Source organism: Cuspidothrix issatschenkoi CHARLIE-1 (assembly GCF_002934005.1).
In the GTDB taxonomy this organism is placed as follows: domain Bacteria; phylum Cyanobacteriota; class Cyanobacteriia; order Cyanobacteriales; family Nostocaceae; genus Cuspidothrix; species Cuspidothrix issatschenkoi.
On sequence record NZ_PGEM01000028.1, the window covers coordinates 1 to 46,858 of the forward strand.

The following is a 46,858-nucleotide window of genomic DNA, read 5'->3' on the forward strand; positions in this document are numbered from 1 at the left end:
TGAAGTGCGGAATGTGGGTTTTAAATCACGGTATACCAATTAGCCTGTACTCCAAAGCCAAGAAATTTGATAAAAACAATAACGGTTATGCTTGTGAACCTGACGAGGCAACAGATATCTCTCAGCAGCAAAGAAATATAGAAACTTCAGCCAAAGTAAATATAAGTTGCGCGCCTAAGAGTAATCAATCTCGCATACTCTCTAGTCCCAACCCAAACGATATTCATCCTAATTGGAAAGGTGAAAGCTATATAGGAACTTCCTGGAGTTTAATAGCAAAACAAATTATTAAAAACGATATAGCTACTTATCTTAAAGGCGATTTATATTCCCCGCGTGGAGGACTCATAAATGAAAATATCTTCGTTCTAGAAAATGAGTGGGATTGTAATTCAAATTAAAACTATCACATATCTTAAATAATGATTTGGGAAATTAGATGATGATATCAGTCCCGATTACCTTAGAACTACTAATTACGGCTGTAGAACAGTTACAACCGGAAGAACGAGCAATAGTAGCTCAAGCATTGATAAAGTTTGATTTAGCTGCTGACTTAACAGCTTTAACTCAAAAATTATACTCCCAACCGCCAATTAATGATATTACCGATGATGATATTATGGCAGAAATCAAAGCTATGCGTCAGCAAAACCGCTAAACACGAAATTTCGACTAAAACAAGAACTTGGAAAAATCAACCAGATTTAACATCAATATTTGCTGAAATTGACTAACATTGATATCATTTCCCGGCATCAGATTACCTCCCTAATTTCTACTCTGGTACCACTAATCCCTGGAGTGGTTGTGATGCTTGTTCTTCAGTCAGTCCCCGGCTTTGAACTAAAACTCCAAAGTTGCCTAGTCCCCCTGGGTTAATGAGTTGGTGTAGTCCTTCCCGTCGTTGTAGCAACTGTGATATTGGTTGCTGTTGCCAGGAGATAGCAGCTAATCTTTCACCTATGCCCAAAGCCATTAAAAATAAACCTTGTTGCGTCCAACCAACCTTTTTTAATCCACAGCTTTCACCCCAAACAGATAAGGCTGTAAAATCAACATGGGCAGTGATATCTTGTCTGCCAATATTGATATAGGGATTATCATGATGACGATGTTGGTAGTAGCACTGGAGAGTTCCCTGCCGTCGCTGAGGATGATAATAACGATCAGCATGGTAGCCATAATCAATTGTTAACACATACCCCCGTTCCAAGCAGTCTGCCACTATACTCAACCAGTCCAAGGCGGCTAAATTAATTTCACTGCGATAGCCATTTTCATAAGTATTTTGGCTTAAATTAATTCCCACCAAATCAAAATATTCTGCTAGTTGCGGCGTTGATGGTTCTCCTATAACTTCAATAAAGATAGGTTGAGAATTATTTTCCGCAATGGTGACGTAAATTTCGCGCAATTCCCCAGCTTCTAAAGTGAATTGATGGACTGGAAAAGCATCCAACAATTCATTAGAAAAACAGCAACCCGTCAGAGATTTAGGTTCTATTTCCTCTAAATTACACCACTTTACAGAAAAATCTTGTAACAGTTTTTGTTGTTCTTGTTTTAAAGTTGATGATTTCTCGACAATGATGTATTTAACAGCCGCAAAAAAATTTGGGTATTCTTCCTTGATGTAGTTGAGAATATGGGATGCTAAGATACCTTGACCTGCTCCCATTTCTACCAAAGAAAAATAGATGGGTTGATCTAAAATCTCCCACATTTGGTAAAATTGCCTTGCTAGTAACTCCCCAAAGTCAGCCCCCAAACTGGCAGATGTGAAAAAATCACTCCCCTGAAATCCGATTTTGACATCGCTGGAATAATAACCATATTGTGGATGATATAACACCATATCCATATATTCTGCAAAGGTAATGCGTTTTTGGGGACTGGTGATAATGCGATGGGATATGGCTTGACACAATGCGGGATGGGAGTCCATAAAATTTAATTAAAATTTAATATATTCACAAAGTATGTAACCTATGTTGCATTTTGGCTTAGGTTCTATAAATAGTCCGCTAATTCTAAAAACTCTTGGGATATTTCAATTAGTATGCTACAAACATTATTTTATATTCTTATAGCATAATTTAATTGTTTTTCGGAGATGTCTAATGAAAAAAATATTTCTAAAATGGCAACGTCAAACTAGAAAACTGGGATTTTTAGCGGCTATGATAACCGTGAGTATGGTTGCTTTCTTCATGCTATCATTCCCCTTAAATGCTCAAATTTCTAAATCCACAGAATTACGGGGAGTATGGTTAACAAATATTGATAGTGATGTTTTATTTGAGAAAGAACGGTTAAAACAAAGTTTACAAACATTACACCAACTCAACTTTAACACCGTTTATCCCGCCGTCTGGAATTGGGGATATACCCTTTATCCTAGCAAAGTCATCGCCAAAGTCATTGGTAAATCAGTTGACCCTACCCCCGGACTCCAAAAGCGAGATATGCTCAAAGAAATAGTAAGGGATGGACATAAACAAGGTTTAACAGTAATTCCCTGGTTTGAATTTGGATTTATGGCACCTGCTGATTCACTTTTAGCTAAAAATCGTCCTTATTGGCTAACAAATCGTAGCGATGGCATAAAAATAGTCAAAGAAGGAACACATAACCGAGTTTGGTTAAATCCCTTTCGTCCTGACGTGCAACAATTTATTCAAGATTTGATAGTAGAAATAGTTAAAAACTATGACATTGATGGGATTCAATTTGATGACCATTTCGGCTTACCATCAGAACTGGGATATGATGCCTATACCACAGCATTATACAAGAAAGAACACAAAGGTAAACTTCCCCCCGCAGACTTTAAAAATCCAGAATGGGTAAGTTGGAGAGCGAATAAAATCACCGATTTTATGAAGCGAGTATTTGTAGCAATTAAAGCTAATAAAAAAGATTGTATCGTTTCCGTCGCTCCTAATCCCCAGCGTTTTTCTTATGAATACTTTCTTGCAGATTGGCAGAAATGGGAAAGAATGGGAATAGTTGAAGACTTAGTTTTACAAATTTATCGTAATGATTTAAATGTCTTTATCAGCGAATTAGAATATCCCGAAGTTAAACAAGCCCAAAATCATATTCCCGTCAGTATTGGGATTTTAACTGGTTTAAAAAATCGCACAGTTCCCATGGAACAAATCAAAACCCAAATAGGGAAAGTGCGAGAGAGAAAATTTGCCGGCGTTTCCTTCTTCTTCTACGAAACCCTCTGGAACATGAGCCAAGAAAAACCCCAGCAACGCCAACAAGCATGGCAAAAAATCTTCCCCACACCCGCAAATTACCCCAACCTATTAGCAAAGAGCCTTCTGTAATTCGTTCCCATACTGTGTATGGGAACGAGATAAATTACTAAAACTCAACCTTTACACTTTTAATACAGTTCTCTGTGTTCTTTGTGCCTCTGTGGTTGGTTAAAAAAATTGAATTTATACCCATGTATTTTCAATTAGCATTATTTCTAACTACCGATACCCAAACGCCCAGCTAAAGCAGGAGTTAAAGGTAAAAGAGTAGCAATCATCAAAAACAAAGCCAAAAGGCATAAAGCCGCCCTAGCATCATCTGGTTCAGAGATTTCATTTAAACTAGGGCGTTCTAAATCGCGTTGTAAAAACAGAATGACAATTGCCCAATACATCGCTAAAGGATTACCTAATGATACGATAGCCAGTAAAACTATCGTGGCAAAAGTGGTTCTTCCTGCGGTTTTGCGTCCATAAATCGCTTGCACAATTCGCCCCCCGTCTAGTTGGCCAGCCGGCATTAAATTCAACGCAGTGATGACTAATCCTAACCAACCAATAATCACTAAAGGATGAATATTCACCACTGGAGACTGTAAAGCCGAACCGAGGACAACTCGTGCCAAACTACCGACTAAAATCGAACCTTGGAAAAACTGATTGGGTAATTGGAATAAACTGCCAGGGTGAGAAAGTAGTAACCCTATCACCAGTAATAACAAAGAAGTAATCCCCCCAAAAGCCGGTCCTGCCAAAGCAATATCAAATAAGGCCTTGCGGCTAGGTACAAGGGATTCAAACCTAGTAATTGCCCCAAAAGAACCAATTTGTACTGCTGGTAAAAAGAACGGCCAACTTAACTTCACTTGGTGACGACGTGCTAACAACCAATGTCCAATTTCGTGAGATAACAAAATTGCAGATAAACCTAAACCAATAGGTAAAGCTTCTGCAAACCGTTCGGGGTTACTAAATAAATCGAAATTCTGTAATATACCGCCAACTTCTAAACTTGTAGCGATAGTTGCTATCAACAAAATTACGGCAAAAACTTTTTGTCCTACCTGTGCTGGACGGGGATCAGTACGGCTAGGTAAAACAATAACTACAGGTTTACCGTCAGTATTTTCTACTAAAAACAGCCGATATTTATCCTCTAACCGTGCTTGTAAACTTTGTGTCAGTCGGTTGTGAACTGTTTCTGGTTCACCCCGCAAGTTGCCTTTAAAAACTACTCCCTCTTGGTAGGGAATGGTTTCTGTGGCAAAAAATGTTTCAATGCCAAAAATGCCTTTAATGAGGTTTAAATCTGCTTCGGGTATGGGGGTTGGTTCTAATTTCAGTTCTGCGACGATGACTGGACTGGTTTTATCCCCTTGGCTTAAACCTTCAGCGGCCAGTCGTTCTGTTGCTCTTTGCTTGAGAATAGCATCTTGACCGGCAGCCCTTAACTTTCTGCCCAGGAAAATATACAAACCCGCAGAAGCTACCACTAAGAACAATATCCCGACGATATTGATATAAATGCCAGCAGCAAATAGTCCAAAGAATAACAGCCAGGGAGTCATTAAGACGACGGATTGTAACCAGGCTAAGATACCTAGTTTACCAAAAGGTCTGGCGCGATAAAACCCCCAGCCTAAAATGCCGGACGCTATCAGCACAATGGCTGCAATTATAGGAGTTTCTGATGAAGTAAACATTGCTAAACCTTTGCTGTTGAGACCGAAGCTAGTACCGCAGTGCGGAATTAAAAATTAAAAATTAAAAATTAAAAAAGCAGATTACACAAGCTTTTGTCAAATTTTTAATGGTTGATTGACCGGGAATTTTAGATTAAAAAAATTTGGTACAAGTCCCGTCCTCGAGGACGGAGAAATCGTCAAGCCCAAATCCATTTTTTTCAAGTTCTACACTTGAGGCTGGAGTCAATCCAAAATCCAAAATCCAAAATCGAGTGACTTACGCCGTTGTGTACTAGTACAAGTCTGTTTTTCTATACATTTTAACATTTTTGAGGATAAAATCAATAAATAAGTTGATTTTTTTCTGCTCAAATTGCGCTATGTTGTTGTGACACTACACGCAGTTATCAAGCTTTAAATAATATTTTTCTGTTAAAGAATTGACAAAGTGCAATTTTCATGAATTGAAAATTCGGCACAAAATCAAGGTCTTAAAGTTCTGATGCTGTCTGAGGAGCAATAATTTCTCCTGTTCCTAGTTTTAAGATCATATCCTGATCGGTAATTAATTGATTGAGTTCTTTAACTCGTAAATTCATTTTTTCGCAAGCTTGGCGTAATTCTTGAGCAAATGTATTAATATCATCACCATAACCACACTGATAAGCGGCGGTTTCTATTCCTTGATTTGCATTTGCTCTAGCACAATCTACTAATTCTGTATCATGTAATGGTTGTAGAGATGCCATAGGTTAATTTTTCAGTAAGTATTGATATTATGCCCTTGAGCAATACTATGATTTATTCAATGTTGATTCATCTCTCTTGAGGATTAAAAATAAATATTTTTGTATAAATGTAGATTAGGTTCATGTTAGGAAAACTAATACAAATTTTATGTGAGCCTGTATATATTTATTCCCTCCGGCTTTGCCCCTCTTACAAAGAGGGACTACAGAGAGTATTTTTTTGTGCATCTTCCTACAGAAGTTGTATAACCTATTTAATTTTTGTGTTGGGTTAGGTTGACGCTAAGAAAACCAACATAATTCAAATTACATCTATTAATAAATTGCAGCTAAATAATTATTTTTGATTTATGAAAAAAACATTAATAATTTATATTTGTACTCTTCCTTGGGATATATATTAGATAACACAATAGTTTAGGTAGGACATGGGGATGGGAATATGGATATTAATGATTGGCAACTTGATCAATTTCGGGGTTTACAATTAACTTTACGCGATCGCTGGAAAACAAGCGAGTTATTTGACAATAGCGAAGCGGACATTTTAATTATTCCCTCTTTGAGTATAGATCAGCGAGAACTTCTCAAAGTAGAAGGTTGTGAACATTATGAAGAAAGATTACTTTTTTCCTTAATTCGGTTACGAAATCCCCGAACTAGATTAATTTATGTCACATCAATGCCACTGCATCCCAGCATCATTGACTATTATTTGCAATTACTTCCTGGTATTCCCTTTTCTCATGCGCGTCATCGCTTGTTATTACTTTCTACCTATGATGCTTCTTTAAAACCCCTCAGCCAAAAAATATTAGAACGTCCTCGGTTATTAGAAAGAATTCATAAAGCTTTGCGGTTAGATAAAGCTTTTATGGTTTGCTATAATTCCACATTTTGGGAAGCAGAATTATCTTTAAAATTGGGTGTACCTTTATATGCTGCTGCGCCAGATTTGCAAATTTGGGGAACAAAAAGTGGAAGTAGACAAATTTTTAAAGAAAGTGGTATTCCCTTTCCCGATGGTAGCGAATTAGTCAAAAGTTCTGAAGATTTAGCTAATGTTGCGGCTGATTTATGGGAACATCAGCCAACATTACAAAGAATAGTAATTAAGTTAAATGAAGGTTTTTCAGGTGAAGGGAATGCACTATTAGATTTAAGAAAAATCATGGATTTTGCACCAGGAAAAACTGATCATATTCAAAGAGTAACAGCAATTAAGAATAGCTTCCCCAATTTACGTTTTCAATCTATACAAGAAACCTGGGAAAACTTTTCTAAACGCATTCCCGAATTAGGTGCAATTGCGGAAGCTTTTATAGAAGGAGAAATCAAATATTCTCCTAGTGTCCAAGGTAGAGTTACACCTAATGGGGAAGTAGAAATTCTTTCTACCCATGACCAAATTTTAGGCGGACCAGATGGACAAATTTATATAGGTTGTCGCTTTCCTGCGGATGAAAAGTATCGCTGTCAATTGCAGGATTTAGGTTTAAAAGTTGGGGAAAAATTAGCCGAAAAAGGTGCTTTAGAAAGATTTGCTCTTGATTTTGTGACTGTGGACGAAGGTAATGGTAAATGGAATATTGAAGGGATTGAAATTAACCTCCGTAAAGGAGGAACAACTCACCCATTTATGACGTTAAAATTATTAACTAATGGTCATTATAATTTTGAAGATGGCTTATTTTATAGTCAACAAGGTAGACCTAAATATTATATTGCCACTGACAATTTACAAAAAGATATTTATAAAGGATTATTACCGAATGATTTAATGGATATTATTGCCCACCATAGATTACATTTTGATAGTGGCACGGAAACAGGTACAGTATTTCATCTTATGGGTTGTCTGTCGCAGTTTGGTAAATTAGGATTAACCAGTATTGGTGATTCACCCCAAGAAGCAGAAGATATTTATAACAAAGTGATTGAGGTTCTTGATCTAGAAACTAGTGGTGATCATAATTATGCTATATCTGCTGATTATAATTTTCCTATGACTGGAGATGGATATAGTTGTTAATTGCAAGAATTCAGGAGTTCAGGATGAAGAATGATAAAAGATCAGAACTTACGGAAAATATCTCTCAAACCCTCATTTCTCTGTGAACTCTGTGCCTCTGTGGTTCGTTATTCCGTAATTCTTGCGTAAGTCCTAATATCTATAATAAATGATTCAAAGGTAATGAGAATTTTTTCCATAACCACTACAAAATTAAAGTTTTGTGCTTTATTTACAGGAATATCTACAACTCAGGTGAAATAGACGCTAAAATCGATCCAGCCTTTGTATTTTCGTGGTTTTGACCCAGATAACTCAGAGTGCGGTTAACTGCATAAATCCCCATTGTCAACGTCCCTATCCCCAACCCTGGGGAAACAAATTCTGTAACAGTTGTGGCGCACCGCTATACCTGTTAGACCGTTATTTCTCCCTAAAACGCCTTGGTGAAGGGGGATTTGCCCAAATTTACACGATTTGGGATGAAAAAACACAAACAGAAAAAGTGCTAAAGGTGCTGGTGGAGACTTCACCGAAAGCGCTGGAATTGTTCATGCAAGAAGCGGAAGTTTTAAGTAGTTTCCGTAGCTCCGGCGTGCCTAAAGTTGAGGCTGATGGTTATTTTCAAATTAATTTGGTTAATCCTAAACCCCATCAATTACCTTGTTTGGTGATGGAAAAAATCAATGGCTATACTTTAGAGGAAGTATTAAAAAATTCTCCTCAAGGTTGTGCTGAAGATTTGGTAATTGGTTGGTTTATTCAAGTTGTGAAGATTTTGGAGGAATTGCATAAACGCCAAATTATTCATCGAGATATCAAACCTTCTAATTTAATGTTGCGTACTTCCTCACCTGCAACCCCTGCCAAGGATGATCAATTAGTATTAATTGATTTTGGCGGTGCTAAACAGTTTAGTGGTTCAGTTTTGCAATCGCATTCCACCTCTACACGATTATACTCTTCCGGTTATAGCCCTCAAGAACAAGTTCGCGGTGGTAATGTTGGTCCAGCAGCAGATTTTTATGCGTTGGGTAGGACTATGATTCAATTACTTACAGGGAAATATCCCCCAGAATTGGAAGATAGTCTCACAGGCAAATTACAATGGCGTAATTACCGACACATTAACCCAGATTTAGCCGATTTGCTAGATGAAATGGTGGAAGATGATGTAAAATCGCGCCCAGCCCATGCCGCTATTATTCACAAGCGATTAATTAAAATTGCTTCTCCATCATCAGGTAAAAATTTATTTACACACACCAGTAAAACCGTTACTACATCCATTACAGATTTTACTCAAGCAGTCGGTAATACTACTTTATTTATTATTCAAGGCATATTCAAATCTTTATTAGCTTGTCTAATGACTGTTTGGGTAATGATGTTGACGAGTATTTGCGCGGTGCTAGGAACTATAATTGGTTTTGTATTGGCTTACCAAACCAGTTTAGGCGATCGCTGGCTAGCATTACTCGTCCATCAACTACCAAATTTAGTTGAAAATCAACCTTATATCGCCGCAGAGACCATAGTATATGCTTTTGCTGGTTTAGGCACAGGTTGGGGATTAACATTATCTAGTTGCTTTGACCAAAAGCGACGGTTTCTCATTACATCTTTTATGGGATTAATCGGTTATAGTTTAGGCTGGATAGCTTGCCAATTCATCACCACAGAAAATAATGCCGAAACATTGGTAGTATGGATGTTAATTTCACTTCCCCTGCTTACCTTGGGTTTAGGTCTTCGCAGCCATAAAATAGCCTATACTGTAATTGCTGGTTTAGGTAGCGCCAACTTCATCGCTATTTTGGTACGTTTAGGGTTAGGACTACATTTATTCCATTTTGCCAGAGAACCCCAAGGACTGGATATATTAGCACCCCTGGGCTTTTTTAGTTTTGTTAGTATCTTGCTTAGTTTGTGCTTAAGTATAAGTTATTACTTTATTGTTCCTTGCTTACGCTGGCTGGGTTGGCGGTAATGCTATTCCTGCCTGTTACTAAAAACACAGATACCCCCGGTTCTTTTAAACTATGAACCAGGGGTATCTCATATTTGGTAGACTATAAATCTTTCGGTATACAAAGTTGATACTACTATACACCCTTTATTCCCATTTGCATAGTTCTGTAATAACAATTTATATAACTTTTGTCAACTCTTTATCATGTCTTTATATTTAAGCCGCGCCAAAGTGGCAAAATTCCTTGTTAGTCTTGTTACAACAGTAGCATTTTCACTATAAACAGTTATTTATGATGAAAAACAGAGTTAGGGAATTAAATTTTTTTTCATGCTAAACCGAATTAAAGAATTAACAACAAGTATATCACCCCGTTTAGTCGAAATTCGCCGACATATTCATACACATCCAGAACTGAGCGGAGAAGAATATCAAACGGCTGCTTTTATTGCAGGTGTATTATCAGCCAATGGCTTGCACGTAGAAGAAGGTATAGGTAAAACAGGCGTAATTGGTGAATTAAAAGGGACTCAACCTAGTGATAAAATATTGGCAATTCGCACCGATATGGATGCCTTGCCCATTCAAGAACGCACAAATTTAGACTATGCTTCTCGCATTTCTGGAGTCATGCACGCTTGTGGCCATGATATTCATACTACCGTGGGTTTGGGAACAGCGATGGTACTTTCCCAAATTGCCCCAGACTTAGGGGGAAAAGTACGGTTTTTATTTCAACCAGCAGAGGAAATTGCCCAAGGTGCAACCTGGATGGTAAAAGATGGAGTAATGAATGATGTTGCAGCTATTTTGGGGTTACACGTTTTTCCTTCCATTCCTGCGGGTTCGGTGGGTATTCGCTACGGTGCGCTAACAGCAGCCGCAGACAGTTTGGAAATTACCATTATTGGTGAATCTGGACATGGTGCGCGTCCCCATGAAGCTATAGATGCAATTTGGATTGCAGCACAAGTAATTACATCATTACAACAAGCAATTAGTCGGACTCAAAACCCATTGCGTCCCGTAGTATTAAGTATTGGACAAATTAATGGGGGAAGAGCGCCAAATGTCATTGCTGATAAAGTACAGTTATTAGGGACAGTGCGATCGCTTCATCCAGAAACCCGCGATAAACTACCAGCATGGATTGAAAATATAGTTGCTAATGTTTGTAATTCCTATAATGCCAAATATCAAGTTAATTATCGTCAAGGTGTACCCAGTGTACAAAATGATAATGCCTTAACACAATTATTACAATCATCAGCAGAAGAAGCTTGGACTAATGATTGTGTGCAAATTTTACCAGAACCATCTTTAGGTGCAGAAGATTTTTCTGTTTATTTAGAACACGCTCCTGGTTCAATGTTTCGTTTAGGTGTAGGCTATGAAGATAGAATAATTAATCATCCCTTGCATCATCCACAATTTGAAGTTGATGAATCTGCTATTATTACGGGAGTAGTGACCTTGGCTTATGCAGCTTATAAATATTGGCTAAATTCAGAACTATGATTTGGGTGATTATTTTGATGAAGATGATTAATTATTTTCATGAATTGAACTAATCATCAACATCAGAAACATCATAAAAATCACAGCAATTATAGTCCTTGGTTACTGTTGAAATAAATTCAAAATATCAGACTGTCAATTATGCCACCTATCGAGCCTTTAGATTCTACCACATCAGAAACAAGTACTAATAATTGGTACTTAGTGAGTGTCCGTTCTAAAAAAAGAGAAGTATTTTTAAAATATCTCAAATTAGCAATTACTCAAAATCAACTACAGGATTTAATCATAGATATCAAAAGTCCCCAAGATTTAGTTTATGAAGATATTGTCTTATTAAAAATAAGTAATTTCAAAACTGCTTATATCCAACTCAAAAAAATCGAATGTTTCCAAAATATTGAACGTAAACCTTTAGCCCAAGCACAAGTAAATAGAATGCTAGGTATGGGATAAAATTTGTTATAGTAGGTAATGGGTAATAGAACACAGATTCATTAATGTTATATTCCCAACAAACAAAATTAATTATCATTTCTATACTCATCGTCACAGCGATGGGTTTTTTCTATTGCTTGGCAGGAGTTTACTTATTATATTTTAGGTTCTTTTATGGGTTAGTTGTGGTTAAAAAAACTCCAAGGAATAGATAATGCAAAAAAGAGTAAAAGTTAAACCAAATGCCAAACAGCAAAAGATTGAAGAATTAGCAGATGGGAGTTTAAATGTACATCTAAAATCACCACCCGTAGATGGTAAAGCCAATGAAGAGTTAATTAAACTATTAGCAAAAAATTTTGATGTTCCTAAATCATCAATCAGAATTAAATCTGGGGCAACCTCTCGACAAAAATTAATTGAAATTGATGATATTTAGAAACAGGTAAAAGGCAAGAGGCAATAATTTTTACCAATTACCAATTACCTATCTAAATACAGCAGTTTCGAGGTAAATGAGGTACAAACTGAAAACCCCAATATGGCTTACGCTGCGCTATCAAACAGCAACAGTATTTCACCTCCTGCCTCCTGCCTTCTGCCTCCTAGTGTATTAACCTACTTCTGATGGAGTGGGGATAACACCATCAATGTGAGATAGACTATTAATGGTATAACGCTGTTCAGGAACTGGATAACCAGCCTCTCCAAAGGTTTCACAAATAGCTTTATTAGTGTCGAAATAGACTTGCCAATAGTGAGCATTATTGCAATAAGGACGGACTGCTAGTACGGGACCAGCTAAGTTAAAGGTGAGAATTTCTACTTCTGGGGCGGGATCTTTTATAACATTAGGAATTTGGCTAATTTTAGCTTTCAAAAGAGCGATCGCCTGATTATGATCTACATCATGAGCTAATTGAGCCAACAAATCAACCCGCCGATAAGGATTAGTTGAGTAATTCTGAATATTATCAGAAAATATTTTGTTATTGGCCACAATTGTCATCACGTTATCAAGCGTATTGATCGAAGTTACAAACAGTCCAATTTCGGCAACTGTTCCTGTTACCTCTCCAGCAGTGATAAAATCACCAACTTTGAAAGGTTGAAAAACAACTAAAAATGCTCCCGCTGCAAAGTTTGCCAACAGTCCTCCCCATGCTGCACCAATAGCAATACCAGCAGCAGCCAGCAACGCAGCAAAGGAAGTTGTTTCCACACCAAAGAAGCCAAGAATTGCGACAACTAGAACAATTCTTAATGTCACGGAAATGATATTTAACAAATAGTGAACCAGTGTCGGTTCAATATGTTGGCTGATAAAACCACGTTTTAATAGCCTTATGCTAAATTCAATTAATTTCTGAGCAACTATCCAAAGAAGAATTGCACCAACAACTTTAAATCCAAAAGTAGTTAATAGCTCGATAACTACTTTACCAATCTGTTGAAAATCCATAAATTATGTTTGTTTTTGTATTTTTAACACAATCACAATACAACCTAATTTCAGTAAAAAGACGGATAAATAATTTTTTTTTAATTTTTAGTTACATCACATCTTAAATGGTGTTAATAACAGTCATATATGGGAAAAATATAGAAAAATTAAACATTCCATTTAGCACAATTCCTCGGTATGATGTTTTGTCTGCAAACATTTACCCAGCAAAACCTCACTATGCCTCAAAACTACCGCATTACCCTACTCCCCGGCGATGGCATTGGCACCGAAATTATGGCTGTAGCCGTGGACGTGCTAAAAGTCATTGGTAAACGCTTTGATATTAGCTTTGAATTTTCCACAGCTTTAATTGGTGGCGCTGCTATTGACGAAACCGGGGAACCACTACCTGCTGTGACATTGGAAGCTTGCCGTAATAGTGATTCTGTATTACTTGCAGCTATTGGTGGTTATAAATGGGATTCTCTGCCCTCTAATTTACGCCCAGAAGCGGGTTTATTAGGACTGCGGGCGGGTTTAGAACTATTTGCTAATTTACGTCCAGCGAAAATTCTCCCCCAGTTAATTGACGCCTCCACCTTGAAACGTGAAGTTGTGGAAGGTGTGGATATTATGGTCGTGCGCGAACTAACTGGGGGGATTTATTTTGGTAAACCCAAAGGTATTTTTGAAACAGAAACCGGAGAAAAACGCGGTGTAAATACTATGGTTTACAGTGAGTCAGAAATTGACCGTATTGGGCGCGTGGCTTTTGAAACGGCGCAAAAACGGGGAGGCAAACTTTGTTCTGTAGATAAAGCTAATGTATTAGAAGTATCTCAATTATGGCGCGATCGCATAACTCAACTATCCAGTCAATATCCCGATGTGGAATTATCTCATTTGTATGTAGATAACGCCGCCATGCAATTAGTTCGCGCTCCCAAACAATTTGATACAATTGTGACAGGAAACTTATTTGGCGATATTCTTTCCGATGCTGCCGCCATGCTCACAGGTAGTATAGGAATGTTGCCTTCTGCTAGTTTAGGTGCTGATGGGCCAGGTGTTTATGAACCAGTTCATGGTTCAGCCCCAGATATTGCTGGACAAGATAAAGCCAACCCCTTGGCGCAAGTTTTAAGTGCAGCAATGATGTTACGTTATGGTTTAGACCAACCAGCAGCAGCAGACTTAATTGAAAATAGTGTGTTACAAGTTTTACAACAAGGCTATCGCACAGGAGATATTATGTCCCCAGGAATGAAATTTGTCGGTTGTCGAGCTATGGGCGACGCACTGATAGAAATTCTGGAGTTAAAATAACATTACATCGCAAATCTGGGAATTTTAGCATTTCTTGTTAAAACTTTCAGATACACTAATAGCAAATCTATAAATAAAAAGCCAATTGTGTACGCTTTACAACAAGATCAGGCAAATTTTACCCCCCCAAAAAAGCCCCCGTCTTTAGTTGATCCGGCTGTAATTCGGGCTGCTAGTCAGATTTATTATACCTACTGTGGAGTACATCCCGAAATAGTAGGCAAAGCCACCGGAGTCGCAATTAGTCGGGTAACTCATCGAGGTAAAGTGATTTTTACCCAGTATCCAGTTCTATTACCACAGGAATGTTTTGTCGCCTTAAATCAAATTGAATCCTATATGTATTAGTCAATTAACCACTGACAAATAACAATATGGACATCTTGATCAACATTCCCGCCAGTATTATTGTCTTTGCTTTGGGTGCATCTCTCGGTAGTTTTATTAACGTTGTCGTTTATCGGCTACCGACTGGGCTATCAGTGCTGTGGCCACCTTCTCGCTGTCCCAAGTGTTTTAATAGGTTAAAAGCCTATGATAATGTCCCGGTTTTCGGTTGGTTGTGGTTAAAAGGGCGATGTCGTTATTGTCAAACTAAAATTTCCCGTCGTTATCCATTAGTAGAGACATTAACAGGCATAATATTTTTAATAGTATTTTGGGTTTTTCAATTTTCAATTTTCACCCTGGGTTATTGGGCTTTTTGTAGTTGGTTATTGGCTTTATCCCTCATAGATTTAGATACAATGACCTTACCTAACCCCCTGACTAAATCGGGATTAATGCTCGGAATAATCTTTCAGGTGGCTATTGGTTGGTTGTCGGAACCGACTCTAGGGGGATTGGCAAAACGCTTAATGACGGGAATAGCTGGTGCTGTAGTGGGTTTATGGCTGTTTGATGCGATCGCCTTTTTAGGTTCTCTAGCTTTTGGCAAAACAGTCATGGGTGCAGGTGATGCTAAATTAACCGCCATGATCGGAGCATGGTTAGGATGGCGTTGTTTATTACTAGCCGGCTTTATTTCCTGCCTTTTAGGAGTATTAGTAGGAGGAGGAGCAATTATCCTTTCACGTCACCAAATGGGTCAAAAAATGCCTTTTGGTCCATTCCTAGCATTAGGTGCGGTAATCACAGTTTTTAGCGGTGAAACTATTTTGTCCCACTATATGAGATTATTTTTGCCTGGATCTTAAAAATCACCTTTTTAATCTTTTTTTGCCTCATCCTGATGATTTTATCTGGCCAAACCTCTACTACCCCTGACTGTAGCTGGCATTACCTCATCAAGATTTTAGATTTTGGTAATATCCAAGTAGTCAGAACTATGACTTTCATGATTTTTATGATTTTTATGATTAACTAATCATCTAAATAACAACAATCACATAAATCAAACCATCATCCCAATCACACTAATCACATAAATCATAGTTCTGACATTTATCCCCATCAAAGCAATCACACAAATCATAAGATAAAAATGGCAAACAACGAAGAATCACGCGGTTTAAAGTCTCTATTTGATTGGTTCGCAAATCGGCGTAAATCAGGAAGTACCAATTTAGAACGCCAAGAAAGAGAAATTGCCGATGGTTTATGGCATAAATGCCCTAAGTGTGGTGTTTTAGCCTATACAAAAGATTTAAGAGCTAATCAAATGGTCTGTGGGGAATGTGGTCATCATAATCGCGTTGATAGTGATGAACGTATCCGCCAATTAATTGATGCCAATACCTGGAATCCATTGGATGAGCATTTACGCCCTACAGATCCCTTACAATTCCGCGATCGCAAACCCTACAGTGATCGCCTCCGAGAAACACAGGATAAACTCGGACTGATAGATGCTGTAAAAACCGGTTTAGGACAAATTAATAATTTACCTATTGCTTTAGGAGTGATGGACTTCCGGTTTATGGGCGGTAGTATGGGTTCTGTCGTCGGGGAAAAACTCACCCGCATGATTGAACAAGCTACCCAACGCCGTTATCCTGTCGTTATTATCTGCACATCTGGCGGTGCGAGAATGCAGGAAGGAATGCTGTCTTTAATGCAAATGGCGAAAATCTCCGCCGCCCTACAACGTCACCGGGATTCTCGACTATTATATATTCCCGTTTTAACCAATCCCACCACCGGGGGTGTAACCGCTAGTTTTGCCATGTTGGGTGATATCATCATCGCTGAACCCAAAGCCACAATTGGTTTTGCTGGTAGACGAGTAATTGAACAAACCCTCAGAGAAAAACTACCAGAAGATTTCCAAACGGCTGAGGACTTACTGAAACATGGTTTTGTGGATGATATAGTCCCCCGCACACAATTAAAAAATACTTTGGCACAACTAATTGCCCTCCATCAACCCGCACCCACAACTACATCCAACATGGTTTTGTGGGAAAGTATGAAATTAAGTCATACTGCTGTTGAGTAGGAAGGGAAGCAGGGGGGGAGAATTATATTTTTCTTCCTTCTGAACTCCTGACTCCTAACCAATTACTTCCCTGGTTCTTGGACAAAAATCAGGGGAATTAACCCTATTAATCGGCATAGGCTAGATAGGGCAAATAAGCCTAATAAACCGCCGAGTTGAGGGATTTGGGCTATAAAACCGCCAATTGTTGTACCTAGAGACCCACTTACTCCGGCTACAGCAGCAGCGATCGCAAAATAGATAGATTGATTTCTCACTGGGGCAAGTCCTAAATACATATTAGTTGTACACAGGTCGATTGCTGCCCAAGTTGTACCAGCAAGAATATGTAGAAGTGGCAACCATAACCACAAATCAAGTTGATGATTACCAATTCCTAACCACAACAATGGGGTAATTGCTACTAAAATACCAACGCCAATCAAAATCGGACGATTACCAATTTTATCTGCTAATTTACCCCAGATCATCAACATCAATAGATTTGCCCCCGTTTGAAAAGTGCTATAAATAGTTACTAAAGTTACATCTAAATCTAAAGTATCTAGTAAATAAAGATTAAAAAAAGGCGCGCTCAAATGCACAGCAAACATCCACAAACTAAAATAAATTAGAAAGATTAAAAAATTAGCATTTCCCCAAATATTATTAATTTCATCACCCGCTTTTGGGGAAATATCTTCAGTAAGATTTGTAGATAAATTTAGATCATGATGATTTTGTAATTGAGGATTGATATCTATTTTAAAAGACTGACAAATCAAACTGATAATTCCACAAATAATCCCGCAAGATAAAACCAAACCATAACCCTGAATAGTTCCACCATACCAATTGGATATCACTAATCCAGCTACAGGTATACATATTAAATTAGTCAAATTAGATGCCGTATTACGTATCCCAAAATATCTACCGCGTAGCTTCCGAGGGACAATAATTGCTAACCAGCTTAACCAAGATGCACTTCCTAGTCCTCCTAAAAGATGGCTACAAAGCACAACTGACAATGTTAGTATTAACAATTGTTGAGAATTAATAATACTGGCATGATTATTAGCAAAAATACCAATAACGAGAATTAACCATAATAACCGGGAAATTCCAAAGGTTACTAAAGAAAATTGAAATCTGCTAGTAGTTTGTTCGGAAATATAAGCACCTATAGGTTGGATGAGATTAACCACCATAGGAATTGACGACAACATCCCAAATATAACTGGACTAGCATCCAATTCCACTAAAAAATGACTCAATAAAATGCCACCGCTAGTTAGACTAAAAATAGATGCAAAAACAGCATCTACCGTAGAAGCTTGTAAAGTGGTGCGAATCGCATTTTTATTAAATCTCTGGGGAAATTGTTTAGTTATTGAAGATTCTTTTACAGTGGGAATTTCTATATTCAACGGTTCAACTTTGTCAACCTGAACAGAATTCATCTAAACCTCCAGGAGACTCCCACCAAAACTGTACTCAGTTTGGTGATGGGAGGAATGGAGGGTTAACTGCGAAACGTCCCTTGAGTAATTTTGTGCGCCAGCACAAACAACGAAAGGGACAGTTGAGGAATTAACAAATCTTTGATTTTGCATATTCGTAACCGTCCTTTTTGTGAATTGATTTACAGTATTTGTAAGAGATACCTTGAATCAGTCCAAATATTGTTGAGATATTGAAACTTTTTCAGTGTCTAAAACAAATACTTTGGACAGAATATTTTGCTCCGAAGAGCCTCCCATTTCTGGGGTAATGTTAGCTTTGACAATGTTAGAGGTCGGTAACTATCTTAAAAGCACTGGTTTAACCCTTAAGCCTGTTTAACTTTTAAGTTCTAGAGCAGGGAACTAGCTACGCATCCCCTGGTAGGTCTTTAACTCTTACCTCTAACGTAGTTCGGTTAAGAACTCAGTCCAACTAGGCTTTTACAAGCCCTCACTTACCCGAAGGGAAGTGATGGGTGGTTGACATATTATGATGACCACGCATGACTAATTTTAGGGTGTTGCTGATTTGAGGTATGAATGTAATTTTTGATGATGTGAACATCTTTGTAGAGACGTTTCGGCAAAACGTCTGTACGGTGGAATGTGTCTACAACGAAAAATAAAGCGCATCTTCATCTAGAAATGGTATTAACCAAACTATTCAATTAATTTGGTTCAGGTACTTATTTTCTGCTGGTATTTTTCAACAAAAAGCTGGATTTTGAAATATCAGTTTTCAGACTCACAGTTTATGAAACAGCAAAAAAAATGTCATCAGTATTTCATAATCATGAGATTAATCATCTTTTTCCCATTAATAATGAAGGAAAAAATCCAATTCTTCCCTATTTCTTGCTATGAAAATAATTGTTTATATTTATACTGATCCCCTACTAGATACAGCGCCTAATCCAGATGATTGGGGTTGGGAAGTAGATAAAATTTATGAAGATTTGGGCAAAAGAACCCAAATAGAACAATTATTAAAAGATTGTCAAACAGAACCAGTTAATTATTTATTGTTACGTCGCTTAGAAGAATTAGGTGATAACTTAGCACAAGTGAGCGATCGCTTGCATCAATTAGAAAGGATGGGAGTTATAGTCATTGCCACACAGCAGTCTTATACCTCTAAATCTACTCAAATTCGTGGAGAATTACTGACATTACTACAAGAAATTCAATATCAACAACGTAGTCGCCGCATCCGTCAAGGACACGCTCGCAATCGCCTAGAAGCTTCACCACCACCAGGAAAATCACCCTATGGTTATCGTCGAGGACAGGGTAAATATATTATTGATCGCACAACTTCACCGGTTGTTAAAGATTTTTTTGAACACTTTTTACTCTATGGTTCTATCCGTGCGGCAGTCCGTTATGTAGGCAAAAAATACGGGAAAAATATCTCTGTCACCACAGGTAAACGTTGGCTAATTAATCCCGTTTATCGCGGTGATACAGTTTATCAAAACAGTGAAATTATCTCTAATACCCATACAGCAATTATATCTAGAGAAGAAGCCGCACAAGTTGATAGACTATTACGACGCAATAGCAGAGTGCCATCTCGCACAGCTAGTGCGCCTCGTTCCTTAGCAGGTTTAGTTATCTGTCATCAATGCCAATCACAGATGATTGTTACTCGTGTTACTCAACGAAATCAAAATCAAGAGTATCTATATTTACGCGCCACCAACTGTCCTCAAAGTCCAAAATGTCGTGCTATTTCTTACCAAGTAGTTTTAGAAAAAACTATTGAAACTGTTTGCCGAGATTTACCTTTAGCTGTAGTCGGGATGAATTTTCCCCAATTAGATACTATTAAAAATAATTTAGGGGATGCTATATCTAAACAAGAACAAATTCTGGAACAATTGCCCAATTTAATAGAAACAGGAATTTTAGATCCAGAAACGGCAAAATTAAGAGCGTACAAACTTCGCGCAGAAATCTCCCAACTACAAGCCAAGTTAGCAATTCTTCCCCCCGTAAATTTGCGTTCGGTAGCTCAAGCTGTCTCTATCCCTCAGTTTTGGTTAGATTTATCAGAAGTAGAAAGACGATTTTACTTCCGGGAATTTATCCAAAAAATTGAAATTATTTGCCACAATACAGAATGGAACTTAAAAATAACGTTTATTTTTTAAATTCAATTCAGTCAGGGATTGAGATCCTCAACTTATTGATTTTGACTCCTGAATTCTTCTTCAATTATTCATCCTGATTTTTAGGGGCTTGTTTACCTTTTTTACCTGCATTCCGCACATTCATCACTTTACCCAATAAATCAAACCAAAAAGGCGCACCCATAGCAATAGCCATACCACTCAGTAACCAACCTACAATCATACTTAAAACACTGAAAATAGGCCAGCCATTAATTCTATATTTTGTTCTATTCATTTGCTGTTGTAAGTTACTATTGCTCCAACCAATGGGTAGCTCAACTTCCTTTAAAATCGCATTAGCATCTATTTTATTTATATCTGAAGGATTAGCGGGATCTGGTTCTATTTGAATAGCTTTATCAACAATCATTGCTCGTAAGGCAGAATCCTTAGATAAACGATTAATAATATGAAAAGTATCGGTATTAGTTGCAATTGCTAAAGTGATCCCAATTAAAATAGCAACTCCTTTAGCATTACGTTTGTAAACTCCGCCGGCTCTTTCCATAGAGCTATCAAAAGTATTTTCAATTTCTTTCCGCAACAGAATAATTCCTTCTTCTGTATTTTTAGCTTTGATTTGGGCGCGTTTGGCCATAGTTTCAATATTACTAACTATCGAATCTGGCAAAATATCAATTAACTCTTTAATTTTTTTGTAAGTTTCACTATCTTTGTTTTTAATAGCCGCTATGACTTCATTATGAATATCACTATTTTTTCTGATAGATTGGACAATTTCATTAATATTTGGCTTTAAACCTCCCAGGATAATTGCTTTTTCTACATCTTCAAAAATATCCTTTCTGAGAAAGCGTAATTCTCGCAAAGGTTTGTCTAAAATATCTTCGTAATCACCTATATTAGCCTGGAAACTATCTATATATTTATCTAAGCTATCTCTCATCCTGATAATACACATATTTGTATCATATTTTTCTTGATTAAATTCACTAACAATACGGTCATATTCCTGCTGTAATTTGACATAATCAAGTCCACTATTTCTATCAAATTCACTGGATAATTTATGATTTTGAATGTCCCCGTGTAACTGAGTTAAAATCAATCTAATGTTATTTAATCGTTCTTCCTTAAATTGTTCTAATCTGATTTCAGTTAATTTTTTAACAAGTCTTGGCAGTTCAAGTGTATCCATAAAAGTATTAGCAAAATTTTCACCGCCAATATAGGAAGGCGCACTCCGTTTTTGATCGCCGAAAACAGTCTCTTTTTTAAATCTAGAATTAGACCTCCTAAATAAACTCAAGAATGAACCTAATGCCCAGGTTATTTTCCGAGGTAAAGTTGCTAATAATCCTTTTGCTTCTTGATTAATGCTTTGAATTAAAGGATTACCATAGATTTTATTTACTACTTGAATTACTTCGGGATTTTCTGATTTTTTGGCATCACCAGCTAACAGAATTTCAATTGAGCTTCTCAAGTGTTCTGCTCGCCATTGTAGAACTGTAGTTAATAGTTCTTGAATTTCTGAAGCCAGTAAACTTAAAATTAAGTAAATAAAAATTAGACCTAGGGCTACATCTAAAATAAATGGTAAGCTCATTGACATTCTCCTTCAGGGTAATTGACCAAGTAGTAATGGTATTACTTATATCATTTAATCAGAAAATTGCTTGTAAACTTCCTTAAAAAATTAATAAGAAAATCTTCGCAAAAAAATTATCTCGATTCCTCAGAAACTGAGCTAATTTTGGATCTAGCCATTGTTTTTGAATATTAGGTTATTCCTAAGGAGTCAGGGAATAAAGAAGAGGGAAGATATAGCAGAAGACAAGAGACAAGAGGCAAGAGTAAAACCCTTGCTATGATTAGGTTTTAATGATCAAAAAGCTCCTAATCATCCTGGCTACAGCTATAAAAGAAAAATGTTCTTCGTTCTGATAGCGCGGCATGGCGTTAGCCATACTCCTGAACTCCTGAATTCTTACTGGATGGCTCAATTGGAGATTCGCTTTGATCTCTATGTAATCAAACTCAGTACTTAAGTGATTAGCATAGAATATGCAAGAAGGAAGTTTTATTTGGACGGATCTGGAAAAACAACACCGTGTGGTTACCAAAAAAATGGATTGGTTATGGCTACTGATATTGCTACTAGCCGCACTAATCTTGTTTTGTATCAACCTCGGTAGTTTACCACTGCAAGATGGTGATGAGGCGATTGTGGCCAGGGTAGCGCGGGAAATTTGGCAAGCTGAAACCAATTCCATCACTTGGTTGTATCCAACTGTGGAGGGTCAAGCATATCATCAAACACCGCCCTTGATGCACTGGTTAATTACTTGGGCTTATAGTGTTGGTGGTGTGAATGAATGGACAACTCGCCTCCCCGGGGCAATTTTGACAGCAACTTCTGTACCCTTGGTCTATTGCATTGGTAGAGAGATATTTTATCAACGAGAAGCAGCAATTTATAGTGCTTTGATTTATTTAACAATGCTGCCAGTGGTGCGTTATGGCAGGTTAGCAATATTAGATGGGGCGGTTGTCAGTTTCTCGGTCTTGATGATGTGGTTTGTTTTGCGATCGCGTCGAGATTTACGTTACTGCTTAGGAATAGGTATAATTTTTGGTTTAATTTGCCTAACTCAAGGCATAACTGCCATTTATTTAGGTGCAGTGGTTTTAGTATTTCTCTATTGGGATACTCCCAGATTGCTGACTTGTTATTATTTTTGGATGGGTATTTTCATCGGTTCTCTACCTGTATTATTTTGGTTAGGATTTCAAATATTCCACTATGGTTATTCTTTTGCCTTTGATATCAACCAATCCTCTAGCTATATCAACAATATTACTAATGGAACTGTACAAGCACCCTGGTATTATTTGCTAGAAATTTTTAAATGGACGTGGCCTTGGTTTATATTTTTACCACAAACTATCCGCGTGACTTGGGAAAATAATAATTTAAGTTGGGCAAAATTGCTAATTATTTGGTGTGGTGTTTATCTATTAATTATTTCTTTAGTTAGTCTTAAACTTCCCTGGTCTATACTCCCTATTTATCCTAGTTTGGCTTTGGCTTTTGGTTTCCAGTTAGCAGAAATCGAAAATGTACCCTTATTCTCAGGTTATCCCCGCGCTTGGGTGACAAGTTTAGCTATATTAGCAGTTGTGGCTTCTGCTAGTAGTATTTATTTTAGTTGGAGAACGATAGAGAAAGCCGAATTACAAATAATTTTTGCCGCTATGGCTTTAACTATGACTTTAGCCGCAATTTTAGTAGAAAAAGGAGATAAACAATTTCTGAAAGTTTTAATTTGGGGCAGTTATATTTCTCTATTTCTCTTAATGACTTCTAACTATTGGATTTGGGAATTGTATACAGCTTATCCAGTTAAACCACTAGCGGCTATGATTACTAAAATTAAGCAAGATGACACTAAAATCTATATATCTTTTCCCTATCATCGTTCTTCCTTAGATTTTTATAGCGATCGCAATATTATTCCTGTTTCTAACGGTGAATTACAACATTATTGGCAGTTTGAAAACAAAGCTTATTTTCTCGTCAACACATCTAGCTTAAAAAATTTACAGTTGACATCTATTCAAGTCATAGATCAAATAGACGACTGGCAACTAATTACTAAAGATAATTAGGTAATAAGTAAGAGGGAATAGGTAAAAGAATTTTCTCCCCTGCCCTCCTGCCAACCTATCCCCCTGGCTCAATTCTTTCCAGGGGGCGAATGTCTGGGCTATTATAACTCGTATTATCTTGAGTCATAATAAAAATACTCACAACAACTGTACTACCCACAATCAAAGACAATAAAGGACGCCTCAGGAAAATAAAATCTCTAATCATCCTGGCTAAAGGTCGGCTTTGACGACGCAGTGATGAAGAGATCATCATTTGTCGCCAGATAAAGGGATCACGTACATAGTGTCCACTTTGACAAACAACTAGCCTTTCTTGACAATAAGGACAGGTAAACAATCCAACATAGGATTTTATTGGCTTTGTGCGACTATTTCTTTGACAAATGGGGCACGTAACATAATGATTATCAAAAGTATCTGTACTCATCTACCTCGTCCGCTTGGTCTTTTGATGATCTATATAACAATAACCGGTATCTAATTTTACTTACAATTTAGGTTCTCTGTCATAGGTGCTAATATTTATGAGCAAAATATGAGAAATCCTAGTAGAGTTTGAGAGGGGAATGAAACCCAAGACATACTCCTTTTAATATTAACCCAAGTTGCAAGTACCACAGGTAGGAATTATTTTTTTCCTAGCTTTTGTAATTTTTGTTAATTAATTATTAAGCGGTCACTTGCTCCCATAATCAACCACAATAAAAAATAACAGATACAACTCCACTGATAAATGAGTCTCAAGCCTCGTACTTTAGAAAGGAAGGTCAAGGAATCCCAGATTTTTCCCACACCTTCTGTTTGGTTGACTGAGTTAATTAATCGTTTTCAGCCCTCGCCAGAAACAGTGGTGCTACTTTTAGCTGTGATTATTGGCGGTAGTACGGGTATGGGGGTTGTTACCTTTCACTATTTAATTGAGCTAATTAACAATTTAATGTTAGATAGTCTGATGGTACAGATTAGCATCTGGGGTGCTTGGACTCTAGCAACTGTGCCAATTTTAGGTGGAATTATCGTGGGTTTGATGCGTTGGCGAACTCAGGATTTTGGTCCAGGACTATCATCACTGATTGCTGTTGCTCAAGGTAAGGAAACCAAAAAACCCTTGCGACCCGTTACAAAAATGATTGCGGCAGCGGTTTCTTTAGGTACTGGTGCATCTTTGGGTCCAGAGGGGCCAAGTGTGGAAATTGGTACTTATTTTGGAGTTTTATTGTCTGATATATTACAAGTTTCCCAGGAACGTCAGCGTTTACTCTTAGGTGCTGGAGCAGCTGCTGGTTTAGCGGCTGGTTTTAATGCCCCTATTGCGGGAGTATTTTTTGCCTTAGAAGTCGTGATGGGAACTACATATTTTGCTAATTCGGCAGTGAGTGTAGTTTTGCTGGCGGCAGTGGTAGCAGCTTTAATTGCTCAAATTGGTTTGGGTTCACAGCCTGCTTTTGCTTTACCTGCTTATCAAGTGCGTAGTTATTTAGAATTACCTCTGTATTTGGGTTTAGGGGTGGGTGCAAGTTTAGTTTCTCTTACTTATACCGAATTAATTCGGTTAGCAAAGGCGAGTTTTGCCGGTCATCTCCCGGGTTTAAAACTATTAAATAAAATTCCTCAATCAATTCAGCCAATTCTGGGTGGTGTCATTCTCGGTATAGTTGGTTGGCAATACCCCCAAATTTGGGGTATTGGCTATGATACCGTACAAGCAATGCTCCAGGATGAGGATTTTTCTCTGGAACTTTTATTAATATTACTACTGTTAAAATTGCTGATGACCGCAGTGAGTGCAGGTAGTGGTTTTGTGGGTGGATTATTTGCACCCGCGATGTTTTTAGGTGCGTCCTTTGGCTCGGCCTATGCTAAATGCTTAACTGTAATAGTTCCAGGAATTGGGGAATATATGGCTGCTGCTCCCGCTTATGCAATGGTGGGTATGGCCGCGGTTTTAGCCGCTAGTGTGAGGGCGCCTTTGACAGCAATTTTAATGTTATTTGAATTAACTCGTGATTATCGGATTGTTTTACCTTTAATGGCTGCGGTGGGTTTAAGTGTTTGGTTAATAGAACGGATTAAACCAACGGTAGATACTAATGCTAATCTGCAACAGATTGGTTTACCAGAATTGAAGGATGAAAAGGTGGAACTGTGGCAACAAATGTTAGTAACAGATGCCATGCACATTTGTCCACAAAAATTACCAGCCAATTTGGGAGTTGTAGAGGCAGCAATGGCAATGATCCGCGATCGCACACGCAGTGCTTTAATTATTGATGATGCTGGTCAATTGCTAGGAATATTGTCCCTAGAAGATATTAAGCGAACTTTGGCTCTGTGGCAAAATCTCCCCGATTCATCTACTGAAGTCAACGGAATTTTATCTAGTCAAAAATTAATAGATATTTGTACAACGGATATTCTCTATGCTTGGGAAGATGAACCTTTAGCGGAAGCTTTAGACCGGATGGCATTACGTGGTTTACATCAATTACCAGTGGTGGCTAAAGATCATCCTGATTGTATTCTTGGTTTATTAGAAAGGGAACAAATTGAACTAGCTTGTAATTTAACAGCTATCACTAAAGTTCTAGATCAGTATTTTGATAATTCCCCAACCTAAAATTACCCAATCACCTATGCTCTATTATCTTTTATAGAGGAAATTGGTGATGGGTCAATAGTTAATATTCAGCCGTCAGGGGTAAAGCTAAACCACTGACAACTGATAACACACAAATGAATAATGACGGGTAATTTTAGATTTTAGATGAAAAAAATCCGGTACAGGTCTGGAGTCCTGAAGTCCTGAAAAATCGTTAACCCCAAATCCAAAATCTTTGAGCTTCTACACTTGAGGGTGGAGTCAATCCAAAATCGTCAATCCAAAATCGAGTGACTAATGACTATTTACTAAGCTGTAGCTTCTACTTCAGTCTCTTGTCCAGATTCCGAATCTACTTGGCGGAGTCGAATATGCTTTTTCCCTAAAGTAATGACGAACTCATCACCAGGTTGAAGATTCATCTGTTTAGTATAAGCTGCACCGATTAATAAGTTGCCGTTTGATTGCACACTAATTCTATAGCTGGCACTACGACCACCACGTCCATTGGCACTAGGTGAACTATCTAATTGAATACCTTCTGCATCAATTAGAGCGTTCAAGAACTTCATCATATTGACGCGCTCTATACCATTTTTGGTAACAGTATAGTAGCCACACTGTTTAGCTTTTTCGTCTTTGCTGAGGGATTCTAGCTCTTTGACTTTTGCGAGCAGTTCTTCACCAACTAGGGGTTCAATTTTTTTCTGTTTAGGCATCAACTTAGGTCGAAAATGAATGTTTGAAGTTGCTGATTGGATTTTATTTTAGCGGACATTGAACTAATAGGAACAAAATCCTTTAGTTTTTTGATCAGCCTAGCCAAGTATATTACACTAATGGCCAAAATTGTTGCCCCATGATCAACATTCTCAATAAATTATATGAACTATAATTACGATGATGGTAATAGCTACTATAGAGATACCTTTAGTAAATCAGATATGAATTTATTGGTGTAGGGTGACAAGAGGTAACGGCAACTGGTGAAAGACAAGAGGTATGAGGGAACAGGCAATCTTGCTAGAAGATAGAAGAATGTTAAGGTATAACTACCTCTTCAAAAATGAAATCGCACTCCTATATAGTATAGTTATTTGATTTGTAAAATTATGCAATATATGAGGGAAGAGGGATAAAGGACTGGGGAAAGAAAAATTTATAATCACTGGAATATGAAACTAACGACGAGGGGACACTACAGTGTGAAAGCATTGCTAGATTTGAGTTTACAGCCAAAATATGGGCCTGAATCTGTGCGGGCGATCGCTAAACGTCAAGATATTCCTGCCCCTTATTTAGAAAAACTGCTGATAGAAATGCGTCGGGCTGGATTAGTGATCTCAATTCGTGGTAGCGTTGGTGGATACAAATTAGCCAAAAAACCTGCACAAATCTCTATTGGACAAATTCTGGAGGCGGTGGGTGAGAATATTACTAACTTACCTCTGAATCATCCCACAGCAGATCAAACAGCAGATTGGGTAACATCCAGTCTTTGGCACAGACTTAATCAAAAGCTGAAAGAGGCTTTGTATAGTATTACTTTGGCAGACCTTTATTATGATGCTCGCAGTTGGCAAGCATCTCTAGGTGAAGAAGCGAATTTTGTCGTTTAATAGAACTCTACAAAAAAGATGATCTAATTTTGTGGGATGGGTATTCTACCCGTCCTTTGATTATTAGCAGGCTTTTCGTCCTGCACTACAAGAAATTTTGGGATATTTTTTATTTGGGGTGTTGCTGATTTGATGTTAGGACTTACGCACAAAGCAATCAAAAACCTGATTCTTTCGTAGGGGTAATTCATGAATTACCCCTACTTTCGTGGTGTTTTGCGTAAGTCCTGGATGTATGAAAATGATTTTTGATCATATCCAAACTCCTGTAAAGACTTTCCACCGGAACATCTCTACACCTAAATTCATACTTGGTTTCAGCAACACCGCAATTTCCTCCTCCCTTCTTTAAATGATCTCTCCCCTTGACTTTCTTCTCTCAGTTCCCTCTGTATCTTTGCGATTAGTTTCTAACCAATGATTGATATAATTTGGTAATTCTTGCTTAGTTCGACTAGCTACATCAATACAAACGTGCCTAGTAATCGCCTTAGCAACTATAACTTCACCTATGGTAATATCATAGGAAATTTCAAATTTATCTCCACCAATTTTATGTGGTGATAAACTAATCATTAAATTATCACCACAATAAACAGGACGCAAAAAATCTACATTCGCATGAACAATCGGAAAAGCTAGAGATGGATTAGTAAAAAATGATTTAATATTAATACCAGTAGCCACTAATGAAACTTCATAACCTTCATGGCATATTCTTAAAATATTAGTAAAATAAACTACTCCGGCAGCATCAGTATCTTGGAATCGGACAGTGTAGTAATATGTAAAAGCCATCTGACATTTCCTCAGCAGTTTTGAATGTTAAGAAAGAGACGATAAAAATAGCCCAAAATGTGTTTAATTTTGGGCAAATGATTAAAATACTTTTGATTAACTACAATTATAATCGCCACGCTACGCGAACGACAAGCTCAGTACAGTCTTGCCCGCTAGACTTATACAAAGTAAATCCACCACAGCTTAGAAAATCAACTCAAGGGTTGATAAATATCTTCAGAAGCGGGATTGAGATAAGGGTACTGCAAGTCAATCAAGTTTTGTGCAAAGTGTTGATAGATAATTTCTATTCTTTCCTCAAAAGCATTTTTCCGTCTTTCCCATGCTTCTAATAAGGCATTAGCAACAATTTGACAACGATTCATGCCAAAACTTTCTTGAGGGGCAAATTTTTGTTTTGGTTCTTCTGCTAATCCTAATCCGGGAGCGAGGTATTTAGTAAATAGGGGAATTTCTGGTTGAAAATAAGTTTGAGTTTCTTGATAAATAGTTTGGAGTATATTGCGAATTGCGGGGTAATTTTGGCTCTGAAAATCTAGAATACAGGCATCATAACGCTGATATGCGGCGGGATTATAAAGAACTTGAAATTTAAAGGCGATCGCCTCATTATTTAGTGCCTGTGTTAATCTACCCATCAGCACAATTGCGCCTGAAGATTGGACATTAAAGTAAATTCTTCCCCATCCTAAATCTGTATTTTCTGGATCTAGGTTTTCCACGCCTAAATTACTCACTGCCACATAACAGCCATTTTGCAAGCGATTTTTAGGCATCCATATTGATATTAATTCCCCCACTTTAGGTAAATTTGTCCGAGGTTGTAGATGGCATTCTGGCTCAATATATAATGTTAAATCATGCTTTTGCACAGCCATACTACCATCAGGTTCAATTCTCAAAATCTGCCAGTTTGGTTCATAATGTCCTGTACCATGATTGCTATGATGTAGCTGTTCATAGAAATCTTGATCTACGCCTAAACTATTATTTTCGATTAAATTCAGATGGGATGAACGATGATTATTTGCGGCTAAAACTGGTTGTAGTGAACCATTATAATAAATACCGTAGAGAAAATTTCTCAAAAGTATGCTCAAATATTTATGTTTTAAAGACGGTGGATTTTGTTGAAACCTATTTGCTATGTTAGCTGGTAAAGCAAAAGGTTGATAATGGGGATGGTAAATACAAAAATTTGGTTCTATTCGGATATTGTTGGCAATATCAAATAATGAATCTAGGATTTGATTGGTAGAATCATCAAACATGAACTTATTTTGCACCTCAAACTTTCGACAAATATATTTTTAAGCATTTAGAGTTATGCCAGAATTGAGCATCAATTTTTTAGATGAATATGACTCAATAGAGTTCAGGTAAGAATTTGTTCTTCTCTTTTCTTTGTATACTCTGCGCCTGGAGTGGTTTGTTAGAAAAACCGTATGGGAATATGGTTAACAACCACGTAGACGGGTTTTTTGGTAAAACAGAGGAACTAATTGTTGTTCTTTCTGGGGTTTGGGAATTGCTTGTAAGCTGGATACAGCTTGGAAAATTTCTGATTCCGAGATGCCAAAAATAGTTAATACTGATTTTTCCGGGATGGTTAACAAATTGTTGGCAACTTTAAACATACATAAACTACTGTTGTCAAAGTATTTTTGATATTCAATTTGATGTTGAATTTGTTGAATTAATGCCAAACCCGCAAATTTAACTACACGGATAATGAAATCTGGATGAGATTCTAAAATTCTGGGGAAAGCATCAAGATAAGCACGAATTAAGGCTAAGACTGAAGGCTGTAATACTTCTAGAGGAATCATCGCTAAATTTAAAGATTCTTCTAACTCTAAGGTTGGGTCTACTATTAAACTAGACAGCCAAATTTTTAAATAACTCGCTAATAGAGTTCCTAAATCAAAAGCTGGATCTCCCCAAGTGCAAGCTTCCCAATCAATTACTCTTATCAAGCAGTTATCTAGTTGTTTCCATCGAGAATGGACTAAAATATTGCTTAAATGCAAATCATTGTGAGTCAAACAAGATGGTTTCCAATCATAAGCTAAATCAGCAATGGCGAATTCTAAACTTTCGTAACGCTGATAGAGACGATAAAACTCTAATGCCTCCGTAGGAATTGTACTAAATGTTTCTGGATTGATAGATGCTAGACCTTGGGCAGGATTGTAAAAATTGTAGCGAATCTGTCCTACGGGTGCAGTAGACATAAAATCACGATATTCCAGTTTATTAAAGGTAGTACGATGTAATCCTGCTAACGTAGTACCAATAGCATTGGCAATTTCTGTAGGGAAAATACTCCGGTGTTGATAAAATTTTCCTAGTTCTGCATATTCGCTTAAATAACTCCGCACTAGGATAGAGTTTTCTTCATCAAATTGTAGTAATGATGATGCGATCGCGCCAATATTACCAAGTACTGGAAATTTTTGCAATAACTGGTGAAACAACCATTCATTAAACAATTCATGGGAATTTTGACTATGATTAATATTTCGCTCTTGTTTAATCAGCAGTTGGCGATGATCTGCCAATATTACCAGTAAATTACAATTTTTATTGCTATTCTCTGGCAATACAGATTTATAGGCAGTACCATCTTCTGAGCTACACAGCCCTGCTTTGTGCAGATACTGAATAACATTTAGAGAAGATAGAGTTAATAACATGAATTATTTCCTAGTTATTTGAATGGCTAAAGAATTACCGCAGTCAAAATTGAAGTGGCTGTAGCAGTTCTTAATTAATGGTAAAAAATTTACGAAACATTGCTATTGTCTACTAATAGCCGATTTGTGCCAGAAATGCGTGCCAAAATGGCAATATTAGCCATTTTTTTACTTTGTTTGTCTACGGAAGAAACTATAAAATCTTTACAATATCTCTAGTAGAGCTTTGCACCTTGAATAACATGATTACTGTCCCTGAAATAATTGGTAGTAGATATCAACTGTCAACTCAGGTTACTCACAACTGTTAGTAATCTATATTTCTAGTATAGCTGTGAGTAATTTATTCTGTGTCTGATCAGTAATAGTTTACTATTATACCTAATATTTTCTACTTTAGAATATAAATAGCTACACTTGGCTGTGAGCCCAAGTTTTTTATCACTATTTACGGGTATTATAACTTACTTTCATGGCAAATTAACAATTTTATACTAGAGCTGATGTACTATATTATTGATGTGAAGCTTAAAGTTATCATAAAACATGACTAATTTCACTGTGGAGGATGTCATAGTTTCTCTTCCCTATCACCTGTCACCTAATTATACCGATGCTGACTGCCAATACTACATCTTATCCAACAGTCCAATTTCTACAACGCCAAGCCGCTTCTCTGTTGCTGTATCAATCTGTTCTCAACAACGAAGTGGGTAGAAGCTTTCTGAATTTATTACAAACAGTCCGTTATACTGATGCGGATGGACGAGATTGTTTGCAAGCCTATGGCAGTTATTTTCAAGCTTTAGCCAGTAGCCAGCAAACTTGGGAAGAATACCTACTTAAACAAATTCTCATTGCAGATAATCCTTTTAGCAAATTAGCGCAACAGCAGGAGTATAGCAAATTACCCTCTTCTTTAGTCGCGGCTGTGGAACATGATTTGCAAGTATTACAAAGTTTATATGAATGCAACAGTGCCATTTTAAGTGAGTGGGTGCAAATGGCGACTCATTTACCCATTTCTCCCGTCGTCTGGTATCGAGAACCGGAAACGGCAGGAACGGAGACAGGTTTAATGGCAATTATTCCCCAACTACAAAATTGGAGTGATGTGGTAGAAGATTTAGCCACATATTATCGAGAACATGGAACCGGTTTATTTGCTCAATATCGGGCTTTTCGCTGGCAAAATGGGGCATTAGTGGGTATTACTTATCCTGACTCTGTAAAACTTTCTACTCTGGTAGGTTACGAGTGGCAAAAAGATGCTTTAGTGAAAAACACAGAGTTTTTATTGTCAGGAGAAACAGCACTGCACGTATTACTTTATGGTAGTCGGGGTTCAGGAAAATCTTCTTTAGTTAAAGCCTTGTTAAATGAGTATAGTCATAGAAACTTGCGTTTAATAGAGGTGTCTAAATTAGAATTGCCAGATTTACCTAAAATTGTCGAACAATTGCGAGGAGTTCCCCAGAAATTTATTATTTTTGTAGATGATCTTTCCTTTGAAGAAGATGATGATGAATTTAAAGCCATGAAAGTAGTTTTAGAGGGAAATGTAACTGCTAGACCAGAAAATGTGGTTGTATATGCTACTTCTAACCGTCGCCACTTAATCCGAGAATATTTCACTGATAGACCAGCCCCCAAGGATCACAATGAAGTTCATGGGTGGGATACAATACAAGAGAAGTTATCTTTTAGCGATCGCTTTGGTCTAACATTAACCTTTGAAGCCGCAGATCAAAAAACCTATTTACAAATAGTCCAGCACTTAGCCGTAAACATCAATATTGATCCCGAAGATTTAGAATTTCAGGCCTTACAATGGGCAACCCGTCATAATGGGCGTTCTGGCAGAACAGCAAGACAGTTTATTGACTTCTTAAAAGCAGATTTAGCTCTATTTGGCGAAATTCAAAATCCTACTCTAGAGTCATGATTTAAAGTCACCTATCATGTAACATCAACCTAACTATAACTGTATATTTACAAATGAAAATGTGAGGGATAATGACCTTAATTACCAATAATTCTAATAACTTGACCACTCTTAAACCTCGTAAAGTACAACCAACAATATTTAGTTATCAGGTCGTCTTAGGTATAGCTGCTTTTAGTGTGAGTTTTGGTTTAAGTCTTGTTCCCAGTTGGGATTTTTCTAAAGCTTTTTTCACCGGGATAATTACTGTCCTAGCCACCTATTCAGCTGCATTTCTAGTTGATAAACGTCGTAGAACTGATGAATTACGGACAATTGGTTCTCTGCAAAGACGCATTCGAGACATAGAAGGATTAAAATCCCGTATTGTCCGAGAAATACAGCAATTAGAAGAATATCGAAATTTATTGTATACAGAAACTCAGCAACTAGAAAACCAAATTGCTGAATGTCGCAATCAACGGGATAATTTACATCGAGATATAGGTACATTAGCCGCGCAAAAAAAGCAAATTAACTCTGATATTTATAATTTGCAAATCGAATTTAAACACCTAGAAAATAGTAATTTAGAACTAAATAATAGCTGTAATAATCTAATTTCCGAAAAACGCCGATTAGAACTAAATTGTCATACTACTCGCGCCGAAATTAACCAAATTCAACCCCAGATTGATACTCTCAAGCAAGAGAAACAAGCACTAGAAAATAATGTTGTTTTATTAGAAAGACTCAAGCCACAACTTGAAGAAAAACTCTATGAATTGCGGCTAGAAATTCAAACCCAGGAACTAAAAATTGTCAAGCAAAATGATTTATTAACACAAACAACTACAACCAGAAATAATCTAGAGAATACCCTCAGTGCTTTACAAAATCAAACATTAGCCCAACAATCTGAAGTCCATCAATTACAAAATCAAATTTCTCTCTTACAAGAGGAAAGAGATTTATTACAAAATCAAGTTTGGGAATTACTCCAACAAGTAGAAACAATTCATCCCCCACTGTTAGCCGATAATGAAGAAAGTTCTCTAGAATTATTTCCTTTCGATGAATTATTAGAACCAGTAGATACAAAAAAGCATCATCCAGAAGATTTACCCACAGAATGGCATAATTTTTTAGAAAATCTCCCAGCCTACGAAATCGAAGTGTTAAAAGCCATCGTTGAACAAGATAACCCCTTCCCAACCATTAAACAAATTGCTGAAGCCCATATTACCATGCCCAATCTCTTAATTGATGCCATTAATGAAATCGCCAATAATACCATTGGTGAATTAATCATTGAAACCAATACAGAAGTTCCTGAAATTGTTGAAGAACATTTACTAAATGTGAAAACAATAATTACAAAATATGCGGAAATTAGTAATTAGGAGTTATAAATATGGTAAAATACAGTAATATATGTAATACCAATTTTTCATGAAGATGCACATAATCAGACCCCCCTGTAGTCCACCCTTACTAAGGGGGACGGTGAAGCCGGGGAGTGAATTATATGCAACTTTACAAAGAAATGGTATAAGGGGACAGGGAAAATAAAAGAAAAATGTTCTTCATCCTGAACTTCTGTGCAGGCTAACGGACGTTTTCCCCTCTTACTCAAATATTAACAATTTAATAAAATCAACTACATGACCAAGCTGAAACTCTCGAAAAAAATATCTACTGCTTTAATTAATTCTCTCAGTGCAGGAGTAGTTCCTAGAATGGGAATTGAAAATATAGCAGTTGGTCGAGAAAAAGAACTTAATAGTCTGTTGCAAAGTCTCCATGATATCGCAGAAGGTGTAGCCGCATTTCGGTTTATAATTGGTAACTATGGATCAGGTAAAAGCTTCATGCTGCAAATGATGCGAAACCGAGCTATAGAGCAAGGATTTGTAGTAGCTGATGCTGATTTATCCTCCCAACGCCGATTAGCAGGAAGTAATAATGAAGGGTTAGCAACCTATCGAGAATTAATGAGTCATCTAGCTACAAAAACTCGTCCTGACGGTGGGGCTTTAATTTCTATTTTAGAAGGTTGGATTAATAAAATTCAGCAAGAAGTAGCTAAAGAAACAGGAATGCGTCCCAATGATGAAGGCTTTGATGATCAAGTAGAAACAAAAATTCGAGAAGTAATTCAATATATTGAAGATTTAGTTCATGGCTTTGATTTTGGTAATGTAATTATTGCTTATTGGCGTGGTTATCGCTTAGATAATGATGATTTAAAGAATGCCTCTTTGCGCTGGTTAAGAGGTGAATTTAATACTAAAACAGAAGCTAAAGCCGCGTTAGGTGTGCGGGTAATTATTGACGATGATACTTGGTATGATTATATTAAATTAATTGCTAAATTTGTCGCCGAAATTGGCTATAAAGGATTATTAATTTTCATGGATGAAGCTGTGAATTTGTACCAAATATCTACCACAGTTACCCGTGAGAAAAATTATAATCGCCTTTTGGCAATGTTTAATGATACTATGCAATGCAAAGCTGAAAATTTGGGTATTTTTATTGGCGGAACAACCAAGTTTTTAGAAGATCCCAATCGCGGACTGTTTGCTGATCAAGCTTGGCGTAGACGCACTAAAGAAAGCCGTTTTGCCACTCAAGCTAATGTTCAAGAATATATGGGTCCTGTGATTCGACTCAATCCCTTAACTGCAACAGAAATACTCACACTTTTACAGCGCTTAACAGAAATTCATGCTTTGAATCTTGGTTATCAAAGCACTTTAAAAAACTCACAATTAGAGGAGTTTATTCAAGAAATTGTTAGTCGTTTGGGTGCTGAAGCTTTGCTGACTCCAGGGGAAATTATTCGGGATTTTATCAGTGTGTTGAATGTGATTTATCAAAATCCAGAAATTAAGTTTACTGAGTTAATTCATGGCGCTAATTTTCATCCTACGGTTGTGGGTAAAGATAGCAGTTTGGATGATGATAATGCTGCGGAATTTAGTTTGTAGATTATTTATTAGAATTTAGTAAGCCTCAAATCTTCTGCTATCATAGTAAAAAGTTAGAAATGTATTATCATCAACCAATATTCCTAAGATGATATCGAGATTTTCTCTAAAATATGGACTACCAGATTCTTCTTCATTGCTAATAGCTGGTTTATCCAATATTTCTACAACAATAGCTGGTTGATTTAGGTAAGGTAGTCTTCTATTCTTGAGATTTTTTTTCCATTTCACTAATTGTCCAACTTGAAACGCATCTTTTTTGAGAAAATTATTGCAAGCTGTTTGTAGTTGAGTTGTGTATTCCTCTCCGTAGCTTTCTTTTTCTGGAGCAATTTCATCTTCTTCATCTTCTTTAAAGTTATCAGTTTGAAGAGTTTGTATTAATGCGCCTATTAAATCTTGGCTATTGTTCTTTTCTTCGCTCATATAAATTACTATTTAACTCCTTATCAAGGATAAACTAATTGGGGACTTTTGGAATGATATTCTCTGTCTAGTATTTTAACACTCTTTTTAAATGAACCACCATTTATTTTCCCAGGATTAGAAAAGATGTAATTATTATGTTTGTTTGATTCTGACAGATACAACCAGATTTCGTCACTTATTTTTTTTAATAACCGCGTTTGGCGTAGTTTAATTTCTTCTTTATTTTCTAATCCTTCAACTACATAAAATGATTTAGGAGGTCGTAACTTATAACTAGCGGGTACAACATCCTCTAACCACCAGTCAAATAACTCACGTCTACCGTAAGAACCGGGGAAAATAGCATAACCTTCTAAACAATCATATAGAATTTCTAAAATTGATTCTACTGCTTGGTCATATTTTATAACTTTTATTGCATTATAAAAAACATCTAACGCTTCACTGATTTCTTGAAAGTTTGCTCCTTGTTTATGAAAATAAGATTCATGAGATTTGAATATCTCATTAATTAATTGATCAAGCTGATTGGGAATAATATTGATAGTTTTACCTGAACTACTAATAATTTTCTGTAAGAATTCTTCTAACAATTTAATAATTATTTTTGGTAAGGAATTGCTAGGATCATAATATTCTAAAGTAGGTTCTACGGCTAGACTTAAGATAAGTGTCATCCAGAGATAGCGTAAGTGACTTAATGTCTGATCTTTCTCACCAAGCACTTCTAGAACTGCTTTTAAATCATCTTGTAGTGAAGCATTTTCATCTGTCTCTAGTTCATATAATTCTTGATAAGATTCTAGTTTTATTTTGTCTACTAAAACCTGAAGAGACTTAGAATTTTTGTTCAATTCATACGGATTTAAATTTGTAAATAAAGTTGATGTTAATATCATGGTGTATTCCTTCCTTTGAAATAGTTTTATTGATAGATATGACAATATTACCTTTTTATTTTGGGTCGAGGTAGTCCCAGAATACTTTTACTTTAATATTCCGAAACTTCTCCTCAAATTGTCTTATGACATCTTCACAACTTGGACAAGGGTTTCGTTCTGTATACAGATAGAGATATCCTTTTATTCCTAGATCATACTTCATTTCAATTTCAATAGTATCTGCAATTGTTGATAATACTTTGTATTCTGCATCAGTATTGGTAGGACGTTTTGTACGGGGATGAAGTTGTGGATTAAATTGTCCTCCTTCTGACTTTGGTTTAGGTATGGGAATTAGAGTTGTGCAGTTAGATGTTGTTCCTGCACAAAAAATTACATCCCCTACATATACTTCAGCAACTGCAACATTACTTTTAATCTTAAAGAATGGTTGGAAAATAATTGGTTTACCGAGAATTTTCTCTCGAATGTAAGTTGCTGATTCCTTTAATCTCTCTTTGATTAGATTTTCGTCTCCATAGTCCAAATTATCTTGCGTATTTATCATGTGACAATATTAGCACCCGTACAGGATGTTATTTCCCTGATAACATAAATAATAAAGCAGCTAGTCAGCATTCACAATAGACCTGTCCACAAAACAACAAAAATAGGTATAAAACAATGATTCGTTTAAAACCCTGGCAATGGATAATCTTAATTTCACCAATTGCGGTAATTATCTCCTTCCTTATCATCTGTGCAGGAATACAAATTCACGCTTGGGGATTAAGTTGGGTTTGGGCTTTATTTACATTTGTATTTGTCGGTTGGCGGTGGTTATTGGTACGGTGGACTAAACCGGCAATCAATCAAATTGAAGCTGTTTTTGCAGAAGTTAAAGAAGAGTTAGAAACTACCACAGAGAATAATTCAGTTATCGAAACAGATACGACTAAAGCAGTAGAAACAGCATTACAAAATATTCTCACCGCATCTGCAAATGATTTACCTATTTGGGAAGATTGGCAAACTTTTTGGCAAAGATGTCAAGATTTAGTAGTAGCAATTTCTCATATTTATAACCCTGAAGTTAAATATCCGCTTTTAAATATTTACATTCCCCAAGTTTATGGTTTAATTCGGGGTACAGTAGATGATATGGATCAATGGATGCAAAAATTATCTCCGGTTCTTAATCAAGTTACCGTTGGCCAAGCTTATCAAACCTATGAAGTCTATCGCAAATTAGAACCATCTGCCCGTAAATTGTGGAAAGTTTGGAATTGGGCGCAATGGGTATTAAATCCGGTCGCTGCGGTAGCTAAAAAAGCGAGTGAAGGTGTGGGAAATCGGGCTTCTCAGGAATTATTAATAAACTTGAGTCAACTATTACGAGAAGCCGCTTTACGGAACTTATGTAAACAAGCGATCGCTCTCTATGCAGGAACTAAAATTGAATTACCTACCCCCACCATACCCGAAGTTAAAACTCAAACCCTGCGTGACATTCTCACCCAAGCTGAACCCGTAGAAATTGTTGCCCAAAAACCTGTAAATATCTTGATTATCGGGCGCACAGGTGCAGGTAAAAGTAGTTTAATTAATACTCTTTTTCAGAATGAATTGGCTGCGGTTGATGTTTTACCCAGTACAGATACAATTCAAAATTACCATTGGGAAACGGAAAATGGGGAAACTCTCAACCTTTGGGATACTCCCGGTTATGAACAGGTAAAACGGGAAGATTTGCGAGATTTAGTGATTGATTATGCTAGTAATGCTGATTTACTATTATTAGTTACTCCTGCACTTGATCCAGCTTTGCAAATGGATCTGGATTTTCTCGAAGATGTAAAATCACAAGTCGCAGATTTACCGATTATTACCATTGTCACTCAAGTAGATCGGTTGCGTCCTATACGTGAATGGCAACCACCTTATAATTGGGAAAAAGGAGAAAAACCCAAAGAAATTTCTATCAGAGAAGCCACAAAATACCGCCAGCAACTATTAGGAACTTTCACTAATTTAGTTTTACCTATCGTTACCAATGATCCCAAAACTAATCGTAATGCTTGGAATATAGAAGCTTTATCATCGGGATTATTAGCAGCAATAGATCCGGCTAAACAATTACGGTTAACTCGCTTTTTACGTAATTTAGAAACCCGCATTGTTGAATCGGCTAAAATTATTGATCATTACACATTTCAAATGACAACTACCCAAGGAGTTGCCGCACTATTAAAAAGTCCAGTTTTACAGTTTATTTCCACATTATCCACAGGTTCTCCTACCCTTGCTTATTTACTTGCAGAACAAATTCCCATTGAACAATTACCCATAGTAATTGGTAAATTACAAATGGCTTATGAACTTTTTCCCCTATTAAATACAGACAATTCTAAATCCCGCAACTTTGATTTATTATCTCTGTGGCCATTGTTGCTAGAAAACCCATCTACACCAGATCGTAATGCTTGGGCTTTTGGTCATGCTTTAATAGAATATTGGACGCAAGATTTAACAATTGAACAACTGCAAACTAGATTTAATTATTATCTTCAACATTGAAAAATCAGAGGCATTTCATATAACTTTTTTATGAGAGCGAATAGCAATCCTAAATAAAATGTGAACATCTCTTATTTTCTTACCTCTGTGTCCTCTGTGTCTCTGTGGTTAGTTAAAAAAAGTTCATAACTAAAATAGGATTGCTATATTTCCAAGATATCTATTACCAAGGATAGTAATACATTGCTGAGTTCAGAGATATTATTTGCTAGTAAAGGGGTTCAAAATTACCTGGTTGAAATTTTCAGGTTTAATTTCCAGCCATGCACCATCCTTTACTGTTGATTTTCGTTAAAATCACGATTTTTTCTTTAATGTTAGCCATAGGATGCAATCTCTGTTTTGAAGAAATGCTTTCTCTGTGGCGAAAACCGGCTTTACTACTCCGCGCGCTTTTAGCCGTTGTGGTGCTAGTTCCTTTAGTGGTTATCCTGCTGCTAAAACTGTTTAACTTACCCCCCGAAGTAATCACAGCATTAGCCTTGTTGGCGGCTTCTCCAGGTGCGCCTCTGACCACAAAAAGAGCGCGAAAGGCTGGAGGCAGATTCTCTTACGCAGCTAGTCTTCAGCTAACCCTCGCCATACTTGCAGTCTGCGTTACTCCCGTCACCTTGGGGATTTTTTTCAGCCTATTTCAGCATCTTGTAGAAAAAGTGACAATTCTAGAAGTCGCCCGACAGGTGATCATGGTACAGTTATTGCCTGTCAGTATCGGTATGTTGCTGCAAAAGTTTATTCCTAAATTTGCCGAAAATATCGCCCAACCTTTAAATTTTATTGCTGATATTCTTTTATTACTGCTGGTTGTTTTGGCTGGTATTTTAGGAATTCCCCTATTTTTTAAAGTTTGGGGATTACCAATGATTGTAATCACAATCATGATCATTGTTTCTCTAGTAATAGGACACAGTTTAGGAGATCATAATGATGATACACAACCAATTTTAGCAATTTCCTGTATTGCTCGTAATGTGGGATTAGCCTTGTTTATTGCTATTTTGAATGACGTACAACAACAGGTAATTCCCACACTCATAGCCTATGTAATTGTAGGAGCAGTTATAGGTGGTTTTTACTCAATTTGGAATAAACGCAAATTGCAATACCAAGCTACTTAATTATGGCATTATTTGAACAGTTAGAGAGCGGGTTAGCATTTATTGTAACTTTGCTCAAATTCTTACTAGAATCTATTGCTGTCTTTTGTATTTTATTGGGTGTATTAAAAACCGGAAAAATAGCAATTTCTCTGAACCATCATCATAGTCAAAACCGATTTCTACAAATCCGGCTCAACTTTGGAATTTGGCTAGTGTTGGCATTGGAGTTTCAATTAGGAGCAGATATTCTTTCCACAACCTACCATTCAACCTTTGAGTCTCTAGGAAAATTAGGAATAGTTGCCTTAATCAGGACTTTCCTTAATTATTTTCTGAGTCAAGAACTCAATAAACAACAATAAAAGTAATTATTCAGAGGTAATTTACAGGCACATCTTACCACAATGAGTCAACCACCTATAAACTCAGAAACACCTGAACAGTTGTCTACCAATGATTTGGCAGCAGATAGAACAGAACTAGCTAAATACCGCAGTCGGGCAGCAGCAGACCGCACATTAATGGCGTGGATACGCACTTGTCTTTCCTTAATTGGTTTTGGTTTTGGTATTCCTACTATCGTTAGGGCGATTGAAAATACTCGCATTAGTCATCATTTTAACCCAGTCAGATTTTCGGTAATTGTGGGACTGTCTTTTATTGTTACGGGAATGTTGGGAATAGTTTTAGGGTTAAGAGAACACCGTCAGTTACTTAAAGAAATTCAAAATAATCGCTATACTTACGAAACCTCTCACAGTGCGGAAATTATCGGTGTGGCTTTACTTGTAATTGGTTTAGTGAGTTTTATTGGTGTGGTAATTCGGGCAATGAATTTTTGACTTTTGATTTGACGGTGGTACTAGCTTATGCTCTATGCGGGAGAATTTTTTAGGCTGATATTTTATTACTAGTACCATCGTTTGGCCAAAATATGTTATTTATCGGCGACTTATTGCTTTTGTTTCAAAATTCCACAATACAGTAATAATTTCTGGATTTTGAAGTTCTCCTTTCCAGATAACTCGTAAACCACGCAGTTTATCTATAAATTTTGCATAAATAGTATTTCGCAAATTTTTATCTAGTATGGTAACTCTAATATCGTTACCATGAAAATCCTTTTCCCCATATAAGAGAGCAATTTTCATCATTGTTTCATTAATTGCTCGTTGCTGTTTACGTCTTTGTGTATGATCAGGATCTAGAAACCGGATTTTCTCTTTGAGAGTACCAATTTTATATTGATTTTCATCACTTTGAAATATTTGATTTAGTTGTTTTTGAGTATTCATAACGCTTTTTCCCTAACCGTTCATTACAGCATAAGGAGATAAATTAGCTGTGTATAGGGAAAATAAGGGAAGATATTAACTCCTTTATCTTCCTTTATCTCCACTTCCCAACAGGGATGAAATTGGTTAAAGTAGTAACAGTTAATGATGAAGTCGAGTATCTACCTATGAATAAACAACGTAGACGCGGTTTTTCTGTCAAACCTGAAGGTCGAATTTTAATTGAACAAAAGATGCGAGATAAAGGCTACAATCGTGATAAATTGGCGGAAGTAGCGGAAATTAGTATTGATACTATTAATTCTCTTCTCCGTGGAGACAATAAAGAAAGGAAAACTATTGAAGCTGTTGCGCGTGCTTTAGATATTCAATTAACAGATATTGTTGATGCTAGTGAGTTGTATCCTCAAGTTGAAAATATAACAAAAGATGATATTAACATTAACTGGGTGCAAGTTTGCCATAAGATGTTAGAAGAACAGCAAGAACAACAACGCATTAGACGTAAAGCTTCAGCAATGGGATATGAGGTAAATGTTCATGTACCATTGGGGTTAGTTGAACGGAAACAGCAACAACGAAGAAATGAAAATGTTGAAAGAAAAGAGATTTATCAGTTAGAACCAGAAGTTATTACTAAAACATATCAACATCAAGATTTTTTACAAGAGGTCATTAATAAAGGTTATCAGGGAAAAAATAAACATATTGCTATAGTTGGAGAACCGGGAGCAGGTAAAACCACGTTATTAAATGCTATTGCTTCAGACATCAAAGATAAAAATCATAAGTTACCAATTTTTATTTCTCTTGGTAGCTTACAAGGTATGACATTAGCTGATTATATTCTGAAAAAATGGCTACCTGATGCTATTAGGTTAATAAATATTGTTCCTACTTCAGAAATAGAAGCACAACTACAAACAGAATTTTATCAAGGTAATTTTTATCTGTTGCTAGATGGTGTTGATGAAATGGGAGAATCTTCATCTATACAAGCATTAAATAAAATTTATCAAGAATTGACAAATTGGTTAGGACAAGCACGAGTTATTTTAACTTGTCGGTTAAATGTTTGGGATGCTACTGTAACTAATAATATTTTACCTGGGTTTAATACTTTTAAAACTCAGGAATTTAACCCTGAACAAGTAAATACATTTATCGCAGAATGGTTTCAAGTTGCTAATAATATCAATGGTGGTGAAAAATTAATTGCACAATTGCAGGAAGAAGGAAAGGAAAGGATTAGAGAGTTAGTAACTAATCCTTTAAGATTATGTTTATTGTGTCAGATTTTTGATCAAAATGACCAGGGAGAATTACCAGAAACCAAGGCTCAATTTTATGAAATATTCACTCGTTATTTTTATGAATGGAAACCGGAATTAGTTCCTGATTTAATCAAGTCTTATGAATTGAAACAGGAATTACATGAAGCATTAGGTAAATTAGCTTTAGCGGGAATTAATAGTGATTTGAGATTTAGATTAAAAAGAAGTTTTGCTGTAAAAACAATGGGGGATGAAAAGTTATTTAACTTAGCTTGTGAGGTTGGTTGGTTAAATCAGGTAGATAGAGATGCTGTAAATGATGAAGATGTTTATGCTTTCTTTCATCCTAATTTTCAGGAATATTTTGCAGCTTTAGTTATTGATGATTGGCGTTATTTTTTAAATCATGTTTCTGATAATCCAGATGAGGGTATTTATCGGGTTTTTGAACCTAAATGGAAGGAAGTAATGTTAATGTGGATTGGAAGAAATGATATTCAAACAGAAGATAAGGAATTTTTTATGAATACTTTGATAGATTTTACAGATAATTGTAATTCTATGTGTGGTTATTTTTATTATGAAATTCCTGATTTTTTAGGAGGTTTATTAATAGTTGAATTCCCTGATTTTAGCCGTAGTTATGAAATAGTTGAAAACATAGTTGAATACAGTTTCGGCTATTTTGATAATCCGACTCAAGAATGGATATACTTCCCTTATTTTATAGCTAAAAAAGCAAAAGATGTTTTAAAATTAATTCACAAATCTCATGTTTCTAATGCTATTATTATCAGAATAAAAATAGTGCTTGAATTGATTAAAAATGAATATTTTGATCAACAGAAATCTACAGAGTTATTTTTTGATATGTTTTGGACTTTAAACAAATTTGATCCTAACCATTATTATGTAATCAATAGGTTAATTTTTTGGATAGAAGAAGGAAAGAGTTGGAATAATTATCATAATGATCACGATAACCCTAAAACATTTCCTTATGATGAGATTACAATTAGCAACCCATATATAGTTGATAAATTATCAGAAATGCTAATTCAAAGCTACAATTGTATTGTTGATAAACGTAATAAAGAAAAAATGAAAAAAGAAATAGAGAAAATAGAGAAAGAACAACTTAAAAAAGAAAATACCTATGGTAAAATTATAATTAGGCAAGATTATGAAGATTATGGTAACGACTACTACAAGCTTGGAGAAGCTCATCTGGAATATCTTAGAGAAGAAGATGAAAGATTAAATAATTTAGTAGGACTAAATGAAAACACCATAAAAATTGCCAGCATATTTTATAATATTGCAACAACATTAACAAGAATCTCTTATAAAGATGAAAATATATTCAATCTTTTTGTCAGCATAATCAAGCAAGAATGTAATGATCCTAATTTTGATCATGATTTTTGTTTAAACTTATTTGTCAATATAGGAAATTTTGAAAGTAATAAGGAAGAATTACTCAATTTTATCAATGAAAAATTGATGAATAATCTGATTGAAAATCATCTTCGCTGCTGTCTTACAGAGTGTTTATTAAAACTTGAACCACAAAACAATTTAGCCATAAATATTTTGATTGAATCACTAGCAAATATTAAAGATGATAAAAATAGGTTGCAAATTGTGTCAATATTAATTGATTTAAATATTAATAGTCAGGAAATTTTAAATACCCTTGTTCAATTACTTTATGATAAAAAAATAACAAATTCTGCAAAAAGTAGTTATCAAAATTTTGATAACTCAATTTTTAATTTACTTTATAAAGATACTTGTGAAAAAGCAATAAGTTACTTAACTAAAATAGCATATTACTCTGATGATGCAAGGATTGTTTTAGATGATATTTTTCAAAATAGCAAATATGTTATTTTACAAGAAAATGCCGCTTGGCAAATTTTAGAAATTGAACCTTATAATCACATAGCACTGAATTTCTTATTAGAAAGATATAAAGATAAAAGTGATGATAATTCATATCAATATTTTTCTAGAGAGAAATTTATTGATTGTTTAGATAAACACCCAGAACTTACAAAAAATCTTCTGAATGTGTTAAGCAATTGTCAAGATGTTACTATATCTACATTAATAATTGATATTTTAGGAATCATAAATGATGAAAAATACCAATTAGAAATCATAAAAGTATTATTGGCTATTATTAAGTATGCTTATGATGAAAATATTATTTATGAAATTGCTCTTATTATAGGTGGTCTTAATGCAATAAATACAGCAGGTAATGAACAATACAAATTAGAAGTAGTTCAAATATTAAATCAAATATTAAATAATACTCTTAATGAAGATATTATTTGTGTTGCTGCTACAAGTTTGAGTATAATTGATACTCAAAATATAAATGTTATTAATATACTTCTGAGTTTATTAAATAAAAAAACATCTGGTAGGACAGATTATTGGTTAAGACAAAGAATGCCAATCATCGCCTCTCAAAATATAAATATAATCAATGAATTAATGTATCGGCTCAATA

39 protein-coding genes are annotated in these 46,858 nt (G+C 36.2%); 24 read left to right on the top strand and 15 right to left on the bottom strand.

Going from position 1 to position 46,858, the window contains the following annotated elements:
* Together CUN59_RS04855 and CUN59_RS04860 are read left to right on the top strand one after the other, a co-directional pair.
* Nucleotides 1-401 (top strand): hypothetical protein (locus CUN59_RS04855; RefSeq protein WP_207765366.1); only part of this gene is annotated, 401 nt, incomplete at its 5' end.
* Between the two features lie 38 nt (nt 402-439).
* Complete coding sequence (locus CUN59_RS04860) at nt 440-661, top strand: hypothetical protein (protein WP_104386774.1); 222 nt, start codon at nt 440-442, stop codon at nt 659-661.
* Between the two features lie 117 nt (nt 662-778).
* On the opposite strand, the gene CUN59_RS04865 is transcribed toward CUN59_RS04860, so the two are convergent.
* A complete protein-coding gene (locus CUN59_RS04865) occupies nt 779-1,948 on the bottom strand; it encodes a class I SAM-dependent methyltransferase (protein ID WP_104386775.1) in 1,170 nt (389 codons plus the stop codon).
* 175 nt (nt 1,949-2,123) lie between these two features.
* Here CUN59_RS04865 and CUN59_RS04870 point away from each other — a divergent pair, with 175 nt between their 5' ends.
* Nucleotides 2,124-3,341 carry a glycoside hydrolase family 10-like protein gene (locus CUN59_RS04870; protein WP_104386776.1) on the top strand — a complete coding sequence of 406 codons (1,218 nt, stop codon included), beginning with the start codon at nt 2,124-2,126 and terminating at the stop codon, nt 3,339-3,341.
* A 146-nt stretch (nt 3,342-3,487) separates the two neighbouring features.
* Here the strand turns inward: CUN59_RS04870 and CUN59_RS04875 are convergent, their stop codons facing one another.
* The gene (locus CUN59_RS04875) at nt 3,488-4,975 is read right to left on the bottom strand and encodes a site-2 protease family protein (protein ID WP_104386777.1); all 1,488 of its coding nucleotides are present in this window, start codon (nt 4,973-4,975) and stop codon (nt 3,488-3,490) included.
* A gap of 473 nt (nt 4,976-5,448) precedes the next feature.
* Nucleotides 5,449-5,706, bottom strand: coding sequence for a hypothetical protein (locus CUN59_RS04880; protein ID WP_104386778.1), 258 nt, complete (start codon nt 5,704-5,706; stop codon nt 5,449-5,451).
* Between the two features lie 442 nt (nt 5,707-6,148).
* On the opposite strand from CUN59_RS04880, the gene CUN59_RS04885 reads away from it, so the two are divergent.
* The 5 genes from CUN59_RS04885 (at nt 6,149) to CUN59_RS04905 (ending at nt 12,084) form a co-directional block, all read left to right on the top strand.
* A complete protein-coding gene (locus tag CUN59_RS04885) occupies nt 6,149-7,738 on the top strand; it encodes a peptide ligase PGM1-related protein (protein WP_104386779.1) in 1,590 nt (529 codons plus the stop codon).
* A 280-nt stretch (nt 7,739-8,018) separates the two neighbouring features.
* On the top strand, nt 8,019-9,707 hold the full coding sequence (locus CUN59_RS04890; protein WP_165790155.1) for a serine/threonine-protein kinase: 1,689 nt from the start codon (nt 8,019-8,021) through the stop codon (nt 9,705-9,707).
* Between the two features lie 312 nt (nt 9,708-10,019).
* On the top strand, nt 10,020-11,207 hold the full coding sequence (locus CUN59_RS04895; protein WP_104386781.1) for a M20 family metallopeptidase: 1,188 nt from the start codon (nt 10,020-10,022) through the stop codon (nt 11,205-11,207).
* A 141-nt stretch (nt 11,208-11,348) separates the two neighbouring features.
* Nucleotides 11,349-11,663, top strand: a complete 315-nt coding sequence (locus tag CUN59_RS04900; protein ID WP_104386782.1) for a chromosome segregation ATPase — start codon at nt 11,349-11,351, stop codon at nt 11,661-11,663.
* Between the two features lie 196 nt (nt 11,664-11,859).
* Nucleotides 11,860-12,084 (top strand): DUF167 domain-containing protein, encoded by a 225-nt coding sequence (locus tag CUN59_RS04905; protein ID WP_104386783.1) that lies wholly within the window; start codon nt 11,860-11,862, stop codon nt 12,082-12,084.
* A gap of 174 nt (nt 12,085-12,258) precedes the next feature.
* Here the strand turns inward: CUN59_RS04905 and CUN59_RS04910 are convergent, their stop codons facing one another.
* Nucleotides 12,259-13,107, bottom strand: a complete 849-nt coding sequence (locus tag CUN59_RS04910; protein WP_104386784.1) for a mechanosensitive ion channel family protein — start codon at nt 13,105-13,107, stop codon at nt 12,259-12,261.
* A gap of 222 nt (nt 13,108-13,329) precedes the next feature.
* On the opposite strand from CUN59_RS04910, the gene leuB reads away from it, so the two are divergent.
* From leuB to accD, 4 genes are all read left to right on the top strand, one after another.
* Nucleotides 13,330-14,418 (top strand): 3-isopropylmalate dehydrogenase, encoded by a 1,089-nt coding sequence (gene leuB / locus CUN59_RS04915; RefSeq protein WP_104386785.1) that lies wholly within the window; start codon nt 13,330-13,332, stop codon nt 14,416-14,418.
* Nucleotides 14,419-14,505: 87 nt separating this feature from the next.
* Nucleotides 14,506-14,766, top strand: a complete 261-nt coding sequence (locus CUN59_RS04920) for a hypothetical protein (RefSeq protein WP_104386786.1) — start codon at nt 14,506-14,508, stop codon at nt 14,764-14,766.
* A 26-nt stretch (nt 14,767-14,792) separates the two neighbouring features.
* Entirely contained in the window at nt 14,793-15,614 is an 822-nt protein-coding gene (locus tag CUN59_RS04925) for a prepilin peptidase (protein ID WP_104386787.1), read from the top strand.
* 287 nt (nt 15,615-15,901) lie between these two features.
* Complete coding sequence (accD, locus tag CUN59_RS04930) at nt 15,902-16,855, top strand: acetyl-CoA carboxylase, carboxyltransferase subunit beta (RefSeq protein ID WP_104386788.1); 954 nt, start codon at nt 15,902-15,904, stop codon at nt 16,853-16,855.
* A 62-nt stretch (nt 16,856-16,917) separates the two neighbouring features.
* Here accD and CUN59_RS04935 read toward each other — a convergent pair whose 3' ends face one another.
* On the bottom strand, nt 16,918-18,297 hold the full coding sequence (locus tag CUN59_RS04935) for an MFS transporter (RefSeq protein ID WP_104386789.1): 1,380 nt from the start codon (nt 18,295-18,297) through the stop codon (nt 16,918-16,920).
* 902 nt (nt 18,298-19,199) lie between these two features.
* On the opposite strand from CUN59_RS04935, the gene CUN59_RS04940 reads away from it, so the two are divergent.
* A complete protein-coding gene (locus tag CUN59_RS04940) occupies nt 19,200-20,492 on the top strand; it encodes a recombinase family protein (protein ID WP_104386790.1) in 1,293 nt (430 codons plus the stop codon).
* 64 nt (nt 20,493-20,556) lie between these two features.
* On the opposite strand, the gene CUN59_RS04945 is transcribed toward CUN59_RS04940, so the two are convergent.
* Entirely contained in the window at nt 20,557-22,083 is a 1,527-nt protein-coding gene (locus CUN59_RS04945) for a hypothetical protein (protein ID WP_104386791.1), read from the bottom strand.
* A 458-nt stretch (nt 22,084-22,541) separates the two neighbouring features.
* Here CUN59_RS04945 and CUN59_RS04950 point away from each other — a divergent pair, with 458 nt between their 5' ends.
* On the top strand, nt 22,542-24,146 hold the full coding sequence (locus CUN59_RS04950; protein ID WP_104386792.1) for an ArnT family glycosyltransferase: 1,605 nt from the start codon (nt 22,542-22,544) through the stop codon (nt 24,144-24,146).
* Between the two features lie 55 nt (nt 24,147-24,201).
* Here CUN59_RS04950 and CUN59_RS04955 read toward each other — a convergent pair whose 3' ends face one another.
* Nucleotides 24,202-24,576 (bottom strand): hypothetical protein, encoded by a 375-nt coding sequence (locus CUN59_RS04955; protein ID WP_104386793.1) that lies wholly within the window; start codon nt 24,574-24,576, stop codon nt 24,202-24,204.
* A 306-nt stretch (nt 24,577-24,882) separates the two neighbouring features.
* Here CUN59_RS04955 and CUN59_RS04960 point away from each other — a divergent pair, with 306 nt between their 5' ends.
* Nucleotides 24,883-26,766: a chloride channel protein gene (locus CUN59_RS04960; protein WP_104386794.1), complete on the top strand. Its 1,884-nt coding sequence runs from the start codon at nt 24,883-24,885 to the stop codon at nt 26,764-26,766.
* 290 nt (nt 26,767-27,056) lie between these two features.
* Here the strand turns inward: CUN59_RS04960 and CUN59_RS04965 are convergent, their stop codons facing one another.
* The gene (locus CUN59_RS04965; RefSeq protein WP_104386795.1) at nt 27,057-27,467 is read right to left on the bottom strand and encodes an AbrB family transcriptional regulator; all 411 of its coding nucleotides are present in this window, start codon (nt 27,465-27,467) and stop codon (nt 27,057-27,059) included.
* Between the two features lie 456 nt (nt 27,468-27,923).
* Here CUN59_RS04965 and CUN59_RS04970 point away from each other — a divergent pair, with 456 nt between their 5' ends.
* Nucleotides 27,924-28,367: an Rrf2 family transcriptional regulator gene (locus CUN59_RS04970; RefSeq protein WP_104386796.1), complete on the top strand. Its 444-nt coding sequence runs from the start codon at nt 27,924-27,926 to the stop codon at nt 28,365-28,367.
* Nucleotides 28,368-28,715: 348 nt separating this feature from the next.
* On the opposite strand, the gene CUN59_RS04975 is transcribed toward CUN59_RS04970, so the two are convergent.
* The 3 genes from CUN59_RS04975 to CUN59_RS04985 form a co-directional block, all read right to left on the bottom strand.
* Complete coding sequence (locus CUN59_RS04975; RefSeq protein ID WP_104386797.1) at nt 28,716-29,165, bottom strand: acyl-CoA thioesterase; 450 nt, start codon at nt 29,163-29,165, stop codon at nt 28,716-28,718.
* A gap of 194 nt (nt 29,166-29,359) precedes the next feature.
* The gene (locus CUN59_RS04980) at nt 29,360-30,439 is read right to left on the bottom strand and encodes a T3SS effector HopA1 family protein (protein ID WP_104386798.1); all 1,080 of its coding nucleotides are present in this window, start codon (nt 30,437-30,439) and stop codon (nt 29,360-29,362) included.
* A gap of 186 nt (nt 30,440-30,625) precedes the next feature.
* Nucleotides 30,626-31,864 carry a phosphotransferase family protein gene (locus CUN59_RS04985; protein ID WP_104386799.1) on the bottom strand — a complete coding sequence of 413 codons (1,239 nt, stop codon included), beginning with the start codon at nt 31,862-31,864 and terminating at the stop codon, nt 30,626-30,628.
* 613 nt (nt 31,865-32,477) lie between these two features.
* Between CUN59_RS04985 and CUN59_RS04990 the strand changes: the two genes are divergently transcribed.
* From CUN59_RS04990 to CUN59_RS05000, 3 genes are all read left to right on the top strand, one after another.
* Nucleotides 32,478-33,809, top strand: coding sequence for an ATP-binding protein (locus CUN59_RS04990; RefSeq protein ID WP_104386800.1), 1,332 nt, complete (start codon nt 32,478-32,480; stop codon nt 33,807-33,809).
* A gap of 71 nt (nt 33,810-33,880) precedes the next feature.
* Nucleotides 33,881-35,191, top strand: a complete 1,311-nt coding sequence (locus CUN59_RS04995) for a tellurite resistance TerB C-terminal domain-containing protein (protein ID WP_104386801.1) — start codon at nt 33,881-33,883, stop codon at nt 35,189-35,191.
* A 261-nt stretch (nt 35,192-35,452) separates the two neighbouring features.
* The gene (locus CUN59_RS05000) at nt 35,453-36,781 is read left to right on the top strand and encodes an ATP-binding protein (RefSeq protein ID WP_104386802.1); all 1,329 of its coding nucleotides are present in this window, start codon (nt 35,453-35,455) and stop codon (nt 36,779-36,781) included.
* Nucleotides 36,782-36,796: 15 nt separating this feature from the next.
* Here the strand turns inward: CUN59_RS05000 and CUN59_RS05005 are convergent, their stop codons facing one another.
* Genes CUN59_RS05005 through CUN59_RS05015 form a run of 3 tightly spaced genes read right to left on the bottom strand, consistent with a single transcriptional unit; the run spans nt 36,797 to nt 38,659 of the window.
* Entirely contained in the window at nt 36,797-37,207 is a 411-nt protein-coding gene (locus tag CUN59_RS05005; RefSeq protein ID WP_104386803.1) for a hypothetical protein, read from the bottom strand.
* A 23-nt stretch (nt 37,208-37,230) separates the two neighbouring features.
* Nucleotides 37,231-38,109, bottom strand: a complete 879-nt coding sequence (locus CUN59_RS05010) for a hypothetical protein (protein ID WP_104386804.1) — start codon at nt 38,107-38,109, stop codon at nt 37,231-37,233.
* A gap of 55 nt (nt 38,110-38,164) precedes the next feature.
* Nucleotides 38,165-38,659, bottom strand: coding sequence for a deaminase domain-containing protein (locus CUN59_RS05015; RefSeq protein ID WP_104386805.1), 495 nt, complete (start codon nt 38,657-38,659; stop codon nt 38,165-38,167).
* A 116-nt stretch (nt 38,660-38,775) separates the two neighbouring features.
* Between CUN59_RS05015 and CUN59_RS05020 the strand changes: the two genes are divergently transcribed.
* From CUN59_RS05020 to CUN59_RS05035, 4 genes are all read left to right on the top strand, one after another.
* Complete coding sequence (locus tag CUN59_RS05020) at nt 38,776-40,668, top strand: GTPase family protein (RefSeq protein WP_104386806.1); 1,893 nt, start codon at nt 38,776-38,778, stop codon at nt 40,666-40,668.
* 263 nt (nt 40,669-40,931) lie between these two features.
* Nucleotides 40,932-41,786, top strand: coding sequence for a bile acid:sodium symporter family protein (locus tag CUN59_RS05025; RefSeq protein WP_104386807.1), 855 nt, complete (start codon nt 40,932-40,934; stop codon nt 41,784-41,786).
* Nucleotides 41,787-41,788: 2 nt separating this feature from the next.
* Nucleotides 41,789-42,130: a DUF1622 domain-containing protein gene (locus CUN59_RS05030; protein ID WP_104386808.1), complete on the top strand. Its 342-nt coding sequence runs from the start codon at nt 41,789-41,791 to the stop codon at nt 42,128-42,130.
* 42 nt (nt 42,131-42,172) lie between these two features.
* Nucleotides 42,173-42,610 carry a YidH family protein gene (locus CUN59_RS05035; RefSeq protein ID WP_104386809.1) on the top strand — a complete coding sequence of 146 codons (438 nt, stop codon included), beginning with the start codon at nt 42,173-42,175 and terminating at the stop codon, nt 42,608-42,610.
* 99 nt (nt 42,611-42,709) lie between these two features.
* Here CUN59_RS05035 and CUN59_RS05040 read toward each other — a convergent pair whose 3' ends face one another.
* The gene (locus CUN59_RS05040) at nt 42,710-43,063 is read right to left on the bottom strand and encodes a hypothetical protein (RefSeq protein ID WP_104386810.1); all 354 of its coding nucleotides are present in this window, start codon (nt 43,061-43,063) and stop codon (nt 42,710-42,712) included.
* Nucleotides 43,064-43,230: 167 nt separating this feature from the next.
* Here CUN59_RS05040 and CUN59_RS05045 point away from each other — a divergent pair.
* On the top strand, nt 43,231-46,858 hold a 3,628-nt coding region (locus tag CUN59_RS05045), incomplete at its 3' end, for an NACHT domain-containing protein (RefSeq protein WP_165790156.1).

What these genes read in the sequence shown, in the direction of transcription:
- CUN59_RS05025 (WP_104386807.1), top strand. Translation starts at nt 40,932, where the DNA reads ATGCACCATCCTTTACTGTTGATTTTCGTTAAAATCACGATTTTTTCT.
- CUN59_RS04905 (WP_104386783.1), top strand. Translation starts at nt 11,860, where the DNA reads ATGCAAAAAAGAGTAAAAGTTAAACCAAATGCCAAACAGCAAAAGATT.
- CUN59_RS04990 (WP_104386800.1), top strand. Translation starts at nt 32,478, where the DNA reads ATGCTGACTGCCAATACTACATCTTATCCAACAGTCCAATTTCTACAA.
- CUN59_RS04925 (WP_104386787.1), top strand. Translation starts at nt 14,793, where the DNA reads ATGGACATCTTGATCAACATTCCCGCCAGTATTATTGTCTTTGCTTTG.
- CUN59_RS04955 (WP_104386793.1), bottom strand. Translation starts at nt 24,576, where the DNA reads ATGAGTACAGATACTTTTGATAATCATTATGTTACGTGCCCCATTTGT.
- CUN59_RS04940 (WP_104386790.1), top strand. Translation starts at nt 19,200, where the DNA reads ATGAAAATAATTGTTTATATTTATACTGATCCCCTACTAGATACAGCG.
- CUN59_RS04950 (WP_104386792.1), top strand. Translation starts at nt 22,542, where the DNA reads ATGCAAGAAGGAAGTTTTATTTGGACGGATCTGGAAAAACAACACCGT.
- CUN59_RS05015 (WP_104386805.1), bottom strand. Translation starts at nt 38,659, where the DNA reads ATGATAAATACGCAAGATAATTTGGACTATGGAGACGAAAATCTAATC.
- CUN59_RS04875 (WP_104386777.1), bottom strand. Translation starts at nt 4,975, where the DNA reads ATGTTTACTTCATCAGAAACTCCTATAATTGCAGCCATTGTGCTGATA.
- CUN59_RS05040 (WP_104386810.1), bottom strand. Translation starts at nt 43,063, where the DNA reads ATGAATACTCAAAAACAACTAAATCAAATATTTCAAAGTGATGAAAAT.
- CUN59_RS04895 (WP_104386781.1), top strand. Translation starts at nt 10,020, where the DNA reads ATGCTAAACCGAATTAAAGAATTAACAACAAGTATATCACCCCGTTTA.
- CUN59_RS04975 (WP_104386797.1), bottom strand. Translation starts at nt 29,165, where the DNA reads ATGGCTTTTACATATTACTACACTGTCCGATTCCAAGATACTGATGCT.
- accD (WP_104386788.1), top strand. Translation starts at nt 15,902, where the DNA reads ATGGCAAACAACGAAGAATCACGCGGTTTAAAGTCTCTATTTGATTGG.
- CUN59_RS04965 (WP_104386795.1), bottom strand. Translation starts at nt 27,467, where the DNA reads ATGCCTAAACAGAAAAAAATTGAACCCCTAGTTGGTGAAGAACTGCTC.
- CUN59_RS04960 (WP_104386794.1), top strand. Translation starts at nt 24,883, where the DNA reads ATGAGTCTCAAGCCTCGTACTTTAGAAAGGAAGGTCAAGGAATCCCAG.
- CUN59_RS04860 (WP_104386774.1), top strand. Translation starts at nt 440, where the DNA reads ATGATGATATCAGTCCCGATTACCTTAGAACTACTAATTACGGCTGTA.
- CUN59_RS04865 (WP_104386775.1), bottom strand. Translation starts at nt 1,948, where the DNA reads ATGGACTCCCATCCCGCATTGTGTCAAGCCATATCCCATCGCATTATC.
- CUN59_RS04885 (WP_104386779.1), top strand. Translation starts at nt 6,149, where the DNA reads ATGGATATTAATGATTGGCAACTTGATCAATTTCGGGGTTTACAATTA.
- CUN59_RS04985 (WP_104386799.1), bottom strand. Translation starts at nt 31,864, where the DNA reads ATGTTATTAACTCTATCTTCTCTAAATGTTATTCAGTATCTGCACAAA.
- CUN59_RS05020 (WP_104386806.1), top strand. Translation starts at nt 38,776, where the DNA reads ATGATTCGTTTAAAACCCTGGCAATGGATAATCTTAATTTCACCAATT.
- leuB (WP_104386785.1), top strand. Translation starts at nt 13,330, where the DNA reads ATGCCTCAAAACTACCGCATTACCCTACTCCCCGGCGATGGCATTGGC.
- CUN59_RS04935 (WP_104386789.1), bottom strand. Translation starts at nt 18,297, where the DNA reads ATGAATTCTGTTCAGGTTGACAAAGTTGAACCGTTGAATATAGAAATT.
- CUN59_RS04900 (WP_104386782.1), top strand. Translation starts at nt 11,349, where the DNA reads ATGCCACCTATCGAGCCTTTAGATTCTACCACATCAGAAACAAGTACT.
- CUN59_RS04910 (WP_104386784.1), bottom strand. Translation starts at nt 13,107, where the DNA reads ATGGATTTTCAACAGATTGGTAAAGTAGTTATCGAGCTATTAACTACT.
- CUN59_RS05030 (WP_104386808.1), top strand. Translation starts at nt 41,789, where the DNA reads ATGGCATTATTTGAACAGTTAGAGAGCGGGTTAGCATTTATTGTAACT.
- CUN59_RS04880 (WP_104386778.1), bottom strand. Translation starts at nt 5,706, where the DNA reads ATGGCATCTCTACAACCATTACATGATACAGAATTAGTAGATTGTGCT.
- CUN59_RS05005 (WP_104386803.1), bottom strand. Translation starts at nt 37,207, where the DNA reads ATGAGCGAAGAAAAGAACAATAGCCAAGATTTAATAGGCGCATTAATA.
- CUN59_RS05000 (WP_104386802.1), top strand. Translation starts at nt 35,453, where the DNA reads ATGACCAAGCTGAAACTCTCGAAAAAAATATCTACTGCTTTAATTAAT.
- CUN59_RS05035 (WP_104386809.1), top strand. Translation starts at nt 42,173, where the DNA reads ATGAGTCAACCACCTATAAACTCAGAAACACCTGAACAGTTGTCTACC.
- CUN59_RS04870 (WP_104386776.1), top strand. Translation starts at nt 2,124, where the DNA reads ATGAAAAAAATATTTCTAAAATGGCAACGTCAAACTAGAAAACTGGGA.
- CUN59_RS04995 (WP_104386801.1), top strand. Translation starts at nt 33,881, where the DNA reads ATGACCTTAATTACCAATAATTCTAATAACTTGACCACTCTTAAACCT.
- CUN59_RS04980 (WP_104386798.1), bottom strand. Translation starts at nt 30,439, where the DNA reads ATGTTTGATGATTCTACCAATCAAATCCTAGATTCATTATTTGATATT.
- CUN59_RS04945 (WP_104386791.1), bottom strand. Translation starts at nt 22,083, where the DNA reads ATGAGCTTACCATTTATTTTAGATGTAGCCCTAGGTCTAATTTTTATT.
- CUN59_RS04970 (WP_104386796.1), top strand. Translation starts at nt 27,924, where the DNA reads ATGAAACTAACGACGAGGGGACACTACAGTGTGAAAGCATTGCTAGAT.
- CUN59_RS05010 (WP_104386804.1), bottom strand. Translation starts at nt 38,109, where the DNA reads ATGATATTAACATCAACTTTATTTACAAATTTAAATCCGTATGAATTG.